Raw genomic sequence first — 54912 nt, 5'->3', positions numbered from 1 at the left:
CTGGACGCGGATGACGGCGAGGTTGTGGGCGGCCTCGAACGGGCGGGCGTCCAGCAGCTGTTCGAAGAGCCCTGCCGCCCCTTCGAAGTCGAAGGCGCGCTGGGCCGCGACGGCGGCGGCGAACAGGTCGGTGCGGTCGTTCCGGCTCACGGTGCCGGAGCTATCAGATCGCGACGGCCGCGGCCTGGCCCTTTTGCTTGATGGCCGAAGCGGTGCGACGGCGCACAAGATCCGCGGCGGCGTCGTCGCGAAGCAGGCGACTGACATCGGCGGCGATGGCCATGAAGGCGCAAGCGTTGTCCTCGTTCTCGGCGTCGCCGTTCTTGAGGAAATCGAGCACCTCCTCGACATAGGAGTCGAGCTCCTCGCCGAGCTTTTCCAGTGTGCGGGCGCGCGCCGAAGCGAAGCCGCCGTAGTTCGCGCTGGAGCGGATGTCTCGCAGGAACATCAGCAGGCTCATCAGCCGGCCCACGTTGCGCTGGTCCGGCGCCACCGCGAGGCGGGGAATGCTGCGGCGGATACGCTTGAGCTTGGCCGCGCCGGTGGGCAGGGCGAGGTTGAAATACTTCTCGGTTTCCCGAAGACGCGACTCCACAACCGAGGCCAGGGAGCGGCGATGCTTGACCAGTTCCTTGCCCCAGCCGCTCTCGTGGGTGAGGTCGATGCAGGTCTCAAGCTCGGTGGCTTCGAAGGTGATCAGCTCGACCAGCCGGGCCGCCTCGCTGGCCAGCTCGACGCCGCCGTCCAGGTCGAACTTGGCGATCGTGCGCAGGGCCTCTTCGATGTCGCGCAAGACGCGCTCGCCAAAGACAGCCAGCTCGGTCGCGGCGAGATAGCGCTCGGTGGGCCGGTCCATGACCGCGGAGATGACCCGCAGGATCATCCAGCGGTGCGGAAGCTGCGCGCCCAGCATCTCGAAGAAGCGCGGCCCGGCGTCTTCGGAGATCGCCACCGCGTCCTTGTAGGCGAGACGGGCGGTGATGCTGACTTCCTCGGTCGGCTGGCCCGTCCATTCCTGCAGGCGGTAGATCGAGCGGCGCACCACGGCGCAAAGATCGAGGCAGGCCACAAAGGCGTCGGCGCCGCCAGCCCATGCGGCCTCACAGGCTTCCGCCGCGGCGGTGAAGCCCGGGTTGGAACGCTCGCGCACGCCACGGGCGGCCAGACGGCCCAGACGGTCGAACACCGGCGGCACCACCTCGCCCGGCCGATAGTCGTAAAGGGCGAGCTCGGCCTCGGCGATTTGCGAAGCGGCGACTGTCTTGAGGCCCCGCCAAACGGCGCCCAGGGCGCGGGCGGGAAAAACCAGATGGTGCGGATCGCGGCCGTCCCCCACGCACATGGGGGCGATCGGCTCGAGGATGATGTTGCGCAGCCGGCGCTCGCGCGCCTCGCCTTCGACCAGCCGTCGCACGCTGGCGAGCGGGGTGTCGCCGCCGGTGTCGGCCAAAGCCGCATGGAGACCGCCGATCACCTGATCGGGCGCGGACTCCATGAGCGTCCGGACGATCTGCAATTTGCGCTCGGACAAAGCCGGCATAGGCGCTCCACACGCGGAACCATCGCCCGCAATGGACGACCTTGCGCCTCGCCGGGTTAAGGTTTTCCGAAGCTAAACAGAGACCTGGGTTCTTGGAGCGCTCAGGCTTCGGCGCGCGGAAGATCGATTTCTAGCCGCAGTCCGCCCAACGGCGAGTCGTCGAGCTTCAGGGCGCCGCCATAGGCGCGGGCCAGCTCGTCGACGATGGACAGCCCGAGGCCGGAGCCCGGCGCATTCTCGTCGAGACGCGCGCCCCGACGGACGACTTCCTCGCGGCGATCCGGCGGCAGGCCCGGCCCGTCGTCGTCCACGACCAGGCGCAGGCGCTCCGGACTGACCGCTTCCGCCCGCACCCGAACACGGCCCGTGCACCACTTGGCGGCGTTTTCCATGCCGTTGCCGGCGATCTCCAGCAGGTCCTGGCGCTCGCCTAGGAAGATCAGGTCGTCGGGCGCGTCCCAGTCGATCTCCACGCCCTTGTCCAGGAAGATGCGCTCGAGCGTGCGGGCCAGTTCGTCCAGCACCTCGTCCACGCTGGTCCGCTCGCCTTGCCCCTGGGTGCGCGCCGCGGCGCGGGCCCGGCGCAGGTGGTGATCCACCTGCTGGCGCATGACCTCGGCCTGACGCGAGACCACCTCGGCCAGGGGACCTGGCCTTTGCCCCGCCTCGGTCAGCATCACCGAGATCGGCGTCTTAAGGGCATGGGCGAGATTGCCGACGTGGGTGCGCTGCCGCTCGACGACCTCCTGGTTGTGAGCCACCAGGGCGTTGAGCTCGTCGGCCAGGGGCGCGACTTCGCTGGGATAGTTGCGGGCCAGCCGCTCGGCCTTGCCGCGGCGCACGTCCGAAACCTCCCGCCGCAGGTCGAACAGCGGGCGCAGGCCCACGCGCACCTGAATGACGATGGCGGCGATCAGCCCGCCGCCCAGCAGCATGAAGGCCGCCGCCGTGGCCACGATGAAGCCGCGCACGTCGCGGTCGATGGCGGTGCGATCCTCCGCCGCCAGGAAGACGATCGGGATGCCCTGCATCTCCGCATAGCGGGCCCGGCCGCGCAGGGGCTCGTCGCGGACGGGGCCGCGGACGTCGAAGGCCACCGGCCGGCTGGGATCGGCCTTGAGCCGCCGGGCGAGGTCCGGCGGGGTGTTCAGCACCGTGTCGAACAGGGAATAGGAGCGGGCCACCGGCTGCAGCCGCCCGTCCGGGGTGAGGCGCGCCAGCTGCCAATACCGGCCGGAGAAAGCGCGGCTCGCCCGCTCGTCGGTGAGCGGCGGGGCGAAGACCTGCCCCTCGACCACCGTGGTGCCGCTGAGCAGGTTGTCGATGGACTCGCTGAGGGTCTGGTCGACCCGGCGGATAGCGGCCTGCTGGAAGAGCAGGGCCAGCACCACCGCCGACACGACAAGGGCCGCAAAGCTCCATCCGACCGCGAGCAGCACCAGCCGGCGGGCAAGGGAAGGATGGCGCAGAGCGTCCAGCTTCACGGGCAGGTCAGCGCGCCGCCTGGCCGCCGATTTCCTCGTCCGGGCAGGTCAGGCGGTAGCCGAGGCCGCGCACCGTCTCGATCCGGTCCGAGCCAATCTTCTTGCGCACGCGCCCGATGAACACCTCGATGGTGTTGGAGTCGCGGTCGAAGTCCTGGTCGTAGAGGTGCTCGACCAGCTCGGTGCGGCTGATCACCCGTCCCTGGTGCATCATCAGGTAGTGCAGCAGGCGGTACTCCAGCGAAGTGAGCCGCAAGGGCTCGCCGTTGACGCTGGCGCGGGCGGCGCGGGGGTCGAGACGCAGTCCGCCGCAGGCGAGGCTGGGCGCGGCGTGACCCGCCGACCGGCGCAGCAGGGCGCGCAGCCGGGCGAGCAGCTCTTCGGTGTGGAAGGGCTTGGTCAGGTAGTCGTCGGCGCCGGCGTCGAAGCCGGCGACCTTTTCGCTCCAGGCGCCCCGCGCGGTTAGGATCAGCACGGGCGTGGCCATGCTTTCGCGGCGCCAGCGCTCCAGCACCGAGACGCCGTCCACCTTGGGCAGGCCAAGGTCGAGAATGATGGCGTCATAGGGTTCGGTTTCGCCCAGGTACTGGGCTTCCTCGCCGTCGGGCGCGTGATCGACGGCATAGCCGGCGTCGGCCAGCGCCAGCTTCAGCTGGCGGGACAGATCCGGATCATCTTCGACAAGCAGGATACGCACGGGGGAAGCGTCCCTCTTCAGGCTGTAGGTCAGCCGCCCTGGCGGCCGATGATCTGGCCGCTCTCGGCGTCCACGACGAAGACCACGACACGGCCGTCGGGCAGCTGCCATTGGACGAAGTAAGCGGCTCTGCCGCCGGCTTCGCCCGTGGTTGTGTTCAAATGGCGGCCAGGCGTGCGCTGACCGATCATGGCCAGAACGCGCGACAGCGACGCTTGGCGCCCGGCGCCCGCGGACGGGCGGCCATAGTCCTGCGCGAAGACGGTCGCCGGCGGGGCGGCGGCCGTCAGCAGGGCGGCTATGACGAGAAGGCGTTTCATGCTGCCGTTTCTACCGGGCCAGGACTGAACCGAGCCTGAATGCGAGGTTTATGGAGCGCGTGCGCCCTTCTGTCACGACGCTACAGCTCAGTTCCGTCGGCGCGGTGCGTACGGCCTCTTTTGTCGCCACGTTTCGGCCAGCGCCTCCAGCTCCGCGTCCGGCGCATCCGGCAGGGTGACCACGAGGCGGGCGAACAGGTCGCCGCGCTCGCCCCGCGCGTTGGTCAGCCCCCGACCACGCAGCCGCAGCCGCGTGCCGGTGTTGGAGCCTTTAGGCACCGTCAGGGTGACGTTTCCGTCAGGCGTCGGCGCCTCGACCTTGCCGCCCAAAACCGCGTCGTAGACGGTCACGGGAACATCCATGACCAGCACCTCGCCCTCGCGCCGGTAGATCGGGTGGGACGCGATGGTGAGTTCGATGAATGCGTCGCCGGGTCCGGAGCGGCCGGCCTGCCCCTGCCCCTTCAGGCGGAGGGTCTGGCCGTCCTGGGCGCCCTTGGGAATGGTCACATCAAGGGTGCGGCCGTCCGAAAAGGCGATGCGCTTCTTGCCGCCGCGGATGGCTTCCTCGACGTCAATCTCCAGCTTGGCGCGCACGTCGGCGCCCCGCTGGGAGAAACCGCCGAAGCCGCCGCCCTGCCCGCCGCCGCGGCCTTGCCGCGCGCCGCCGAACATCTCGCCCAGGATGTCCCCCAGGTCCGCGCCTTCGAAGCTTTCGCTCTGATAGCCGCGGCGCGAGCCGAAGCCGCCCGGGGGCGGATCGCCCCAGGGTCCACGGGCCCCGCCGCCGCCAAAACCGCCAAAACCACGCGCCGTTTCGCGCCCGTCGGCGTCGATCTCGCCGGCGTCGAACTTCCGCTTCTTGTCGGGATCACCAAGGATGTCGAAGGCGCCGCTGACGCGCTTGAAGCGCTCCTCGGCGTCCTTGTTTCCCGGGTTGGTGTCGGGGTGGTACTGCTTGGCGAGCTTGCGGAAGGCCTTGCGGATCTCGTCCGCGCTCGCGCTGCGGGTGACTCCCAGTTCCTGGTAGGGGTCGCGCGCCAAAACTCAGCCCTTTGTGAAAACCGTTTCGAACGGCCCTTCTAGATTGGTCCGGCCGCGGTTGCACGCAAGGTCGGATGTGGCAAAAAGATCACAGGGACCCTGGGCCACGGTCGGGTTGCTCGTCGCCGGGACGGCGGAGCGGCAGACGGGTCACCTTCGGATCTGGCGCACCCAGATCCACCGGACGCGCGTCAGCCCACTGGGCGCCCTGGGTGAAGACCTCGTCGGCGAAGGCTTCGATGGCGCTGTTATACTCGTCCGCGAGCTCCATCGGGCCCAGGTGGCCGGCGTCCTGCACCGGATGGCGCCGGGCGCGAGGCAGGCTCCAGGCAATGTTCTCGCCCGCCGAAGGAACGGTGACGATGTCCTGACCGCCGATGAACACCAGGGCCGGGATGTGCACCCCTTTCAGCTCGCGCTCGATGCTCCAGTTCATCATGGCCAGGTTGCCCTTGGACTGGACAGCCGGCGAGTTGACGGTTGCGGCCCGCGAGACCTGTTCCAACTGCGAGCGGGTCGGGCGGGTGCCGAAGCCGCCGATGCGCATGGCGATGTGCGTCTGGCCCGACAGGTAGCTCTGCCAGTTCATCAGCCAGGACAGCGGCTGCAGCGGGACGCCCAGGCGGGAGAAGAAGCGCAACACGGGTTCTGTGGCGTGGAGAGCCTCGCCAAGCACAGTGGTGTGCGTCGGGTCCACCGGCGTCGTGTTCTCCAGAACGATGCCCGCCACTTGCCCACCCAGCGTGTCGGCGTGGCGGCGGCAGTAGGTCATCACGGTCATGCCGCCGATGGAGTGGCCCACCAGCACCACCTTGCGCGGCGCCTGCTGTTCGACCACCGCGCGCAGGTCATCGGCGAAGCGCTCGATGCTGTACTTGCCATCGGCCGGCTGTTTGGATTTGCCGAGCCCGGCGAGATCGTAGGTCACCACGCGGAAACGACGGGACAGACGCTGACGCGCTTCCCACCAGATGCCGCGCTCCAGGCCCCAGCCGTGCAAGAACACCAGGGCCGGAGCTTCGGCGGGACCTTCGCTGGCCACGTCGAGCACGGCGCCGGTGGGGGTCTGGAGCTTCTCGCCCGAGGAGCGCTTGAGCCGGTCGTGATCATCGCCCTTGCGGCCCAGCAGCATCAGCACCGGCGTGCGGCCTAGGAAGGACCAGGCCAGCAGGGCCACGCCCACCCAGAGCCGCCACGGCTGCGGATCGTCGTCAAAGCCGGTGGCGTCCACCGCCTCGCGCATCTGCCACCAGGACCAGACGAGATAGCCGCCGAGGGCCAGAAAGGCCAACGAGATCAGGCTGAAGATGCGTTGGAGAAGCAGAAGCAACATGCGCAGAACCCTTGGCTAGGCGGGTTCAACCGCAGCCCGGTCAAAGGGTTCCGGTGGCCAGGCTTCGAGCGGAAAGCCGGAGAGAGGCTCCGGGAGGGCGCCAGGCCGGTCAGTCGCGACCGCGTTCGTCCACAAGGTCCCAGGCGGCGAAGTCGAGAGCGTCTTCCGGGTCCTGCAGGGCGGCCTCGCTGACCGTCTGGCCGCGCACCGAAACGCCGGCCCGGTGAACGCTTTCGGGGTCACCGGTTATGAGCGGGTGCCAGTTGGGAAGGTCGCGGCCTTCGTGCAGGCGGCGGTAGGCGCAGCTCTTGGGCATCCACTCCAGCGCCTCGATGTTGCCAGGCGTGAGCTTGATGCAGTCGGGGACGTGGTCGCGGCGTTGCGGGTAATTGCTGCAGCGGCAGAGGTCGGCGTCGAACAGCTTGCAGTGAACGCGGGTGGGAATGATCTCGCCGGTGTCTTCGTCCTCGAAACGGACCAGGCAGCAGAGGCCGCAGCCATCGCACAGGCTCTCCCATTCCCGAGCCGTCATCTGCTCGAGGGTCTTCCTGCGCCAGAAGGGTTCACCCGCCATGGGCGCCATCTAGACCCGTGCGGGCGCCAACCCAAGGGGGCGCGGCGATTTGTGATCCGCGGACCCGATCTGAATGGACGCCTTGCGCCCCCGGCCCGAAGCGCTATCTCACCGCCCCCATGAGAGCGCCCCTTCTGGCCCTGAAAGACGTCCGCCTCGCCGACGGTCCGCTGATGCTGTTCGACGGCGTCGACCTTGGCCTGGAGCCGCGGGTGCGCGCGTGCCTAGTGGGACGCAACGGGGCGGGCAAGTCCACCCTGCTGAAGGTCGTGGCCGGACAGGTGCAGGCCGACTCCGGCGAGCGGACGGTGACGCCGGGCACCCGCATCGCCTTCGTGCCGCAGGAGCCGGAGATCAGCGGGCCGACGTTGCGCGACTACGCCAGCGCCGGCGGGGCCGAGCCGCACGAGGCGGACGCGGCGCTGCAAACCTTCGGCCTCGATCCGGCCAAGTCGTCGCAAGGGCTGTCGGGCGGAGAGATCCGCCGTGCGGCCCTGGCGCGGGCGTTCGCGGAGGATGCGGACATCCTGCTGCTGGACGAGCCGACCAACCACCTGGACATCATGGCCATCGAGACGCTGGAGGCGCAGATCGCCGCCAGCCGGGCCGCCGCCCTGATCGTCAGCCACGACCGGGCGTTCCTGGAGCGGGTGACCAAGCGCTGTTTCTGGCTGGAGCACCGGCAGGTGCGGCGGCTGGACGAGGGCTTCGCCGCCTTCGAGGACTGGGCCGAGAAGATCGAGCAGCAGGAGGCGGAGGAAGCCCGTCGCCTCGATGTGCAGATCAAGAAGGAGATGCACTGGCTGGCGCGCGGCGTCACCGCCCGGCGCGCGCGCAACGAAGGCCGCCGGCGCAAGCTGATGGACATGCGCCAGCAGCGGACCGAGCGGCTGAAGGACAGCCGCGGCGAGCTGAACATGGGCATCGCCAGCTCCGGGACCTCCGGCCAGCGGGTGGTGGACGCCAAGGGCGTGTCCAAGGCGTTCGGCGAGCGGGTGATCCTGAAGAACTTCTCCACGCGGATCCTGCGCGGTGACCGGGTGGCGATCGTCGGGCCCAACGGGGCGGGCAAGTCGACGCTGGTGAAACTGCTGCTGGGCGAGATCCCGGCGGACGAGGGCGAGGTGAAGCTCGGGACCAACCTGGAGATCGCCTACATCGACCAGGCCCGAGCGGCGCTGTCGCCGGAGATGACGCTGAAGGACGTGCTGACGCCGCTGGGCGGGGATCAGGTGCTGGTGCGCGGCCAGCCCAAGCACGTCAACGCCTACGCCAAGGACTTCCTGTTCCGCGACAGCCAGCTGCGCCAGCCTGTGCGCAGCCTGTCGGGCGGGGAGCGCAACCGCCTGCTGCTGGCCCGCGCGCTGGCCCAGCCGGCCAACATCCTGGTGCTGGACGAGCCGACCAACGACCTGGACATGGACACCCTCGACCTGCTCGAGGACCTGCTGGCCGACTTCGAGGGCACGCTGATCCTGGTCAGCCACGACCGCGACTTCATCGATCGGCTGGCGACCTCGACGATCGGGCTGGACGGCTCGGGCAAGGTGGTGGAGACGCCGGGCGGCTGGCAGGACTTCATCGGCCAGAACCCGGGCTTCTTCGGCGGCGCGAGCGCCAAGGCGCCGGAGAAGCCTGCGGCCGCGCCTGCGCCGCGCCTCGAGGCGGCCAAGCCCAGCAAGCTGTCCTACAAGGACCAGCGGCGGCTGGCCGAGCTTGAGACGCTGGTGGCTGAGCTGCCGGGCAAGATCACGGCGCTGGAGACGGGCCTGAACGATCCGAACCTCTATTCGCGCGATCCGGCCGGGTTCGACCGGCTGAGCCGCGCGCTGGACGCGGCCCGGGCGCAGCTGAGCGCGGCCGAAGAGGAGTGGCTGGAGCTGGAGGAGCGGCGCGAGGCGCTGCAGGCCAGCCGCTGAGGCTTTCTGTGGATAAGCCGGCGCGTTGATTTGCTTGCGGAAAGCGGCGCCGTCCACAGGTGGTTAACAGTTGGTTCACAGAGGATTGAGCGCCTCGCCCACATACCGGCGGTCGGCGGCGCTTGCCGTATAGCGGGTTCGGGCGCACCGTCAACTTGCCGACAGGGACTGAGGCGCGACGGACAACGGAGAAGCCGGAAACGGCGGACCCGAAACTCCTCAGCCGCAGACAGACGCCAAACTGCACGGAACCGGGAAACCGGAACCCGCACCAAGCGACAACCGGGGGCGATGAACAGAGCGGGGCGACCCGCAACGGAATTCAAAGCCGCCTCTGAAGGCGACCAGATCCCCCAACGGATCTGAATGAGGGCGACGCCGCGGGAAACCGCAGCGCCGCCCTCTTGCATTTCCGGCTTGGCCGTATTGCAACTCGGGGCAGCGGCGGCTGCGCCGCGGCTAGGAGGATCCATGAGAGCCTTGCGTCGTCTCGCCGTGCTCCTGGCGTCGGTGCTGTGCGCCTGCTCGCCGGGCGACAACTCGGACCGTGCGCCGGCGCCGGGCCAGCTTGACACCACGCGACTGGCGACGGTGCGCTTCGCCACCGACTGGCGGGCGCAGGCCGAGCAGGGCGGCTTCTACCAGGCGGTGGCGACGGGCGAATACCGCAAGCGCGGCCTGGACGTGCAGATCGTGCAGGGCGGGCCGGGCGTGAACGTGCCGCAGCTGCTGGCTTCGGGCGCCGTCGAGCTGGGCATGGGCTCAAACAGCTTCATCGCGCTGAACCTCGCCCAGGAGGAGATCCCGGTGAAGGCGGTGGCGGCCTTCTTCCAGAAGGACCCGCAGGTGCTCATCGCCCATCCGGACCCGGGCTTGCGGAGCCTGGCGGACCTGAAGGGCCGGCCGATCCTGCTGGCTGACGCCTCGGTGACGGCGTTCTGGGTCTGGCTGAAGGCCAAGTACGGGTTCAGCGACGATCAGGTCCGCAAGTACAACTTCAACCCTGCGCCGTTCCTGGCCGACAAGCGGGTGGTGCAGCAGGGCTATGTGACCAGTGAGCCCTATACCCTGGAGAAACAGGGCGGTGTCGCGCCGCGGGTGTTCCTGCTGGCTGACGAGGGCTATCCCGGCTACGCCAACATGGTGCTGGCGCCCGACCGGCTGATCGCCGGCAATCCGGCGCTGGTGAAGGCGTTCGTGGAAGCCAGCGCCCAGGGCTGGCGCGACTACCTGCATGGCGATCCGTCAGCGGGCGACGCCCTGATCCTGAAGCACAATCCGGAGATGACCCAGGACCTGCTGGACCAGGCGCGCGAGAAGATGCGCCGGTACGGCCTGGTGGAGTCCGGCGAGGCCGAGACCTATGGCTTGGGCGCCATGAGCGACGCGCGCTGGAAGCAGTTCTTCGAGGTGGCCTCCAGCCAGGGCGTTTATCCCAAGAGCCTGGATTTCAGCCGCGCCTACACCCTGCAGTTCGTCGGTCATCCCGAAGCGCCATGACCGCGGCGCTGGTCGAGGTCGAGGTCGAATACCGCGGCCGAGGCCGCGTGCTGGGTCCCTTCAGCCTGGCTGCGGCGGCCGGCGAGATCGTCGCCCTGGTGGGGCCGTCCGGCTGCGGCAAGTCCACCGCCCTGCGCCTGCTGGCCGGGCTGGAGGCGCCGACGAGCGGCGAGGTGCACAGGGCGGCAGGCCGGGGTGAGACGGCGGTGGTCTTCCAGTTGCCGACCCTGGCCCCCTGGCTGTCGGCGCAGGCCAACGCCGCCCTGCCCTTGGAACTGGCCGGAACCGCCCGGCCGGAAGCGCGGGCGCGAGCTCTGGAGGCCCTGCAGCGGGTGGGCCTGGGCGGCGCGGAGAACGCACGCCCGGCGCAGTTGTCCGGCGGCATGGCCATGCGCGTGTCGCTGGCCCGGGCGCTGGTCACCGAACCTCGCCTGCTGCTCCTGGACGAACCGTTCGCGGCCCTGGACGAGATCACCCGCCGCACCCTGGCCGACGACGTGCTGGCGCTCTGCGCCGCCTCTGGACCTGCGGTGGTGTTCGTCACCCACAATGTGGAGGAGGCGGTCTACATGGCCTCTCGCGTGGTGGTGATGACGCCGGGCCCGGGCCGCCTGGCTGGCGAGATCGCCGTTCCCGGTCCCCTGCCCCGTCCGGCCGGCTTTCGCACCAGGGAAGGGTTCCGAGCCACAGCCGAAGCGGTGTCCGACCTGCTGGCCGCGAGCGGCGCTCGATGAAGCGCCTCCTCGAACTTCTCGCACCGCTTCTGCTGATCGGCGCCCTGCTGGCCGCGTGGGAGATCGGCTGTCGGGTGAGCGGCGTTCCGAGCTATTTCCTGCCGCCGCCCAGCGCCGTCGCCAAGGCGGTGGCGGAGGACTGGCGCGCCTTGCTGGCGTCGGCGGGCCACACCCTGGTCATGGCCATCGCGGCCCTGGTGGTGGCGAGCCTCCTTGCCCAGGCGGCGGCTCTGGTGGTGGCCCTGGACCCGTTGGCCGAGCGGGCCGCCCGGCCGCTGGCGGTGATCCTTCAGGTGACGCCCATCGTAGCGATCGCGCCGCTGGTGGTGATCTGGGCGGGTATCGACCACCCAGAGCGGGCCATCGTGGGCCTGGCGGCGATCGTCGCCTTCTTCCCGATCTACTCGGGGGCGGTGACCGGACTGAAGTCGGCCGACGCGGATCTGGAGCGATTGTTCGAGCTCTACGGAGCCTCGCGCCTGCAACGGCTTCTGCGGCTGCGGCTGCCCTCGGCCGTGCCGTTCCTGCTGGAGGGCCACAAGGTGGCGGCCGGTCAGGCGGTGATCGGGGCGGTGGTCGCCGAGTTCGTGGCTGGATCGGGCGGCGCACAGGGCCTGGCCTGGCGGATTCTGGAAGCGGGCAACCGGCTGCAGACAGCCCGCATGTTCGCGGCGCTCGTCATCCTTGGACTGTTGGGCGCAGTGCTGCACGCCGCCCTGGATGCGGCGGAGAAGGGCGCGCTTCGCTGGTGGCGCGGCCGCTAGGGCCTGGCGGCCGGAGCTGACGCCGCGGCGAGGGCCTGCAGGTCGTAGCGGATAGGGGCTGCCACTTCGCTGCCGACGGTGGGCAGGCCTTCGGCCGTCCAGGCAGACACCCTGAACGTCGGCGCAAGGCTGGCCGCCGCCTGCCCGAAGCCATAGCCGGCGGGCTCTTCACTCTCGGGTCGGCAGCCGCCGAGCCGCCCCTGCGCCTCCACCTTGCACCTGAGCACCACGCGGGCCTGATTCACCCCCGCCTTTATGGCGGCGTCGGGATAGCTGGCGCGGAACTGCTCCACAGTCGGACGGCCCGTCCAGGACGGCTTGCCGACGGTGCGCACGCCTTTCAGCGTTTCCGGCGCGAACGCCACGACGAACTCGGTCCTGGTGGGCTGGCGGGCGTTGTCTCCCTCCAACGGCGGCCCGCGGAACTTCGGCGCGAGGCGCATGGCGGCGGCGGCGAAGCCCTGCAACTCCGGCTGCTCGTTCGCGCCGCGGCAGTCGCGGAGACGGCCGGCCGGCGTGTAGGTGCAACTGAGCGTCGCCCGCCCGCCCACGCCGCGTTCCGCGGCGCCCTTCGGGTAAGCCGCCAGCACGTCGTCGAAGCTTGGGGCGTCGATCCACGGCACGTTGGTGATCACGCGCGCAACCTTCGTGTACTGGGCGCCCACGCCGCTGGGCAGATCGAACTGGATCGGGATGCGGACGCGACCGCCTTCCACGGGTCGCCCATCCTGCGTTGCAGGCTTCATCAGGAACTGCGGGGTCAGGGAAAGCGCCGCGCCACCAAACCCTGAGCCGGCGGGCGTTTCCTCCAGCACCTGACATTGGGTCAGCGTTCCCTGCGCGGTGACCACGCAGCCGATCAGCGCCCGCCCCTCGAGGCGTTTTTCGAGCGCACCCTTCGGCCAAGCGGCGCGCAGGTCGTTCGGACCTGGCCGGCGAAGCCATGTCGGATCGACAATGCTTGGCTGAGCGAAGGCCGAGACCACGCCAAGCGCCGCCGCAGACACCCCAAGAGCCAGAACCCAACGCATCTCACACCTCCACATACGCAGAGAGTGTGGCAGCGCCACTGTGAGTTGAGAAGCGCTCTTCCGCGCCAGCTAGACGGCGGTGCGCGGCTGGTTGGAGGAGCCGGCCCGCAGGCGGCCCAATGCGTCGCTGGCGATGACGCTCATGGAGTGGAGGCCTTGCTCAGCGAAGACGTCGAGCGCCGCGTCGAGGGCGGTGACGGCCGCGGCGCGCTCGCCACGATCGTGGCCGGTGATGTCGATGCGCGCTTCGTAGAGCCGGGCCAGATGGGTCTGGGCCAGCGCCCAGCCCACCGGGTCGCGGCGGGCCTGCAGCTTCGACAGCTCGATCTTCATGGCCGCTTCGGCGGCGTCGAGCACAGCGAGGTCGCCGGTCAGCTCGGCCGAGCGGGCAAGGCACATGGCCCGGGCGCCGGCGGCCACCCCGCGCAGCGGCGAGGTCGGCGCTTCTTTCAGGATCAGGGCGGCGCGGTCGAAGCAGGTCACCGCCTGCTCGAAGGCGCGTTCCTCGCCGCTTGCCTCGCCCAGCGCCCGCAGAGCCTGGCCCAGCGAGACCTGGATCCGCGCCCAGTCGAGAGGGCTGTGGTCGCGGGTGATGGCTTCCAGGGCGCCGGCGAGGGCTGCTGCGGCGGCGGCGATGGCGTCGATGTCGCCCGTCAGCTCGCCCCAAAGGGTCAGGGCCTCGCCCCGGATCATCTCGGCCCGCGCCCAGCTGATCGGCTCGTAAGCGAGGTTCAGACGACGCGCCGCGCCTGCGGCGTCGTCCAGCGCCATGCGCACCAGGCTTTCGTCCTTGAGGCGTGCGCCCCAGCCGCACAGCAGGTCGGCGCGGGCGATGCGCGCTTCGGCGGCGAGCGGCCGGGCGGCGGTGTTGCGGCGGGCGATGGCGTCCAGGGCCGCGGCGGGCATAGCGAAGGCGTCCGCGCAGATGCGTGCCTGGGCCGCGTCACCGGCGGCGAGATGCTGACGGCCCTGTACGATGGCGAGGCCCACGTCGGCCATTGCCGCGGCGACTCCGGCGCGGGCGGCGGTGCGGGCGTCGCGGAAAGCCACCTCGGCGGCGGCGTTCAGGCCTTCGTCACCGAAGAGCTCGGCGCCGAGAAGAGCGCAGTAGGCCTGTTCGGTGCGGGCGCGAGCCCAGCCGTCGGAGCGGCGGGTCGGATCATAGCCCTCAGCAGCCATCTCAGCGGCGCTGGCGGCCTTGCGCAGAAGGGCGGCGTCGCCGGAGCGGCGAGCAGCCTCGCGCCAGACAACGGCGGCTTCCAGGCGGCGGGCGGGCTTGTCGCGAGCGCCCGTGCGGCCGGAGGCGGCGTCCGCGCTGCGGGCCTCTTCCAGGAGCAGCTTGTAGTCGAGCAGTTCAAGCAGGGCGGGGTCCCCACCCGTCAGGCCGTCCTGCAGGGCCGAACCACGGTCCGTACCCAGAAGTCGCTTCAGCTCTCGACCCAGCTCGAACATAGCGCCCCTCCCCAACCACGAACGTCCCAGGATGAGACGGTCCGCTTGGGCCATGAACGCTTTGAGCAAAGCCGGAGCCGAGGACTTTAACAAGTCATTAACTTCTTGTGTATGGTTAACAACAGCTTACCATCCACAATAAAGCGCAAGCGGAAGTCTCGTTCCGCGAGAGTCCCCGCCTCAAGAGACCTGCTGCGTGTGGCGGCAAGCCCCTTCAGAGCGTCAGGCGGGAATCAGGTGCGCTCCTTGGTCCGCTCGAAACGCACCTTCGGGTAGCGCTCGCCCACGTAGCCGATCTCCCAGCTGGACTTGGCCAGGAACACCGGCTGCTCGTCGATGTCCGTGGCCATGGCGGAGCGGTGCTTGCCGGCGAAGTCCTCGACGTCGGCCTTGTCGCCGCCGAGCCAGCGGGCTTCCGCATAGGGGCTGGGCTCGAAGATGACCTCGAGCTGGTATTCGTTGGCCAGGCGGTCGGCCATGACCTCGAACTGCAGCTGTCCGACCGCGCCGACGATGAAGTCGGCGCCGATGTTGGGACGGAACAGCTGGGTCACGCCCTCTTCCGCGAGGCCTTCCAGCGCCTTCTTCAGGTGCTTGGCCTTGAGCGGATCCTTGACCCGGACGCGCTGGAGGATTTCCGGCGCGAAGTTCGGCAGACCGGCGAAGCGCAGCGTGCCGGTTTCCGAGAGGCTGTCGCCCACCCGCAGCACGCCGTGGTTCGGGATGCCGATCACGTCGCCCGCGAAGGCTTCCTCGGCAAGCTCCCGGTCGGAGGCGAAGAACATGATGGGGGCGTTCACCGACAGCTGCCGGCCGGTGTTCTGCACCTTCAGCTTCATGCCGCGGCTGAACTTGCCGGAGGTCAGCTTCAGGAAGGCGATCCGGTCGCGGTGGTTGGGGTCCATGTTCGCCTGGACCTTGAACACGAAGCCGGTGACCTCCTTGTCGCCCGGCTCGACGCCCATGGGCTCTCCGCTCTTGGCGGCCTTCACGGTCTTGGGCGGCGGGGCGTAGGCGCCGATGCCTTCCAGCAGCTGGTCGACGCCGAAGTGGCGCAGGGCCGAGCCGAAGAAGATCGGGGTCATGTGTCCTTCGAGGAAGGCTTGGCGGTCGAACGGCTTGGAAGCCTCCTGCACCAGCATGGCGCCTTCCTCGAGCTCCTGATGCTCGCCCTCTTCCAGGTAGCTGGCGATGCTGTTACCGCCGTGGAAGGCGACGGGCTCGGGATGTTCGCCGTCGGAGTCGGCGGTCTTCTTGGCGAACGGGATGAACATGTCCCGTTGCAGGTCCAGCATGCCCTTGAAGCGGTTGCCGGAGCCGGCGGGCCAGTAGAGCGGCGCGGGATCCAGAGCGAGCTTGGAGGCGATCTCGTCCAGCAGGGCGATCGGGTCCTGCGCCTCGCGGTCCATCTTGTTGATGAAGGTGACGATGGGGATGTCGCGCAGGCGGCAGACCTCGAACAGCTTCAGGGTCTGAGGCTCGATCCCCTTGGCGGCGTCGAGAACCATGACAGCCGCATCGGCGGCGGTCAGGGTGCGGTAGGTGTCTTCCGAGAAGTCTTCGTGGCCCGGCGTGTCCAGCAGATTGAACATCTTGCCGTCGTGGTCGAACGTCATGACCGAGGCCGACACCGAGATGCCGCGCTCGCGTTCGATCTTCATCCAGTCGGAGCGGGTGCGCCGGTTTTCGCCTCGCGCACGGACCTGGCCCGCGGCGCGGATGGCGCCGCCGGCCAGCAGCAGGTTCTCGGTCAGCGTCGTCTTACCGGCGTCAGGGTGCGAGATGATCGCGAAGGTGCGCCGTCTCGCCGCCTGGGCGGCAAGACCTTGACGAGGACTGGCGGCGTCCGCCGCGGAAGAGATGCTCATGGCGCGCCGATATAATGGTCCCCGGCGCAAGTTGCAGGAAAAAGCGCATGCGGCGCACCGACCCGCCTTGAAAGCGCCGCAGCCGATCCCAAACTTTTAGAGGCGGGCCGGGCCCCTCTGGCGATCAGATCCACGAACGGACACTGGTCGTGATGTCGGACCGCATCGGGTGCGCTCGATGCCGGGTCCGGATTGCCTTTCCCCCCAGTGCGTCGATCCGGTGTCGAGCCGCCCATCCTAACCAGGAGGAGGCTCATGACACACATCGCCATCTATCGTTTGCGCAACAAGCACCGACAGCTCGAGCAGGAGCTGCGCGGCGAACTCGCGCGCCTGCGCCCGGATTCCGAACGGGTGCTTCAGTTGAAGCGCCGCAAGCTCTCGCTGAAGGACCAGCTCGCCCGGCTCGAGGGCCAACCCCGCTGGGGCGTGTAAGCGGAGCCGAACATGGACCTGTTGCTGCAAGACGCCCTGGGCAAGCCGGTCTGGATGTGGGCCGTCTTCCTGGGCGTGGTGGTGACGTTGCTGGCCCTCGACCTTGGCGTCCTGCACCGGAAGACCAAGGTCATCGGCGTCCGTGAAAGCCTGCTGCTGTCCGGCGGCTACATCGCCATCGGACTGCTGTTCGGCGTCTGGGTCTGGAGCCAACTCGGGCGGCAGTCCGGGATCGAGTACGTCACAGGCTTTCTGATCGAGAAAAGCCTGGCGATGGACAACATTTTCGTCATCGCGACCATCTTCGCCGCCTTCGCCGTGCCGCCCGCCTACCAGCACCGGGTGCTGTTTTGGGGCATCCTGGGCGTCATCGTTCTTCGGGCGATCCTGATCGGCGCGGGCTCGGCCCTAGTGGCCAACTTCGAGTGGGTGCTGCTGATCTTCGCGGCCTTCCTGGTCTTCGCAGGCGGCAAGATGCTGTTCGCCAAGGAGAGGCAAACCGACCCACGTGACAACGCCGTCTACCGATGGCTGGCCGGGCACCTGCGGCTGACCCACGAGTTCGAGGGCGTGAAGTTCTTCGTCCGCAAGGCCGATCCGGTCAGCGGCAAGCTGCTGCTGCACGCTACGCCGCTGTTCCTGGCCCTGATCATGATCGAACTGGCGGACGTGGTGTTCGCGGTGGACTCCGTGCCGGCGATCTTCGCCATCACGACTGACCCGTACATTGTGTTCACGTCGAACATCTTCGCGATCCTGGGGCTTCGGGCGCTCTACTTCGCCCTGGCGGCGATCAACGAGCGCTTCGCCTACCTGAAGCACGCCCTTGCGCTGCTGCTGATCTTCATTGGCGGCAAGGTCTTCGTCGCCGAGCTCGCCGGCTGGGAGAAGTTCCCCGCGCCGGTGTCCCTGGCTGTGACAGGGGTCCTGCTGGCGGGCGGCGTGCTCTACTCCCTGTGGCGCACGCGGCGAGAGGGCGGCGTGGCTCAGCCGATCGCTTGAACGATGCGCTGAGGCGAGGCCTCGGGGCGGAGCTGCTCCATGCGGCACTGCTCCGGGGCCTTGTCGGGCCGCCAGCGCAAAAGCTTGGTCCCGTGTCGGAAGCGATCGCCGGTGACGTGGTCGTAGCGGACCTCCACAACCAGTTCATGCCGCAGGGGCGTCCATTCGGTGGACCGCTCGTTGCTCCAGCGGCTGGGACCGCCTGGCGCGCTGCCGGTGAACCCGGGGCCGCCCCCCAGGGCTTCGAGACGCTTGGTCAGCTCGGCGCGTTCGGCGTTGCTGATGGTCGAGCAGAAGCCCACGTGGTTGAGCCGCCCGTCATCATCAAACAGGCCAAGAAGCAGGGAGCCCACCTGGCGGCCGCCCTGCTCGTAGCGGAAACCGCCAACCACGCAGTCGGCCGTGCGCATCCGCTTGATCTTCAGCATGGCGCGCTCGCCCGGCACGTAGGGGCCGTCCAGCCGCTTGGCGACCACGCCGTCCAGGGACGATCCGACCTGGGAGAGCCAGTCGCAGGCCTCCTGCCGCTCCTGCGTGCCCGGGGACAGCTGCACCGCGGGGGCATGCTGGAAGCGGGCGAACAGGGCCTCCAGCTCCGCACGGCGGCGGGTGAAGGGCGCGTCCACCAGTGAGCGGCCGTCGGCGTCCATCAGGCAGTCGAACAGGACAAAGGTCGCCGGGTGCTCTGCGGCCAGTTTGCGCACGCGGCTTTCGGCGGGATGGAGGCGCAGCTGCAGGGCGTCAAAGGACAGCTGCCCGTCCACAGCGATGGTCAGCTCGCCGTCGATCACGAAGCGGTCCACCGGCAAGGCCTTGAGGGCGGCGACCACGTCGGGGAAGTAGCGGGCCAGGGGCTTGCCGGACTTGGCGTGCAGCTCGACCTCGTCGCCGGCGCGGAAGGCGAGGCAGCGGAAGCCGTCCCACTTGGGCTCGAAGCGCCAGCCGCCGTCGCGGGGGATTTCGTCCACCAGCTTGGCCTCCATGGTCTGGAGGTCCAAGGGCACGGGCAGGTCGGCAAGCGTCGGCATCGACGGAGTCGAACCCGCCAGCGCAGGGGCTGTTCCCCTATTCCTTCTCCACCGCCTCGGTGAGGAAGTGGCGACCCTGCTTGTCCTCGATCTCGACCACCCAGATGTCCGGGTCTCTGCGAACGGCGCGCTCCACATAGCTGTCGAGCTCGGCCTCCGCCGTGGAGCGGGCGGGCTGCATCCAGACGCGTTCGCCGTCCAGGCGCGTGGCTTCGGCATAGAGGCGGGCCGTGCCGTCCGAGCGGTTCAGGACCTTGACCAGCACCGCGCCGGCGCGGGTGTCGCCCTTGCGGGCCACCACGGCGAAGGCGCCTTCCAGTTCCGCTCTGCGCACGAGGGCGCCGACCCAGATGTCAGTGGACAGCAACATGGGGCGGACAATGGGCCGAAGCGGCGGCTGGTGTCATCCCGTTAACCGCACTCGCTAAGCGAACGGCAAGCACAAGGGCCTAGGTTACCGCTACGGTCACCAAAGACCGGCAGAGATAAAGAAGACGCATGACGAGCACGCGCGACACAGCGCGGCCGGCGTCTCGATGGTGGTGGTGGATGGGCGCGGCGGCCTTGGCCGGCGCGCCAAGCCTTGCGCATGCGCAGGCGCTGAACCTCCTCTACGAGCGCACGGTGATGATCGCCGCCGACCAGCGGTGCGGCCTGTTCACGCCTGCGGTTTCGGCGGCGCTGGGCGCGTCAGCCGCGCAGGCGCGCGGGGCCGCGCTGCGGGCCGGCCAGCCGCGAAATGCGGTGGAGGCGGCCGAAGGGCGCGCCCGGGCGCGCGCGCGGCAGACCGCCTGCGGCTCGCCCGACCTGGCTGTGGCGGCCGCGCGGGTGCGCGACGCCTTCGCCGGCTATTCCAAGATCAGCCGCCTGACCTATCCGGGCGACGTGGCCGGCTGGAGCGCCGACCGCAACTTCTCGCGCACCACCCGCTGGCGGCTGGTGCAGGACAACCGCTTCGGGTCCGACAGGATCCTGTTCGGCCTGGCCGGCAAGGACGCGCCGAGCGCCCTGGTGGCGGTGGGCAGCTTCCCCGACGGGGCAAAGCCCTATGGCGCGCGCCTGATGCTGCGCGACGTCAGCCGCAGCACCGGGCCCTATTTGGCGCGCTGGAGCAGCGGGGCCACCGCCGGCCTGTCGCTCGAGCGCCGCGTGCCGCCCCGCAGCATGCTGGTGGGCTTTACCGCAGAAGCGCGCAGCGTGGCCGGGTCGGACCTGCGGCCCAAGGACATGAAGACCGGCTGGGCCTTCCGCTTCCCCGCCGCGGCGGCGGGCGCGATGGGACGGCTGGACCCGCGCGAGGCAGTCGTTGTGGAGTTCCTGTTCCCCGGAGACGTGGTCCGCCGGGCCTATGTCGAGGTGGGCGACTTCGCCGCCGGCAGCGCCTTCCTGCGCGTGGCGGCGCGCTAGGCCTTCACCTTCACGTCGTTGGCCGGGGCCGGATGCGGCTCAAAGGCCGGGGCCGGGGGCGCTTGCAGCACCGGCATGCGGACGAGCACGGTGGTGCCTTCGCCCAGCGCACTTTCGATGGTCATCTCGCCGCCGTGCAGCTTGGCGAAGGCGCGCACCAGGGACAGGCCCAGGCCCGCGCCCGCGGCTTTCTGGCTGGCGTCGCCGGCCTGCTCGAAGGGGCGGCCGAGGCGGTCGAGGTCTTCCGCCGAGATGCCGACGCCGGTGTCGGTGACGATCAGCTCCAGCACCTCGCCGACGCCCTGAACGGTGACGGTCACCGCGCCGCCGCGAGGCGTGAACTTCAGGGCGTTGGAGATCAGGTTCAGAGCGATCTGCTTGATGGCCCGGCGGTCGGCGTCGGCCTCGAGGGCTTCGGGCGGCAGGACGCCGCGCAGGGACACGCCCGCCCGGTCGGCCTGCCCCCGCATCAGGCGCAGGACGGCGCTGACGGCGTCGCGGGCGTCGAACATGTCGCGGGCGAGCTCAAACCGCTCGGCCTCGATCTTGGACATGTCGAGGACGTCGTTGATCAGCTCCAGCAGGTGCGCGCCGCTTTCGTGGATCAGCTCGGCGTATTCCACATAGCGGTCGGGCATGGGGCCGAAGAGCCGCTGTCGCATGATGTCCGAGAAGCCCATGATGGCGTTCAGCGGGGTGCGCAGCTCGTGGCTCATGTTGGCCAGGAAGCGCGACTTGCCGGCGTTCTGCTGCTCGGCCGAGGCGCGGGCCTGCTCCAGGTCGCGCTCGCGGTTGAACTGGGCGCGGGCGTCGCGGATCGCGGCCACCAGGCGCAGGTTGCTGGCCCGGCGGATGGTGATCTCGCAACGGCCATGCAGATCGCCAAGCGGGGTGAACCCCGTCTCGGCGTCGCCCTCCGAAAGAGCACGCTGGAGGGCTTCCTCCACCGCCGTCCGGTCGGCAGGGGTGATGAAGTCCAGGAGGTTGCCGTCGGCCAGACCGCGCTCGAAGCCGCCAGGGCGATGCCCGAAGCTTTCCAGGATGCGCCCGCCGGGCTGAACGCCCAGCAGGAGTTGCGGCTGGCTTTCCAGCAGCTGGATGAGCTGGTGCTCGAGGTCGCTGCGCTCGCGCCCCTCGCGGCGGGAGACGCCGGCCAGGGAAACGAGGCCCGCGCCCAGGCCGAGCGCCACGGTGGCCAGGGACAGCAGGCTGAGCCAGGCGCCGGCGTCGGCGTCCAGCACCGGCTTGGGGCCGAGAACGGCGCCTAGCACGCCCAGACCGGCGGCGCCGACGGAGGCCGCGGCGCCCAGCGGCAGGACGTCGGCCTTGCGGAAGGCGGCGGCGGCGGCGAGCGGCGCAAGCGCCCAGGCGGCCAGCGGGCCAAGAACGCCGCCGGTCAGCTGACAGGCCGAGGCCGCCGCAAAGGTCCAAACCAGAATGGCGAGGGTGCGCGCCGCGCCCGCCGTGAATGCGGAGAGCAGGCCGCCCACCAGCCCGGCGGCGGCGCCGAGCGTCAGGGCCGTGAGCTCGGGGCCCTGGCCCAGGCGGCCCGACGCGGTCAGCGCCAGCGTCGCGCCGGCGACCGCCACCGACCAGCCCATGTGCCAGCCGATCGCGAACCGGCGCGATTCCGGAGCCCGGTCGGCCGGACGACGGCGCCTGTTTCGGGGCCGGCTCACGTCAGCGATGTCCGCAAAGGGCGAGTCACAGCCGAGAGCTTAGCGGCCCTGGCGAGTCCCCGTAAGGCCGCTCGCCTGCTGCGCGACCGTCAAACGGCACATCTACGCGCGCGAAACCAAATCGTAAGTGCGATGCGCCATCTTCGCAGCTCCTTTCGAGCCGGGCGCCTCCAAGTTCATGATGCCAGCCTACGAACATGCGACGCGCTCCGTGGCCGATGCGGCGACGGCGAACAGCACGTCTGCGCCGGCCCAGACGCTGGACGAGCAGAAGCGCTCCTTCCTGCGCATGGTCAGCCACGAGCTGCGCACACCGCTGAACTCCATTCTCGGCTTCTCCGAAATCTTAGCAGCTGAACTCTACGGCCCGCTGGGAGATCCCCAGTACAGGGAATACGCGCAGATCATCCGGGGCAGCGGGCAAAAGCTGCTGAAACTTGTGAATCAGGTGTTGGAGATCGCGCGCTTGGAAGGGGGCGCAGCCGATCTGACCTGCCGGCCCGAGCCTCTGGCCCCGATCGTCGAAGACGTGGCCGCGAGTCTCAAAGACGAGCTGGAGCGGCGCGGACTGCGACTGGTCGTGGGTGACTGCGAGCTGACGGTCAGCGCCGACCCGCGAGGCCTGCGCACCGTACTCACCAACCTTCTTCAGAACGCCTGCGCCTTCTCGCCCGAGGGCGGCGAGATCCGCCTGTTCGCCAGCCGCAAGCGGGACTTGGCCGAGATCGTGGTGGCCAACGACGGCGAAGGCGTGGAGCCGGCGGAGCTCGCCCGTCTTCTGCGCCCGTTCGAGCAGGGTGAAAGCGCGCTGACCCGCCACGGCGAAGGCGCAGGGCTGGGCCTGCCGATTTGCGACCTCACCTGCCAAGCCATGGGCGGCCTGCTGAAACTCGCTTCCGCGCCCGGTCAAGGCTTCAGCGCCCACGTCATCCTGCGCACCGCCTGAGACGGCGCCGGTTGCGGATCGCGCCGCCGGCCCTTAAGTCGGCGGCCTCATGACCAGCCCCATCGACAGCGTCCTTTCCGAACTCGTCGACGAGTTCGACCTCCTGGGCGACTGGGAAGAGCGCTACCGCTACGTGATTGAACTCGGCAAGGAGCTTGCGCCGCTGGCCGACGCCGAACGGTCCGAAACCAACAAGGTGCGCGGCTGCGCCAGCCAAGTGTGGCTGGTGACCGAGCCCCAAGCCGATGGCGCGCTGAGCTTCCGCGGAGACTCGGACGCCCACATCGTCCGGGGACTCATCGCGATCCTGCTGCGGCTCTACTCGGGGCGGCAGCCGGACGAGATCCTGGCCTTCGATATCAAGGCGGGTTTCGACAAGCTGGGGCTTTCCAGCGCGCTGTCATCGCAGCGCTCGAACGGTCTGGCTTCGATGGTCGCGCGGGTGCGGCGGGACGCGGAGCTGGCGCAGGCCGCCTAGGCGGCGCGGATGCCCGTGGGCATCTGGCTCATGCCGACCACGGCGTCGTAGCCCAGGATCATGTCCACGTCGTAGCCGTTGGACGCCAGCGGCAGGCGCAGCCACATGATCGACAGGTGGGAGGCGCCGCGCCAGGCCAGGCTGTGGACGCCCACGGACGGCCGGCGCTCGGCCACCACCTTGGTCAGCTCGGCGCGCCAATAGTCGGCGGCGGCGGAATTGTAGACTTCGGACAGCATCCGGCCGGTGATTTCGCGGCCATAGACGCCGTAGAGGCCCGTGCCCGCCAGACGCACGCGGAAGTCGAGCGGATCGGACACCACGTCGATCAGGCTGACGGTCGGCAGGAGGCGCTTGAAGCCGCCGGGGTCGACGTCGCGGCGCGACGGCAGGCGTCCGGCGTTGCGGAGCGACGCCCAGTAGGCGAACAGCTCTTCGTGCGCGCGAGCCGCCGCGGTAGGGGCTCCGATTTGCGCCGCCATCCCAGGATTCCTTAACAACTCTTTGGAATCGTAACGAATCACATATCGCCCGACGCGCGAATCGCCCGCAAGTCAAAATTGAGGCGAAGCTGAAGATATCTGTCGGGCTGCATCAGAATCAGAAACGCCCGCCGAAGCCGGCGGGCGCCTCAACTTAGGAAAAGATCAGTCTTGGCCGTGCGGCCGAAGCCTTAGCGCTTCTTGCCGCGCGGGGCCTGACGGCCGCCTTGGCCGAGGCCCATCTGCTTGGCCAGGTCCGAGCGGGCCTTGGCGTAGTTCGGAGCCACCATCGGATAGTCCTTCGGCAGGTTCCACTTCGCCCGGTATTCCTCGGGGCTCATGTTGTACTTGGTGCGCAGGTGACGCTTCAGCGACTTGAACTTGCGACCATCTTCCAGGCAGACGATGTAGTCGGGCGTGATGGAGCGGCGCACCGGAACGGCCGGCTCCTTCGGCGCGGCTTCCACCGGCTCGGCGCCCGTGGACACGCCAGCGAGGGCGCGGTGCACGGCTTGGATCAGGCTCGGCAGATCGGCGGCGGCGACGGTGTTGTTACCCACGTAGGCGGAAACAATATCCGCCGTCATCTCGATGACTTCCGACTTCTCGTCCATTTTCGTCATTCCACTGGAGTCGCGCCACTGCGGGCGCTGAAGTGATTCTCTAAAACAGTGTGGCGGTGCTTATCTTGATCTCTGAGCAAGCACAAGCAGGATAACACCTGTTTCCTTACAACAAGCCGTGGGTATTCCAGGACCCGATACAAGCGCGGAAGCTCAATGCAAGCGAGCGCGGGACTAAGGTGGCAAGCTGTACCTGCCCTGGACGCAACCTTCCGGAACGCTTGAGTTTTCAGCACGCCATCTATCCGCTCGCGCGGCGGCGAAAGCTGGAAAGACCCTGCTTGCAATCGGGACTTCAGGTCTCCGGAAACGATGCGCGAGACCTTTTGAATCCCTGTTCTTGCCCCGTCGCCAATCGCCTTTCGCAGCCGCCGCGCTTGACGGACCTTGGGTCAAGGCCCTGCTATGGCCGCCCTGCACAAGGCCGGCGCGTTCCTGTCGAGCCGCCGCAGTGAGCTGAGGATGAGGAGACGCGAATGGGTCCGGTGGAATTGAAGGATCTCGGCGGGCTGGCCGGCCAGGAGATCGGGGTTTCGGACTGGCTGGAGATCACCCAGGAGCGGGTGAACCAGTTCGCCGACGCCACAGGAGACCACCAGTGGATCCACGTGGACGTGGAGCGCGCCACCGGGGCGATCGGCGGGACCATCGCCCACGGCTATTTGGTGCTCTCGCTGATCCCGTTTCTGGGCCAGGGCATGCTGCAGCTGAACGGCGTCGCCTACGCGCTGAACTACGGCACCGACAAGGTGCGCTTCACCAACATGGTCCGCGTCGGCAAGCGGGTTCGCCTGCGCCAGAAGCTGGTCAGCGCCGAGCCGAAAGGCATGGGCGTGTTGATGAAGATGGAATGCACCATCGAGATCGAAGGCGAGGCGAAGCCCGGTTGCGTCGCCGAGACCCTGGCGATGCTCTACCCCGGCGCGCCGGTCGGCTAAGACCGAGCGTCAGTCAGGGCTGGCCGCCTCTTCCGCGGAGGCGGCCCGCGCACCGCTCACCGGCGGCGCGAGCGCCACGGTCACCGGAGCGCCGGGATCATCGATCAGGGCGATGGTTTCGCGGATGTACTTGGCGTGGGTGACGATGCCGATCTCCAGGCGCTCGTTGTTCAGCTCCACCTGCTGGGTCAACAGGCCGGCGATGAAGCCGTCGCCGGGACCGTCGGAGGCAAGCTGCGCGCCCGAGCGACGCTTGGACTGGTCGCTCATGAACACCGGCCCGCCCGAGTTGCCGGGGAACACCGAGAAGTCGAGGAGAAAGGTCGGGAAGATCTTCGCCGGGGCCACCGGGAAGGACGCGACGCGGCCCGAGCGCAGGATCGGGAAGCCCGCCTGGTTGGCGGCCAGTCCGCGAGGGAAGCCCAGGGCCATCATCTCGTCGCCAGCGCCGACATGGTTGTCAGAGAAGGTCGTGTCGCTGGCCAGGTAGTTCAGCGGGATCGCCGCCTTGGCGAACTCCGGCGGGGCGGTGATGGAGATGGCGGCGACGTCGCGCGAGGGGTGGTGGGTCCACATCTCGCGGCCCCCCTTGTCGCGGATGCGCACGGTTTGGGGCGCATAGCTCCAGCTGCCGTCGGCGTTTTCGATCCGGTAGCCGATCTTGGCCATCTGGCCGGGCATCTTCTGGAACACGTGGTTGGCGGTCACCAGCACGGTGCGGGGGCGGCCATCGGCGCCCTTCTCCGAGATGAGGAAGCCCGTGCCGACCGTCCGCGTGCCGTCGCCGAGCGGTTGCTCCAGCTGGACGGTCGCGTGGATCAGCTCGACTGAGAGATCCAAGACCATATGCGATACCCGACTACTGTACGCCCTGCGCGTCTTTGCGCGCTCTCGATGTCCAGGAGTGAATCAGAGTCAGGTGAGGTTGGAAAGGCGCGGCGCATGAGGCGAAAGCGCCCAGTGGCGGTTTTGTTGAAACTATGGCGGAGCGCTTGAGCCCCGCAGCGGCCGGGCGCATTTGGCCCCCATGAGCCTTCCGCCTCCCCCGAACGCCCGCAAGCAACCCCACTCCATCGAGCAGCTCGGCCGCACCAGGACGGACGACTATGCCTGGATGAAGGACGAGAACTGGCAGCAGGTGCTGCGCGACCCGAAGGCTCTGCGGGCCGACGTGCGCGAACATCTGGACGCAGAGAACGCCTACACCAAGGCTCTGCTGGCCTCGACGGAAGGGCTGCAGGCGCAGCTGTTCTCGGAGATGAAGGGTCGCATCAAGGAAGACGACTCCTCCGTCCCGGCGCCGGACGGTCCTTGGGAATACTACGCCCGGTACGCGCTTGGAGCCGAGCATCCGGTGCACGCGCGACGACCGCGCGGCCAGGCGGATGGCGAGCAGGTGCTGCTGGACGAAGATGCGCTGTCCAAGGGAAAGGCCTACTTCCAGGTGGGCGCGGCCCACCACAGCCCCGACCATGCGCTTTACGCCTGGGCGGCCGACGAGCAGGGGTCGGAGTACTACACTATCCATGTGAAGGACCTGGCGAGCGGCGAGGTGCAGGGCGCCCCGATCGAAAGCGCCTACGGCGACTTCACCTTCTCGCCCGACAGCCAGTGGCTGTTCTGGATCTGGCGGGACGAGAACGCCCGGCCGGCCAAGGTCTTCCGGCGTCCGGCGCGCGGCGGCGAAGACGTGCTGGTCTATGAAGAACCGGACGACGGCATGTTCCTGGGCGTCGGCACGACCTCGGACGACAGCCATGTGCTGATCCACGTGGGCAACCAGGAGACCACCGAGCTGTGGCTCATTCCGGCGAGTGATCCGACCGCCGCCGCGACGATGGCCGAGCCGCGCCGCGTGGGCGTGAAATACGAGATCGACCACTGGAGCGACCGTTGGGTCATCCGCACCAACGACGACGGCGCGGTCGACTTCAAGCTCTGCGTGTCCGAGGCGGAGGCGCCCGCCAAGGCGACGTGGCGGGACTGGATCGCCCACCAGCCGGGCCGCTACATCACCGGCTTCGCCGCCTTTGCCGGGCATCTGGTTCGCGCCGAACGGGTCAACGCCCTCGACCGGCTGGTCGTGGTGACGCGGGACGGTCGCGAACACGCCGTCGCGTTCGACGAGGAGGCCTACGCCCTGCACCTGGAGGGCGGGTACGAATACGACACCACCACCACGCGGTTCGTCTACCAGTCGCCTACGACGCCGCGGCAGTGGTTCGACTACGACCTGGAGAGCCGCGAGCGGACCCTGCGCAAGACCCAGGAGGTGCCCTCCGGTCACGATCCGGAGCGCTACGTGGCTCGGCGCCTGTATGCGACCGCGCCGGACGGCGAGCAGGTGCCGGTCACGGTGCTGATGCTGAAGGAGACGCCGCTGGATGGCTCCGCGCCGGTGCTGCTCTACGGCTACGGCTCGTACGGCCATGCGATGGAGCCGAGCTTCTCCATCCGAAACCTGAGCCTGGTGGACCGGGGCTGGATTTGGGCGACGGCGCACATCCGCGGCGGCTCGGACAAGGGCTGGGGCTGGTTCCTGGACGGACGGCGCGAGAAGAAGACCAACACCTTCACCGACTTCATCGCTTGCGCCGAGCACCTGATCGCCGAAGGCTATGGGACCAAGGGCCGGATCGCCGCTTATGGCGGGTCGGCCGGCGGCATGCTGATGGGCGCGGTCGCCAACCTGCGGCCGGACCTTTGGGGCGCGATCATCGCGGCGGTGCCATTCGTCGACGTGCTGAACACCATGAGCGACACGAGCCTGCCGCTGACGCCGCCGGAGTGGCCCGAGTGGGGTAATCCGATCGAGGACACCGAGGCCTATGACCGGATCCTCTCCTACAGCCCGTATGATCAGGTGGGGGACAAGCCCTATCCGCCCGTCCTCGCCACCGGCGGCCTGTCGGACCCGCGGGTCACCTACTGGGAGCCGGCCAAGTGGGTCGCCAAGCTGCGCGATCACACGACGGGCGATGCGCCGATCCTGCTGAAGATCAACATGGAAGCCGGTCACGGTGGGGCGTCGGGCCGGTTCGACTTCCTGAAGGAGATCGCCCTGGACTACGCTTTCGCCATCTGGGCGCTGGAGCGGGGCTGGGAAGCGGCATGATCATCCGGGCGGCGGAGACGACGGACGCCGAGGGGCTGGCTGCGATCTACGGCCATCACGCCTTGCATGGATTCGGCACCTTCGAGGAGGAGCCGCCGTCCGCCGAGGAGATGGAGCGCCGGCGCGCGGCGGTGGCGGCGCGCGGCCTGCCCTATCTGGTCGCCGAAGAGGAAGGCCGGGTGCTGGGTTTCGCCTACGCGGGGCCCTTCCGCCTGCGCGCGGCCTACCGCTACACGGTGGAAGACAGCGTGTATGTGGCGCCTGACGCGCTGGGCCGCGGCGTCGGCCGGGAGGTGCTGAGCGCCGTGCTGCAGGCCTGCGAGGACATGGGCCTGCGCCAAGTGCTGGCGGTGATCGGGGACAGCGCGAACGCCGGCTCCATCGGCCTGCACCGGGCGCTGGGCTTCGAGGACAGCGGCGTGGCTCGATCGGTCGGCTTCAAGCACGGCCGGTGGGTCGACATCGTGTTCATGCAGAAGGCGCTGAACGGCGGTGCGAGCCGCGATCCGGACGCCCCTGGCCTGTCGCTGTTCGGCGTCTGATCAGGCGGCGGGGTAGCGGCCGCCCCGGGCGATCTCATCCGCGGTGCGCTTGCGCAGCACGAACTCGATGGCCGCCTCTCCGGTGACGAGGCCGGTCTGATCGAACCGTGGGGCGCCGAAATGGTAGCCGGCGTCCAGCACCTCGATCTTCTGGATGCTGACCACGCTGGCGAAGTGGCCGAGCAGAGCCGTCAGGTTGATGGAGCGCGGGCTCCACGTCCCCGTCTTGCAGACCGTGAAGGTCCACTTGTGGTCGTCATTGAAGGTCGAGGGGAAGATACCCTGTTCATAGAGGTCCTCGTCCGGGACCATCACCACCACGTGGCCGCCCGGCTTGCAGATCCGGACCCAGTTGCCGAGGGCGACCAGCGGGTCCTGCAGATGCTCCAGGCAGTGGCTGGAATGAACGAAGTCGAGCGACTCGTCGGCCACGCCTTCCATCAGCATGGCGTCGCCGTCCGGCAGGTCCCAGCCGCGCAGGGAGGTCATCAGCGGCAGCATCTGGGAGAACATGCCGATCGCATCGTTGCCGGCGCCGATATCGATGCCGTCGCCCACCAGCCAGCGCGTCGCAAAGCGGCTGTCGAAGTTGCGGCGGACCATCGCCTTGCTGGCTTCATTCGACATCGGTGGATCGTCCGCTCACGCTGCTCTCGGGCGGGAGACTCGACCGATTCCGAATGTGCGCCAAAAGCTGCTTTGTCGCGGCGACCCACAGCGGCGCGCGATGACTTCAGCTTGCTTGGTGGAGAGAGGAAGTGGCTGGGGAACTAGGACTCGAACCTAGAATGACGGTACCAAAAACCGCAGTGTTACCATTACACCATTCCCCAGCAGGAACGGCTCGGGGGCAGTCCCCCGCGGCGAGGGCGTGGAGATAGCGCAGCATCTTTCCGGATGCAACGCCTCCTTACGCGCTTGCGACCCAGAAAATCGTCCCCTATAAGGCCCGCCTCCAAGTCGGAGTGTGGCTCAGTCTGGTAGAGCACCGCGTTCGGGACGCGGGGGTCGCAGGTTCGAATCCTGCCACTCCGACCATCTTCTCCCGCCATCGTCGAATCGCCCGCGCGCACCCTCCTTCACGCGTCTGCGTTTGTGTGCGACAGGCCCGCCAAGGGCTTGATCGCCAAGACCTCTGGGGTGCGGGTTTCCCGACATGAAGCAGTTCCTGATCACCGTGGCCGGCGTCTTCGCGGGCCTGCTCATCTTTCTGATCGGGGTGCCCTTCGTGCTGGTGGTGATGGCCGCCGGCGCGGCCAGCAGCTCCTCCACCCCGCAACGGGCGGTGCTCGAGCTCGATCTCCGCGACTCACTGTCCGATCAGTCGCCGCAGAACCCCTTCGCCGGGATCGGCCGTCGCTCGGCGTCGGTGATGTCGGTGGTGGAAGGGCTGCGCCGGGCGCAGAGCGACCCGAAGATCAAGGGGCTGCTGATCCGCCTGCCGGAAGGCGGGCTCGAGCCCGGCTCGGCCGACGAGCTGCGGCAGGCGGTGCTGCGCTTCCGCGCCTCCGGCAAGCCGGTGATCGCCCATAGCCAGGGCCTCTATCCCTCTGGCGTGGTGACCGCGACCTACATGCTTGGCACGGCCGCGGACGAGCTGTGGCTGCAGCCGGGGGCCTCGTTCCAGGTCACGGGCCTGTCCAGCCAGGACCTGTTTCTGAAGCGGGCGTTCGATCGGTTCGGCGTGAAGCCGCAGTTCGAGCAGCGCGCGGAATACAAGAACGCGGTGAACGGCTACCTCTACGACGACTACACGCCGGCGCATCGCGAGGCGCAGCTGTCGTGGATGAACTCCGTCTACCAGAGCAACCTCGCCGCCGCCGCGTCGGCGCGCAAGGTGGATGCGGCCGCCCTGCGTCGCACGCTGGAGGCGGGCCCCTACCTCGCCGAGGAAGCGCTGAGCAACCGGCTGGTGGACCGGCTGGGCCAAGTGCGCGAGGCGCAGGTGGCGCTGATGCGCCGGGCCGGCGCCGACGCCGAGATCGTCGAGTTCGAGGACTATGGTCCAGGGCGCGAGCGCGGGCGGGCCGGCGCGCCGTCCATCGCCCTGATCGAGGCGGAAGGGGCGATCGTCACCGGGCGTGATGGCGGCGGCAATCCGTTCGCCGGCAGCTCGAACATCTATTCCGACGACGTGGCCGAGGCCTTCTACGACGCCATCAAGGCCAAGGACGTGAAGGCGATCGTCTTCCGCATTTCTTCGCCAGGCGGCTCCGACACGGCGTCCGAGCAGATCCTGTCGGCGATCCGGGCCGCCAAGGCTGCCGGCAAGCCGGTGGTGGTCTCCATGGGGTCCTACGGTGCATCCGGCGGCTATTGGGTGGCGACGGAGGCTTCGGCCATCGTGGCCCAGCCGACGACGCTGACCGGCTCCATCGGGGTGTTCGGCGGCAAGTTCGCGCTGGGCGAGGCCCTGGGCCGCTATGGCGTCGACGTGCGCGAGCTGAACGTGGGCAACCCCTACGCGGGCGCGTTCAGCATGGGGCGGGAGTTCACGCCGCAGGAGCGCGCGGCCTTCGCCCGCTGGATGGACAACACCTATGCGAACTTCCTGACCCGCGTGGCGGTGGGCCGCAAGCTGCCGCCGGAACGGGTGCAGCAGATCGCCCGCGGTCACGTCTGGACCGGCGCCCAGGCCCGCGAGCTCGGCCTCGTGGACGAGGTGGGCGGCCTTTATCAGGCGGTCGACCAAGCCAAGCGCCTGGCGAACCTATCCGGCGAGCCGCGGCTGCGCCGGATGACGCCCAACGCCTCGGCCTTTGAGGCGCTGGAGCGGATGTTCGGCGTTTCGGCCGCATCCGTCCGGACCCTTGCGGCGGCCGCCTGGATCTTCGGCGATCCCCGTGCCTCGGCCATCATGGACGAGTTGGCCCAAGCCCGCATGCGGGACGGCGGGGCGCTGGTGCTGGCGCCGGAACGCTTCCGCTAGAGCGCCAGTGGCGGCAGCGGCCCTGCCCCTGCAGGGCCGGACCATTCACGACATCTGAATGATCGCGCCGCCTCGAGAGGCGGCCTGCGCTTGGCCACGCGTGCGGCGGGGCGCGAGGACCCTCGCCTCACCTTTGTATCCTCCGAGCCTGAGGCGGCCTGTTCATGCAGTCGGGCAAAAAGAAAGGGCCGGCCTCTCGCGAGGCCGGCCCCAACTTTCGTCTTCTCAGACCTGATTAGAAGGTCAGGTCGAAGCCCACGCGCAGGTAGCGCGGGTTTTGATAGAAGATCGGCGAGCCGTAGTTCGGGTCTTGAGCGCCCGAGTCCGTTTCACCGAATTCCCAAGCTTCCGTCACGCCTTGCGAATTGAAGACGTTGAACAGGTCGGCCCGGAGAACCAGCTCGCTGCCGAGCGGCATCCAGTCTTGGTTGAGGGTGTAGCGGACCGACAGGTCGACGTTGCTGACCCAGTCGGTTTCGAACGCCGAACCGCGCCACACGGCCTTGGCGCCGGACGGCAGGTAGTTGCCGCAGTAGCGCGAGTAGTGGCCGTAGTCCGCCGCCGCCGAGTCCGTCGGGTGCACGCCCAGGCAGCCGAAGTGCTTCGGCGACATGACGCGGGCGTTGGCGCCGACGAGCAGCTGGTCGGTGATCGCGTAGGAGCCGAACAGCTTGAACTGGTGCGCACGGTGGTTCGGCAGGAGGCCGAACTGGTTGTCCGTCAGACCAGCGAAGTCGTTGAGGATCGTCGAGCCGGCGTCGTCCTGACCGATGTCGGACAGAACGGTGCCTTCGTAGTTACCCTTGGACTCCGACAGCACGTACGAACCTTGCAGGCCCCACTTGCCGTCGAAGGCGCGCTCGAAGGTCATTTCGAGAGCGAGGTACTCACGCTTCGGCTTCGGGAAGCCCAGCTCTTCAGCCGTGAACTTCAGGAGCGTCGGCTGGGTGCCGCCCGGCAGCGGACCGCGGGACAGGACTTCGATGTCCTCGCCCGGGTTCATGACGATGTACTGCCAGGAGTTGTTCCAGGTCTCGTCGCAGCCTTCGATGCCGTTACGCTCGCAGTAGGCGCGGACGTACGGGTCGAGGGTGATGTCTTCGGACACGCGCTTCAGCGTCCGGTAGGTGAAGGCCGCGCCCGCACGCCACAGGTCGTTGATCTGACGGGTGTAGCCGATCTGGAACTCGTCCTCGTAGGTGGCCTTCAGGCCGCGCGAGGTCTTGGAGTAGGCCGGCTCGGCGATGCCGACGCCGAAGCTCACCGTACAACCTTGCACGCCCGCGCCCGCGCCGACGCCGCCCGCCGGGCAGCTGAAGGCGGAGAACGTCGGGTTGGTGGCCGTGGTGATCTGGGTGCCCAGGGTCGGAACCGCGCCCGAAGCGTTCACGCCGCCAGCCGGAGCGAGGAAGAACTCGCTGAAGCCGAGGTCGGCGCCGCGGTAGCTGAGGTTCGAGGCCGGCGGCACGAAGTAGCGGCCGAACGAGGCGTAGAACTTGTCCTTGCCTTCGCCGAACGGGTCGAAGGTGACGCCGATCCGCGGACCCCAGTTGTTGTCGAGGTTGAGGACTTCTTCACCGGCCAGGTTGTTGAGGGTGAAGATGTCGTTCCGCAGGCCGATCTGCAGGTTCAGGTTCGGCGTGATGTCCCAGGAGTCCTGGATGTAATAGGACTCGTTGCTGCCTTCGACGGGCAGACCGCCGAGGCGCAGGGTTTCGACTTCGATGTAGTCCTGACCGGCCGGAACACCGCGGCGGTCGTTCAGCGAACCGCGACGGATGATGTAGCGCTGACCGCCCGTCCGCTCGGTGACGTGGAACAGAGTGGTCTGCTCGTTGTCGTAGCCGACGCGGATGTGATGCTGGCCGAACAGGTTGACGTAGAAGTCGCCGTCGATCCGATAGAACTCACGCTCGGTAGCGACGATGTCGTTGCTCGCGATCTTCTGGTCGGAGACGATCACCGTGGTGCCGCTGCGGGTGTCTTCGACGCGGCTCACGTCCGGCGTCGCGGACAGAACGGAGTCGGCGTCGGTGCTCTTGCCGTAGGCGGCCGACAGGGTGAACCAGTCGGTGAAGGTGCCGGTGTAGCGGAACACGAAGCTTTCGCCGCCGCGATCGAACTCGGTCGGAGCCAGCGCGGCGCCGAGGGCGCCGGTGGTGTTGTCGAAGCTGTTGCCCGTGCGCAGGGTCTTGCGCTGGGTGTTGAAGTAGGTGCCTTCCAGGCGCTGACGATCGGTGATCAGCCAGTCGACCTTCGCGCCGTAGAACGGGTCGTCGCTGCGGTCGATGTTGTAGGAGCGCTGGTCGATACGGGCGAAACGACGCTCGTAGTCGCGGAACTGCGCGATACCGTAGACGAACAGGCGGTCACGGATGATCGGACCGCCGATTTCGACCGTCAGGTCCTTGTTGTTGTTCTCTTCCAGGCGGTTGGCGTACTGGAAGGTGTCCGGCGCGGTGGTCGCCAGGTCACGCGACTCGTAGTTGCCGTGCAGGGCGAAGTAGAAGTCGTTGGTGCCCGACTTGGTCACCGCGTTGATCACGCCGCCCGTGGCGCGGCCGAACTCGGCGGGGTAGCCGCCGGTCTTCACTTCAACCGTCTTGTAGAATTCGAACGGCACGGTGCCGCCGCCGACGTAGGTGTTGAAGTTCGTGATGTTCAGGCCGTTCACGTAGAACGCGTTTTCAGCGATCGACGCGCCGCCGACCGACGGCTGGTTGGCGAACGTGGCGTCGCCCGAGGAGGAGCCGAGCAGAACGGTCGGAGCCAGCAGCGCGACGCTCTGGATGTTCCGAGCGATCGGCAGGTTGCGCTGGATCTCTTCGATGTCGACCGTGGTGCCGCGGGTCGTCGCCGCGAAGTCGAGGGTCGGGCTGGCCGCGGCGCCGGTCACGACCAGCTCTTCAACGGCGGTGCCTTCCGCGCCGAGGGTGAAGTCGAAGCTCGACTCGCCGCCCAGCGAAACGTTGACGATCTGCTCGCCGGGGCCTTGCAGGCCGGCCTTGGAGACCGTGACGCCATAACGACCGATCGGCAGCAGCGGCGCGCGGAAGCGGCCGTTGTTGTCGGTGGTCAGGTTACGGGTGAAGCCTTGGTTCACCGAACGGACCGTCACCGTCGCGCCGGCGACCGGAGCGCCGGAGGTGTCGGCCACGTTGCCGGCGAGCGTGCCGGACGTGTAGTCCTGCGCCGAAGCGGTGGTGGCCGCCATCGTGCCCACGATCGCGACCGTCGCCGGCACGGCGAACGCCGCAACCGTTGCGAACAGCGATGAAGCGAGCAGACGCCCGCGGGTGGATTGCATTCTCAACATTATCCCTCCAGCGGCGGCGACCCCCTGCCACAGCCGCGTCCACGTTGATGCCGCGACGGACCGCCGCGGTTACCGCGCAGTTACGGACGTGACCATTCTAGGGTCAACCAACATTAAGAGGCCGCAATGTTCTGGAAGGACGATCTGTCGCATTCTGGTCACAGATTCCGCACGGAGCCGTCATCCAGGCACGAATCGTGCGGCGGCTGTGGGAGAACAGGGGTCTGAAACTCCCGGTCTGCGGAATTCACCCGGAAATTCAGGTAACTGAGCAGTGGCCACTGTTCGTGTAACACGGTTTCCGATGCAACGAAAAATGCCTCTGATTTAGGCATCACGGCGCCCGCCCGCTGGACTGCGGGTCGAGTGCGTCGCGCAGGCCGTCGCCCAGCAGGTTGAAGCTGAGCAAGGTCCCGATCATCACCACAGAGGGGAACGCCAGCAGCCACGGCGCCAGCTCCATGTCCTGAGCGCCTCCGGCGATGAGCGTGCCGAGAGAAGCCATGGGCGGCTGCACCCCCAGGCCAAGGAAGCTGAGGAAGCTCTCGGCCAGGATCGCCGCGGGGATGGTGAGGGAGACGTAGACCACCACCGGTCCCAGCAGGTTGGGAACGATATGGCGCCGCACGATGGCGGCGGAGGTGAGGCCGGCTGCGCGCGCCGCCTCCACGAATTCGCGCTGCTTGAGCGCGAGGGTCTGGCTGCGGACGATGCGGCTCATCGTCAGCCACTCGACTGCGCCGATCGCAACGAAGATCAGCACCAGGTGCGTGCCGAAGGCGACCATCAGCAGGATGACGAAGAAGATGAACGGCATGGAGTAGAGCACATCGACGATGCGCATCATGACCTCGTCGACCCGGCCGCCGGCGAACCCCGCCACGGCGCCCCAGGTGACCCCGATCAGCAGGGACACCACCGTCGAGACAAGGCCAATGGCCAGGGAGACGCGCAGGCCCACCAAGAGCCGGGCTAGCAAGTCCCGCCCCAAAGCGTCCGTGCCGAGCAGGTGGCCGCCGCTCAGGGGTGCAAGCCAAACGGCGGTCTTGTCGACCTCGTCGTAGCGGAACGGGAGGAGGTAGGGACCGGCGGCCGCAGCAAGGGCGAGAACGACCAGCACGCTTGCGCCGGCCACGGCCGTTCGATTGCGCAGAAGACGACGCTGGGCGTCGGCCCACAGGCTGCGCCCGGGCGGCTCGGTGACGGCGGCGAGGCTCACGACAGCTTCACCCGCGGGTCGAGTGCGGCCTGCACCAGATCGGCGATCAGGTTCAGCAGGAGGATCAGCGCGGCGTAGATGATCACCATGCCCATCACGACCGTGTAGTCGCGCTGCAGGGCGCTGAGCACGAAGAACTTGCCCAGGCCGGGAAGGTTGAAGATTCGCTCCACCACCAGCGAGCCGGTGATCAGGGCGGCCGTGGCGGGACCAAGATAGCTCACCACCGGCAGGACCGCGGGGCGCATGGCGTGGCGCAGGACGATGCGCGAGCCGGAGAGCCCCTTCGCGCGGGCGGTGCGGACGTGGTTCGACCGCAGAGACTCGATCATGCCGGCGCGGGTCAGTCGGGAGATTACCGCCACCTGCGGCAGGGCGAGGACCAGCACGGGCAGGATGAGATTGGCGAGCGCCCCGCCGTTCCAGCCAGCGCTGGGCAGCCAGCCCAGTGTGGAGGCGAACAGCAGCACCAGCAGGGGCGCGGTGACAAAGGTCGGGATGCAAACACCCAGCACCGCCAGGGCCATGGCGCCCCGGTCAAGCGCCCCGTCCCGCTTCAGGGCCGCGAGCACGCCCAGTCCCACCCCGGCCAGCGAGCCGATCACCATGGCGCTGAGCCCCAGAACCAGCGAGACGAGGTAGTTCTCCTTGAGGATCTGCAGCACCGTCTTGTCGCGGTACTTCAGCGACGGCCCAAGATCGCCCCGCGCCACGCCCGCCACATAGGTCACGTATTGCTCACCCAGCGGTCGATCGAGGCCGTAGCGGGCAAGGACATTCTTCTCGATCTCGGGCGAAAGGCGCCGGTCGGTGTCGAACGGCCCGCCCGGGGCCGCGCGCATCATGAAGAACGCCAGGGTGATCACCAGCAGCAGGGTGGGAACCGCCACCAGCAGCCGCCGGGCGAGGAATCGAAGCATGGGGCTCCCGCCAAGGTGAGCCTTGAACCTCACAGCCCCCGCGGCCTGACGCAAGACGTCCAGCCGATCTCTTGCGCGCCGGCGCCAGTTGAGGTCTGAGTCTGCGCCCAAAGCATACGCAGCAGAGCAGAACGCGCACCATGGCCGACTTCCGACGGGTCACCGACCAGCTTTCTGTCAGCCCCCAGATCCGCGAGCAGGACCTCGACGAGGCTGCGGCCCAGGGCTTCCGGACGATCATCAACAATCGTCCGGACGACGAAGAACCGGGCCAGCCGAGCAGCAGCCAGATGGAAGCCGCCGCCCAAGCCCGCGGCCTCGCCTATGTGCATATCCCGGTGCGGGGCGGCCCGACCGCCGAGCAGGTGGAAGGCGTCCGCCGCGTGATGGAACAGGCGCAAGGACCGGTGCTGGCCTTTTGCCGCTCGGGCACGCGATCCATCGTGACCTGGGCGGTCGGCGAGGCGATCAGCGGAGAGCGCGAGCGCGAAGAACTGGTGCGGCTGGGCCGGGACGCCGGCTACGATCTTTCGGGCGTGCTGCCCGCCTGACGATGATCCCGTTCGTCCGTCAGTTCGCTTTCGAATATGGCGTCTGCGAGCAGGTCTCGCCCCTCATACGCCGGGTGATCGCCAACAACCCCGGCCCGTTCACCTTTACGGGCACAGGCACCTACATCGTCGGTCATGACGAGGTGGCGGTGATCGACCCTGGCCCCGACGACCCGGCGCACCTGGACGCTATCCTGGGCGCCGTCGAGGGCGAGCGGGTCACCGCAATCCTGATCACGCACCATCACGCCGATCACTCGCCGCTGGCGGCGGCGTTGAAGGCGCAGACCGGCGCACCGGTCTATGGCTGCGCAGTTGCAGAGCCGCACGGGCCGGACGACGCGGGGGTGCGCACGGAGGCGGGCCACGACGCCGGCTTCACCCCCGACGTCAGTGTCTGCGCCGGCGGCGTGGTGTCAGGTCCCGGCTGGATGCTGGAGGCGCTGCCGACGCCCGGGCATACCTCGAACCACATCTGCTTCGCCCTGGCCGAGGAGAACGCCCTGTTCTCAGGCGACCACGTCATGGGCTGGTCGACCACGGTGATCACGCCGCCGGACGGCGACATGACCGACTACATGGCCAGCCTGCAGATGATCCGGGATCGCGGCTTCGCCACCCTGTGGCCGACCCACGGGCCGCCGGTCCGAGAGGTGGCGCCGTTCCTGGACGCCTACATCGCCCACCGCCGCGGACGCGAGCGCCAGATCCTCGAGGCGCTGGCGGACGGGCCGGCCCGGATCCGCGACCTCGTTCCCCGCCTCTACGCCGAGGTGGACCCGCGGCTGCACCCGGCAGCCGCGCTGTCCATGCTGGCGCACATGATCGACCTGGTCCGGCGGGGCGAGCTTTCCGCCGACAGCGAACCAGACTTCGAGACCCTGTACCGCCTCCTCTAGGCGCGGGCCGCCGCTGCGGTCGGAAGGACGTATTCCTTCATCCGCTCGCGGATCAGCTTCTTGTCGATCTTGCCGGTGGCGCCGAGCGGGATCTCCTCCACGAAGACGACGTCGTCGGGCATCCACCACTTGGCGATCTTGCCTTCCAGGTACTGGAGGAAGTCGTCGCGCGTGGCCGCCTCCCCGTCCTTGAGCTTCACCAGCAGGACGGGGCGTTCGTCCCACTTGGGGTGAGCGGCGCCGATCACCGCCGCGAGCGCGGCCTTCGGATGGCCCACGGCGATGTTCTCGATCTCGATAGACGAGATCCACTCGCCGCCCGACTTGATCACGTCCTTGGATCGGTCGGTGATCTGCATGTAACCCTGCGGATCGAGAACCGCGACGTCGCCCGTGTCGAAGAAGCCTTGCGGATCAAGGATGTCGCCACCCTCCCCACGGAAATACTCGCGGACCACGAAGGGGCCTTTGACCTTCAGCCGGCCGTAGGTCTTGCCGTCGTGCGGCAGCTCGCGGCCTTCGTCGTCGGTCAGCTTCATCTCGATGCCGAGCGGCGGGCGACCCTGCTTGAGCTGAAAGCGGCGCTGGTCCTCCGCGCTCATGCGCAGCACCTCGGCGGTGGGGGTGCCCACGGTGCCGAGCGGGCTTGTCTCGGTCATGCCCCAGGCGTGGGAGACCTCGACCCCGTAGTCGTCCTGGAAGGCGCGAAGGATCGCCTCGGGGACCGCGGCGCCGCCGATCACCACGCGCTTGAGGCTGGAGAGACGAGCGCCCGTTTCGCGCAGGTGATTGAGCAGCATCTGCCAGACGGTCGGCACGGCGGCGGAGAAGGTCACCTGCTCGCTCTCGAGGAGCTCGAACACCGAGGCTCCGTCCAGCCGCATGCCCGGCATGACCACCTTGGCCCCGACGGCGGGACCGGAGAAGGCGATGCCCCAGGCGTTGGCGTGGAACATCGGCACGATGGGCAGGATCACGTCCCGCCCGCCGATGCCCATGACGTCCGTGGTCATGGTGACGAGGGTGTGCAGGAAGTTGGAGCGGTGCGAGTACAGCACGCCCTTGGGATTGCCCGTGGTGCCGGAGGTGTAGCAGAGGCCGGCGGCGGTGTTCTCGTCGAAGCCGCCCCATTCGCAATCGGCGGACGCCTGCTCCAGCAGCGTCTCGTAGCAGAGCGCGCCGGGAATGCTGTCCGGCATGTGCTCGGCGTCGGTCATGATGACCACGTGCTGCACGCTGGCCATCTGCTCCCTGAACCTGGCCAGCAACGGCACGAAAGTCAGGTCGGTGAAGAGCACCTTATCTTGCGCATGGCCGATGATGTAGCAGAGCTGGTCCGGGAAGAGCCGCGGGTTCAGCGTGTGGCACACCGCGCCAATGCCCATTATCCCGTACCAGGTCTCGAGATGGCGGGCGGTGTTCCAGGCCAGGGTGGCGACACGGTCGCCCGGCTGCACGCCCAGCGACTTCAGCACATTCGACAGGCGCTTGGCCCGGTCGTGAGCGTCCGCATAGGTGGTCCGGACGATCGGGCCTTCCACCGAGCGGGTGACGATTTCCTGGCGCGGATGCCAGTTGTTGGCGTGGTCGAGGATCTTGTCGACCGTCAGCGGCCAGTCCTGCATGAGACCGAGCATCGCGATGTCCTCCCATGGGCTGTTTCAGCCTTCTGCGAGTACGCTACGGTCCGGTCCGCATTTAGGCAAACGCTTGTTCAAATCTCCTCGGCGGCGAGCCATTCCGCCGCTGAAATGGCGCAGGGCTGGTCAGCCTGCGCGGTGCGCCAGCCGAGCGGGCCGAGGTCGCGATGCAGCTGCGCCTCGAGCACCGCCACGTCGGCGTCGGAGGCGTCGCCCGTACGTCCGCGGACCCGTTCGCGCAGCACGTCGGCAGGGGCCTGGAGCCAGGCGCCATGGAAAGGCGCGCCGACCGCCTTCGCCAGCGCCTGAGCGCGATCACGCAGGACCGGATCCATGAAGGTGGCGTCCAGCACCACCGCCCGGCCGGCCTCCAGCAGTCGTCGGGCGTCGTCGAACATGGCGTCATAGGCCCTCGCCTGCGCCTCAGGGGCGTAGGCCTCTGGGGGCAGGCGATCAGCGGGCGCGACGCCGGCCAGACGCTTGCGCACCTCGTCCGTCCGCAGGATCACAGCGCCAGGAGAGGCGCCCAGCCGAGGCGCGACCTGGCGCGCAAAGCTCGACTTGCCGGAGCCGGAGAAACCGCCAACGGCAGCGAGCACGGGCGGCGGGGCCTGAAGATGGGCGATGCCGGCCTGGATGTAGCGGCGCGAGAGGGCGTCATCGCCGCTATGCGCCGAGACATGGGCGCGGACGGCGGCGCGCACCGACAGCATCAGCGGCAGAATCGCGAGCCCGCCCCACAAGGTCTCGGGGAAGCTGCGGGCAGCCTGATCAAGGTAGCCGGAAAGAACCCGCACCGCCGTGTCGCGCCGGCCGCGAAACTCCAGGTCCATCAGGATGAACCCGAGGTCGGACAGAACGTCGACGTCCGAAAGGAGGTCGTTGAACTCGATGCAGTCGAAGAGGATCGGCCGGTCGCCTTCGACCAGGATGTTCCCCAGGTGCAGGTCGCCGTGGCACTGGCGCGAATAGCCGGTGCGGCTGCGCTCGATCAGCAAGGCGTCCTGGCGCTCGCGCTCGGCCGTGGTGAGGGTCACCAGCGTCTCGACGTCCTCGGCCCCGAGCCGGTCCGACATCTCGCGCAGCAGGCGGGCGTTGGAGCCAAGAGTGAAATCGAGGGAGGCGACGCCGCGATCGGGCCGCACGGGCGCGCCGGCGTGGAAGTCGGCGATAGTGCGGCCCAGCGCTTCGGCCATGTCGCCGTCCAGCCGCTCCGGACGGGCCGCCAGCACGGCGGCGTCGTCGAACCGGCGCATCTCCAGCGCGAACTCCACGGTCTCGCCCGAGCCGTTCAGTTCCAGACCGCCGTCCGACGCGCGGGTGATCGGATGGATGCGGCGGTAGATGTCCGGCGCGGCCTTGCGGTTGAACTCCAGTTCGCGCTCCAACGCCCAGAGCCGCTTCTCCTGGGTGGTGAAGTCCACATAGCCCAGGTCGACCGTACGCTTGACCTTCCAGGCCGTGCCGCCGTCCAGGAACACGCGGGCGAGCGCGGTCTCAACCGTGCGCTCGGAGCGGGCGGCGAACCAGGCGGTGACCTCCGCCTCGATCGTCTGGCTCACGGGAAGAGCCTCTGGGTGGTCCAGCCCTGCCCAGTCCGCTCGAACACCAGCCGCTCGTGGAGGCGGAACGGGCGATCTCGCCAGAACTCGATGGTCTGCGGCTCGATCCGGAAGCCGGACCAGTGCGGCGGGCGCGGCACCTTGCCGAGGCCGAACTTCAGGCCGAACTCGGCGATGCGCTTCTCCAGGGCCAGGCGATCGGGCAGCGGGCGGGACTGGTCCGAAGCCCAGCCGCCGATCTGCGACGAGCGGGCGCGGGTCGCCCAGTAGGCGTCGGCCTCCGCTTCGGTGACCGCGCCAACCAGGCCGCGAACGCGCACCTGGCGACGCAGGCTCTTCCAGTGGAACAGCAGGGCGGCCTTCGGCTGGCCGAGCAGTTGCTGCCCCTTTGCGCTCTGGGTGTTGGTGTAGAAGACGAAGCCGCGGGCGTCGGCATCCTTCAGCAGCACCATCCGCACGTCGGGCAGGCCATCCTCATCCACCGTGGCCACGGCCATGGCGTTGGGATCGTTGAGCTCCTTCTCCGTCGCCTCGCTCAGCCATTCGGCGAACAGGGCGATGGGGTCCTCCTCGCTGAGCAGCGGCGGCGGCTCGGCCGCGGTGACCTGGCGGACGTACTCGTCCTCGCTGGGCGACGGCGGGATAGCGGGCTTGTCGGTCATCGGCGGGCATATAGCGCGGCCCGCGAGACGGGGGGAGGCTTAACGGGGCCTTGACCATATTCCGCCCAAGGTCGGTGGGACGATGGCCGCCAGATCCTTGGACATGACGCTGAAGGACGCCCGCAAGCTGCTGCGGGTGGCGGCGCACGCCTCCCCAGCGGAGGTGCGACGCGCGTTTCGCGAGGCGGCGAAGCAGGCGCATCCCGACCGTGCCGGAGGAGACGCCGAGCGGTTCCGGCGCGTGGTGGCGGCCTATCACCTGCTGCAGGACGCGCCGGTCGCGCGGGATCCGTTCTTCCAGCCTCCCGCGCCGGCCGCGCCGCGACTGGGCGTTCTCGCCATCGGCCCGAAGCTCGCCCTGCATGGCGGAGCGGTGGAGCACCGTCTGGCGGACGGGCGCACGATCCGCATCAACCTGCCGGCTGGCCTGCGCAGCGGCGACGCGGTTCGCGCCGGCGACGCCGAGCTCGCCGTGCAGGTGCAGGGCGACGGCGACATGCTGGTCCGCGGCGACGATCTGTGGATGACCGTTAAGGTCGCTCCCCGCATGCTGGCCGAAGGCGGGCGGCTGGCGGTGGAGACGCCGCTGGGCCGGCGCATCGTCTGGGTCACCAAAAAGGCCGGCGAGCGCGGGCTGGTGCGCCTGGTCGGCCAAGGCCTGCCGGCGCGAGGGCGCCATGCTCAGGGCCACCTGTTCGTGCGGCTGGCGCCTAAGACGGCGGGCGAGACCCAGTCGGCGGCGCGAACGTTGCTGCGCCGGTTTGCGGCCGCCTGGGCGGCCTGACCCGACGGCGATTTGTGAGCCCGGCCGCCTTCCGCTAGAAGCCCCGCCATGTCGCACAACAGCTTCGGCCACCTTTTCCGCGTCACCACCTGGGGCGAGAGCCATGGGCCGGCGCTGGGCTGCGTGGTGGATGGCTGCCCTCCGGGCCTGCAGCTGACCGAGGCCGACATCCAGGTGTGGCTGGACAAGCGCCGGCCGGGCCAGGGCAAGTTCGTTACCCAGCGGCAGGAGCCGGACGCGGTCCGCATCCTCTCCGGCGTGTTCCAGGACGAGCGCACGGCCGGACAGGTCACCACCGGCACGCCCATCTCGCTGATGATCGAGAACGTCGACCAGCGCAGCCGCGACTACGGCGAGATCGCCCAGGCGTTCCGCGCGGGGCATGCCGACTATCCCTACTTCGCCAAGTATGGCGTGCGGGACTACCGGGGCGGCGGACGCTCCTCGGCGCGCGAAACGGCGGCGCGGGTGGCGGCGGGCGCGGTGGCGCGCAAGATCCTCGAAGGCGTGACCATTCGCGGCGCGGTGGTGCAGATCGGCCCCCACGCCGTCCACCCTGATCGGATGGACTGGAGCCAGACCGATCAGAACCCCTTCTGGGCGCCTGACGCCGAGATCGTTCCGGTTTGGGAAGAGCACCTGGAGAAGGTGCGCAAGTCGGGCTCGTCGACGGGCGCCGTGGTCGCCGTGGAGGCGGTGGGCGTGCCTGCCGGCTGGGGCGCGCCAATCTATGGCAAGCTGGACAGCGAACTCGCCGCGGCCCTGATGACGATCAACGCGGCCAAGGGCGTGGAGATCGGTGCAGGCTTTGCCGCCGCGGCCCTTTCCGGCGAGGAGAATGCGGACGAGATGCGCATGGGCCCGGACGGTCCTGTCTTCCTGTCCAACAAGGCAGGCGGCGTGCTGGGCGGCATTTCCACGGGTCAGCCCGTGACTGCGCGCGTGGCGTTCAAGCCGACGTCCTCGATCCTGACGCCACGGCAGACGCTGAACGAGGCCGGCGAAGAGATCGAGCTGCGCACCAAGGGGCGTCACGATCCATGCGTGGGCATCCGCGCCGTGCCGGTGGTGGAGGCGATGACCGCCTGCGTGCTGGCGGACGCCTTCCTGCGCCATCGTGGACAGACCGGCGGCGGGGTGTTCCAGCCCGGCGTCCAGGGCCGCCGCTGAGCCGATCGGCCGCACGGCGCTGCCCTAATTGGCAACCTCTTCTGTGGCAGGCTGGCGCCTGTCTCGGGGAGTTCGTCGCATGCGTGTCCGCACTATCATCGCTCAAGCCGTCGTGCTGTCCGCCGCGGCAAGTCTGCTGTCGGGTTGCCTCGCCATGGCGGTGGGCGGCGCGGCCGTCGGCGTCGCCGGAACGGCCGTTGGGGTGACAGCCAAGACCGTGGGCGTGGCCGCCAAGGGCACCGGCATGGTGGTTGGCGCTGCGATCCCCGGCGGCGGCGACAAGGACGAGGAGAAGCGCGACCGATAGGCCGCGCCGCCCGTCAGTTCTTCAGATAACGGCGGAACACGCTGGTCGGCCGCCAGGTGGGACGCTCAGGCGCGTTGGCCGTCCGCTCCAGGATCTTGCCGACGTACTCGTCGAGCTTGACCGCCTCGTCCCAGTAGACGCCGGGCTGGTCCACTTCGTCGGCGGGCGAGTGATAGACGTTGGCGCGCCACTGGCGTTCGATCTCGAACTCCGGCGTGCCCTTGGCGAAGCCGAACTTGAACGCCAGCGCCGGCACGCCCTGGCGGACGAAGCTGAACTGGTCGGTTCGAATGAAGCTGTTGCGGTCCGGCAGCGGGTCTGGTGCGACCGTCAGACCCATGGCGGCGGCGGCGGCGCGAGCATGGACGCCCAGCGTGCTCTCATCCGCGCCCTGAACGATGACGCTTTTCAGCGGCCAGAGCGGCAGGGGCATGTCCAGATTGAGATCGGCCACGATGCTGCCGGCCGGCACCGTGGGCTTGCGCGCGAAGTAGTTGGAGCCCAGCAGCCCCTTCTCCTCGGCGGTCACAACCACGAACAGAACGGAGCGCTTCGGCCGCTGACCAACCTTGAGCTGGTGGGCGATGCCGATCACCGAAGCGACACCCGATGCGTCGTCCATGGCGCCGTTGTAGTTGCTGTCGCCGTTGATCGCCGCGCCGACCCCGAAGTGATCGAGGTGCGCGGATAAGGCGACGTATTGCGCCTTGAGCGTCGGGTCCGAGCCTTCCAGTTTCGCCACCACATTGGGCGAAGAGATGGTGGTGCGGGTGGAGACCACCTGTGCGTCGAGGCCCCGAGCGAGGTTGAAGGTCGGCAGCTTGCCCGAGGCGTCCGCGATCGCGGAGACTTCCGCGAAGCTGTGGCCGGAGCCTTCGAACAGCTTGTCGGCGAGGTCCGGGTTCAGGCCGACGGACAGGAAGCCGTCCGGCATGTCCCGCAGGCTTGCATCGGCCAGGAACATTCCCGGCTGGCTGGCGGAGAGCTTGCCGCGCGCCCATGGGATTTCGACCTGCTTGGGCGTCGTTAGAGTGATCAGGCCGACGGCGCCCGCCTTGCCGAGCAGGGCGATGCGCTCGAACCGCGCGGCGGCCTTCACCGTGCCGGGGATGTTGGCGGGACCGCCGGACAGCACCACCGCGATCTTGCCCTTCAAGTCGACCCCCGCGAAGTCGTCGTAGCCGTGGTCGGGCAGGTGCAGGCCATAGCCGATGAAGACCAGCGGCGCGCTGATGCGCTCGGGCCGCGGCGCGCCGCCGGCGGCGAAGGTCACGTCCTCGCCAACGGTGAGCGTCAGGGGGGAAGCGCCGCCGATCAAAGTGGCGCGGCTGGCCTTTTGGTCGACCAGTTGCTGAACGAACTCAACGTTCTGACGGAAAGTCCCGTTGTCGCCGGCGGGCGCCAGGCCCTCTTCGCGGAAGCGCTTTTCGACGTAGTCCGCGGCGCGCAGGTAACCTGCCGAGCCAGTCAGACGGCCTTCCATGTTGTCGTGGGACAGGACGGCGATGTCGTTACGCCAGGTCTGCGCGCGCGGCGACAAGGTCTGGAGCGACGGGGATTGGGGCGCCGAGCTCTGAGCGGACGCGCCGCCGGCGAAGGCGGTCAGGGCGACGAGGCCCAGCAAAGCGGTTCTCATGTCCGCAGTTAAGCTGCGCGCGGACAGGCCGGTCAATCGGATCGAGGCGCGCCGAGGATCACCCTGCGCCGGCGCCTACTCGACGATCAGGGCGCAGCTTTCGCCGATGGTGGGTCGCGAGAGCACCACGCGGCAGAGGCCTGGGAACTGCGGCTTCAGACGCTCGGCGAAGTAGAGGCAGATGCGCTCCAGCGTCGGGCTCTCAAGCCCCGGCTTGTCGTTGAGGTAGCCGTGGTCGAGGTCGTTGGCGATCGCCTTCAGGGCGGCGTCGAGTTGCGCGAAATCGGCGACCCAACCGACCGGCGGGACCATCTGGCCGCGCACGGTGGCTTCCACCCGGAAGGAGTGGCCATGCAGGCGCGTATAGGGGCTGCCCTCCGGGCCGCCATCCGGCAGGTGGTGCGCCGCGTCGAACCCGGCAGCCTTGGTGATCTCGAAAACGGAGTTGTTCATGTTCTGGGAAGAGCGTCGCGGAGCGCGGGACTGCGCTCAGGCGATGCCGAGGTACTTGTGGGTCTGGACGCTTAAACGCCAGCGAGGGTGCTGGAGGCAATAGGCGATCGCCGCGCGGGTGTTCTCCGCCTGGTCGGGACCGTCCATCGGCTGCAGCAGGAAGCGCTCGAACGCCATGTGCTCGAAGCGGGCCGGATCGACGCCTCGCTGAGGGTAGACGAGCTTCAACTCCTGGCCGTGGGTTTGAACGACCTCGGCATCCGCCTTGGGACTGATGCAGATCCAATCAACCCCCGGCGGCGCTTCGATCGTGCCGTTACTCTCGAGGGCGATGGAGAAGCCGCGGGCGTGCAGGGCGTCGATCAGAGCCTCGTCCACCTGCAGCAGGGGCTCGCCGCCGGTCAGCACCACCAGCCGCTCATGTGGGCCGCCGGTCCAGGCCGCCTCGACCGCAGCCGCGAGCGACGGCGCGTCGGGGAAGCGACCGCCGCCGGGACCATCCATGCCGACGAAATCGGTGTCGCAGAAGGTGCAGACCGCTGTCGCGCGGTCCTGTTCACGGCCGCTCCAAAGGTTGCAGCCCGCAAAGCGGCAGAACACGGCCGCCTTGCCGGCCTGGCCGCCCTCGCCCTGAAGGGTGAGGAAGATCTCCTTTACCGCGTAGCTCATGCCGCCAGCGTCGGCCGCCCCTCAGCGACCCATTCGTTCCAACCCTTGGCCCGCAGCTCGCAAGCCGGGCAGGTCTCGCAGCCGTAGCCCCAATCGTGGAAGTGCTCGCGGTCGCCCTGGTAGCAGGTGTGGCTGTCGCGCACGACCAGGTCCACGAGGTCCTCGCCGCCCAAGCTCTTTGCCAGTCCCCACGTTTCGGCCTTGGTCAGCCGCATCAGCGGCGTCTCGATGATGAAGTCCTGCTCCATCCCGAGATTCAGGGCCGTCTGCACGGCGTCGAGCGTGTCGCGCCGGCAGTCGGGATAGCCGGAGAAATCGGTCTCGCACATGCCCCCGATCATGGTCTTCAGACCCCGGCGATCAGCCAGCGCGGCGGCGTAGACGAAGAACACCAGATTTCGGCCCGGCACGAAGGTCGAGGGCAGCCCCTTCTCGGTCATCTCGATGGCGCGATCGGCAGTCAGCGCCGATTGGGCGACGGCGCCGAAGCCGCGCATCTCCAGCATGTGGTCCTCGCCCAGGCGGTCCGCCCATTGCGGAAAGCGAGCCGTGATGTTGCGCCGAACCTCGTCGCGCGCCCGCAATTCCACCGCATGCTTCTGCCCGTAGTCGAAGCCGACGGTCTCCACGTGCTCGAAGCGCGAGAGGGCCCAGGCCAGACAGACGGTGGAGTCCTGGCCGCCGGAAAACAGGACAAGGGCGCCGGAGGTATCGCTCATGGAGCCCCATATGCGCGCTGCACCGCAAAACCGAAAGTGCGCCGCTTGCGCGCGCCGTAGGGGCCGCAACCACCGGCGACGGTTTCGGCGGCAACTTTATTGCGGCGCGCCGCCCTATTGCGCCGGTCGCGGCGATGACTTAGGTCGCGACCCTGCCGTTTCGGGGGAGAAAATGGCCGAAGCCACGCCGGCGCCCGCACCGTCTCTGGACGAGGTCCGCACGCGGATCGACGCCATCGATCGCGAACTGCTGCGCCTGCTGGACGAGCGGGCCGGGCTGGCGCGCGCCGTCGCGGCCGCGAAAGCGGCCTCCGGCGACACCCAGCGCTTCGGCTTGCGGCCGGGTCGCGAGGCCGAGATCCTGCGCCGCCTGCTGGCCGAGCCGCGGATGGCCGCCACCCCCGCCCTGGTGGTGCGGGTCTGGCGCGAACTGATGGCCGAAAGCCTGAGCCTGCAAGGCCCGTTCAACGTTTCGGTGTGGGGCGGCGCGCGGACCGTTGAACTGGCCCGCATGCGCTTTGGCGCTGCGCCGCCGCTGCAAGCCGTCGCCAAGCCGGAGGAGGCGCTCGCCGCCGCTCGGGTCAAGGGCGGGGTCGCGGCCCTGGCGCTGACGCCGGACAGCGCCTGGTGGGGCCGCTTGCTGGCCGAGCCGCGCATCAAGGTCTTCGCCGCCCTGCCCTGCCTCGCCGCATGGGGTCCGATGTCGGCCCTCGCCGTCGCCGATGTCGACGTGGAGCCCACGGGGGATGATCGCACCTTCTGGGTGACCGACGCCTCGCAATCGGCGGCTGCCATCGAGGAGGCGCTGAGCCGCGACGGGGTCGCCGCCACGCCCCTGCTGCAGGCCGGAGGTCTGAAGCTTTTCCTGCTGTCGGGCTTCTACCAGCGCGACGACGAGCGTCTGGCCCGGGCGCCGGGCCGGCTGTCGGGCGTCATCGGGGCTGCGCCCGGTCCGCTGGACGTGTAGAAGCGGGGCCATCTCGCCCTCATCGGGCGCCCCAAATCCACAAGGGCTTCCATGCCTGACACCGCTGACCTCAGCGACGAGCGCAGCCGCGCGTCGCGCCCCCTGCCCAAGGCGGGGATCATGGACATCCACGCCTATGTGCCCGGCAAGGCCAAGGCGGAGGGCGTCGAAAACCCCATCAAGCTGTCCGCCAACGAGAACATTCTCGGCTCCAGCCCCAAGGCCCGTGAAGCCTATGTGGCCGCCGCAGACAGCATGCACATGTATCCGGATCCGCGGGCGAGCATTCTGCGAACCGCGATCGCCGAGAAGTTCCGCCTGGAGCCCGAGCGGCTGATCTTCGGCTGCGGCTCCGACGAAGTGTTCGCTATTCTGCAGCAGGCTTATCTGGAGCCGGGCGACAACATCGTGCAGGGCGAATACGGCTTCGCCGCCTACGCCATCGGCGCTCATGCGCAACAGGCGGAAGTGCGGATGGCCAAGGAACCGGGCTATCGCATCGACGTGGACGAGGTGCTCAAGTGCGTGGACGAGCGCACCCGCATCGTCTTCATCGCCAATCCGGGCAACCCGACCGGCACCTGGATCCCGTTCTCGGAAGTGCGCCGCCTGCACGAGGCCCTGCCGCCCAGCGTGATCCTGGTCCTGGACGGCGCCTATGGCGAGTTCGCGCTGGATCCGCAGTTCGACGATGGGCTCGACCTGGCCCGCACCGCGTCTAACGTGGTGGTCACGCACACCTTCTCCAAGCTGCACGGGCTGGCGGCCCTGCGCGTCGGCTGGGGTTATGCGCCGAGCGAGATCATCGCCGCCATGGACCGGATCCGCCTGCCCTTCAACACCACCATCGCCGCTCAGCGGGCGGCCGTGGCGGCGCTGGAGGACGAGGACTTCCAGAAGCGGTCCATCGACTTCGTGGAGCAGTGGCGCCCTTGGCTGTCGCAACAGCTCGGTGGGCTCGGCCTGGACGTGGTGCTGCCGTCGGCCGCCAACTTCCTGCTGGTGGGCTTCCCCAAGGAGCCGGGCCGCACGGCGGTGGAGGCCGAAGCCTTTTTGGCGTCCAAAGGCCTGCTGGTGCGCGGGGTCAGCAACTACGGTCTGCCCGATCACATCCGCATCACCATCGGCCTGGAAGAGCACAACCGCGCGGTGATCGACGCGCTGGCGGAGTTCCTGCGCCGCTAAGACTTGGGGCGCGTGTGGCCCACCTGTTCCAGGAGCCCGCGCGCCTCTTCCACGAAGGCGGTGACCACCTCAGCTGCATAGGGGTTCTGCGTCTGAATGGCGGTGAAGAGCTCGAAGGTGTCGGCGCCGATCAGACCGCAGAGCTCCAGCAGGTGCTGGTACGACGGCGTCTTCAGCTGTTCGTCGGGGATGCCGATGTTGACCAGCGAGCGCCCGATCAGGTGCGTCAGAGCCTGGACGTAGGCCATTTCCCGGTCGTGCTCCTCCGCCGTGGTGACGGTGACCGTGAGGCCGAGCGAGCGGCCGAACGCGGCCACCGTCTCGTGCCGGTCCCCCCGCACCGGGCAGACCACGAAGCGCAGGCCGGCCAGGCCATTGCGCGCGCTCTGCGGACCGAACAGAGGGTGGGTGGCCACCAGGTTCACATGGGGCGGCAGGAGCTCGCCCATCCACTGGACCGGCAGCATCTTCACCGAACCCACGTCGATCACCAGGGCGCCGGTTTGAAGGTGGGGCGCGATGCCCTCGAACACCGCCCGCATGGCGACCACCGGAACGGCGACCACGACGATCTCGCAGCGGGCGACCTCTTCCAGGGCGCTGAAACGGACGCCCAGCTCGCTGGCGCGGGCCTGCGCGTCCGCCGCGCTGTCGGTGACCACCACGTCGAAGTGGGTCTTGAGGTGGCGGGCGGCGAGTTGGCCGAACTGCCCCAGCCCAACCAGGCCTAAGCTCTTCATCGGCGCTCGATAGCCCGCAGGCCCTCAATCGTCCACGCCCTCCACCACCGAGCGCAGGTAGTCGACGTGCCGGCGGAAGGCGTTGCGGCCGGCCGGGGTGACGGCCACGCGCGTGCGCGGCCGCTTGCCGACGAAGTCCTTCTCGACGGCGACGTAGCCGGCTTTTTCCAGGGTGGTGAGATGGCTGCCGAGATTGCCGTCGGTCGCCTGGGTTAGGCTCTTGAGCTTCGAGAACTCCAGCGGATCGGCGTTCCGTTCGGCGTACAGGGCGGCCATGATCTTCAGCCGAAGCGGCTGGTGGATGAGGTCGTCAGGCTCGTACATCAGGCGCTCCTGAGCCACAGGCCGCCAGCGATCAAGCCGCCGCCGCCGACAACCGCCATCCAGAAAGCGATGTAGGGCAGGAAGAAGAACCAACCAACCATGGTGGCCGCGGCGATCACGACGCCGATCCAGGCCAGGCGCGTCATCCGCCATGTGCCGACCACGATGTAGATGAAGCCGGTCAGCAGGCCGGGAAACACCATATAGGCGGCGCCGCTGTCGGGGCGCAGGACGCTGAAGGTGCAAGCCACGAACGCGCCTGCGGTGAGAGCCAGAAGCGCGACACGCCAGCTGTAGGCGCTTTTGCGCTCGGAGCTGGCCGACCGGCCCATGACGATGCTGGCGACGATGCCGATCAGGTCCAGCACCGCCCAGACCGCGCCCCAGTTGGAAATGGGGAGCACCCCCATCGCCCCGTACCCGATCGCCCAGATCACACCCCACAAGACGAGGATCGGGCCCATGATCCGATAGCCCCGCTGCACGCCGGCCCGGGCCGTTGTTTTTTCGATGTCGGACAGCGCCAACGCCGCCTCGCTCTTGCTGATCACCATGGAAGCCTCCCTCAGGTCGCAAAGAACTCTGAGGCGCAGAGTGGATGCGCAATAGAACTCTGTCAAGCAGAGTTCTCTGAATTCAGGTTGACGTCAGCCGACGCCGAGGTCGGGCTCGTGTCCGAGCTGAGGCTGGGTTGTGGAGAGGAACTCGGTGACGCCCTCGATCGCCTCAACAAGGGTGACGCGTTGCAGCTCCACGCCCTCCGGGAGGCCGGAGAACAGCCGCGTAGGCGCCTGGGCGTCGAGCATGACGAAACAGCCCTTGTCGTCGGCCCGGCGGATCAGCCGCCCGAACGCCTGGGCGATGCGGCCGCGCGCGACGGCGTCGTCATAGCCCTTGCCGCCGAAGCGGGTGCGGCGCGCCTTGTGCAGCAGGTCGGGCCTGGGCCACGGCACGCGGTCGAACACCAGCAGGCGCAGGGACCGGCCGGGAACGTCCACGCCGTCGCGCACGGCGTCGGTGCCCAGAAGGCATGCGTCCTCCTCGGCGCGGAAGATGTCGACCAGGGCGCCGACCTCCAGCGGATCGACGTGTTGGGCATAGAGGGCGATGCCCTTGTCGGCCAGCGGAGCTGCGATCCGCTCGTGCACCGCGCGCAGACGGCGGATGGCCGTGAACAGGCCGATGCCCCCGCCGCCAGCCGCCAGGAACAGCTCGCGCATGGCGGCGGCGATCTGGCGCGGGTCGTCCTTCCCGACGTCGGTGACGACGAACACCCGGCTGTTGGCCGCGTAGTCGAAGGGCGAGCTCAGGCGAAGAGTCTTGGGCCGGTCCGGCAGGCGGGCCGCGCCGGTGCGCATCTCCGCCAGGGCGAACGGATCGTCCAGGGTGGAGTCGGCCAGGGTGGCGCTGGTCACCAGCACGCCGTGCGCGGGCTTGATCACCGCGTTGGTCAGCGGCTCGGTTGGATCCACCCAGTGACGGCGGCAGGCGGCGTCCACCACCCGGCCATAGAGGAAGGTGGCGTCGAACCAGTCCACGAAGTCCGGGTCGTCCTCGGCGTCTTCGTCGATGGCGCGCAGCATGGAGCGCCAGGCCGGCAAGGTCATGCGCGCCCGGCGGTCGAGGCCGCGCAGGGCGCCTTCGATCCGCGCCCGCTCCGACGGGCCGAGGGTGGCGGCCTCCTCGTCGAGGATGTCCTCCAGGTGGCGGGCCAGGGCGAGCAGCGGCGCCTCGACCTTGGCGAGGGCGGCGGCGGCCTCCTTGGCGTTGTCGCGGACGAGATCCAGGGCTGGACGGGCGGCGCACTCCATGCCGACGTCGCTGGGCGCCGAGCGGGCGCGAAGCTGCTCCAGCACGCCGACCAGAAAGGCCTCGATGGGGCCGATGGGGTTCACCTCCCCATTGGGCGGGGCGATGCGGCTGCTCCAGCCCTCGCCCGGCAGGGCGGCGGCGGCCCGGCCGGCGTCCATCAGGGCGGTCCGGGCATCCTCGCGGTCGCCTAGAACGTCCAGCAGGCGAGCCTCAAGCCCACGGCCGCGCCGGCCGCGGCCTTCCGGTCCGCGGATCCAGCGGCGCAGCTCGGCGGCTTCGGCGCCGGACAGGGCGGCCGAGAAGGCGCTGTCGGCGGCGTCGAACAGGTGGTGGCCTTCGTCGAAGACGATGCGCTTCAGCAGCGCGGTTTCGTTGTCCGCCTTGGAGCCCCGCGCCGCCCGAGCGCCGTCGAACGCCGCCTGCGCCAGCACCAGGGCGTGGTTGGCGATGACGATGTCGGCGCGCCGTGAACCTCGGATCGCCTTTTCCACGAAGCAGGTGCGGTAGTGCTGGCAGCCCGCGTGAATGCACTCGCCGCGCCTGTCCACGAGGTTGCCGGGGCTCGCCTGCCCTGCCGGCGCGACGGCGAACAGGGTGGGCAGCCAGGCGGGGAAGTCGCCGCCGGTCATGTCGCCGTCTCGGGTCGCCCTCGCCCAACGCGCCGCAAGGCCCAGGCCGACGAGGTCGCCGTTGCCCAGCTGAGCCGCGTTCACCGCGTCTTGGAAATTCAGGAGACAGAGGTAGTTCTCGCGCCCCTTGCGAACGACCGCCTTCTTCGCCCGCACCTTGGGGTCGGGGAAGATGGAGTGGCTTTCCCGCTCGATCTGCCGCTGGAGAGCGCGGGTGTAGGTGGAAACCCACACCGCCGGGCCGTTCGTCTCGGCCCAAAGTGAGGCCGGCGCCAGATAGGCCAGGGTTTTGCCGGTGCCGGTGCCGGCCTCCGCCAGCATCATCCGCGGCTCGCCCTCACGATCGCGCGGCTGGAAGGCGAAGGCCGCTTCGGTGGCGAACTCCGCTTGGGCAGGCCGCGTCTCGTCCAGCCCCGAGCGATGCAGCAGGTCCTTCAGCCGCTGGGCGGCATGGTCGGGAACGATGGGCTTGGAGCCCGCCTCGCCCGGCGGCGCCTCGGCTTCCCACTCGACCATGCGCGCCCAGACATCGAGGCCGGATGAGCGAAACATGTTGCCTGTCGGCGCGGCGCGCAGGGCGCCGATGGTCGCCTGGCCCCACGCCCAGCCGGCGCGCGCCAGGGTCTCTGCCACGGCAAGAGCCTCTTCGCGCGAAGGCTCCGGCGCGGCGGCGAGCTCGGCCAAGAGTTGGCGGCAGGCGTCCCGCAGGGTCTGGGCCTGGGCCGGAGCTCCCTTCGGCTCGGGCAGGCCGAGTGCCTGCGCCAGGCCAGCCGCGGACGGGGCGCAGAACCGTGCCGGGCGCACGAAGGCGAAGAGCTCGAGAGCGTCGAAGATGCCGGCGCTGCGCGGCGGCGCGTTCATCCCGAGGCGACGGGCGGTCATCG

The 54912-nt window shown here is 68.8% G+C and carries 52 protein-coding genes and 2 tRNA genes (2 of these 54 running past the window's edge); 21 read left to right on the top strand and 33 right to left on the bottom strand.

What is annotated here, in order from left to right; translation table 11 throughout:
- From DJ018_RS08560 to DJ018_RS08530, 8 genes are all read right to left on the bottom strand, one after another.
- Positions 1-150 carry the 5' portion of a tetratricopeptide repeat protein gene (locus tag DJ018_RS08560; RefSeq protein WP_165842833.1) on the bottom strand. 906 nt of this gene lie to the left of the window's left edge, so 150 of the gene's 1056 nt are visible here — the first part of the coding sequence; its start codon is at positions 148-150; its stop codon lies off the left edge, out of view.
- A gap of 13 nt (positions 151-163) precedes the next feature.
- Positions 164-1540, bottom strand: a complete 1377-nt coding sequence (locus DJ018_RS19140) for a hypothetical protein (RefSeq protein WP_165842832.1) — start codon at positions 1538-1540, stop codon at positions 164-166.
- A 101-nt stretch (positions 1541-1641) separates the two neighbouring features.
- Entirely contained in the window at positions 1642-3024 is a 1383-nt protein-coding gene (locus DJ018_RS08555; RefSeq protein ID WP_111514393.1) for an ATP-binding protein, read from the bottom strand.
- Between the two features lie 7 nt (positions 3025-3031).
- Positions 3032-3721 (bottom strand): response regulator transcription factor, encoded by a 690-nt coding sequence (locus DJ018_RS08550; protein WP_111514392.1) that lies wholly within the window; start codon positions 3719-3721, stop codon positions 3032-3034.
- A gap of 29 nt (positions 3722-3750) precedes the next feature.
- The gene (locus DJ018_RS08545; RefSeq protein WP_111514391.1) at positions 3751-4041 is read right to left on the bottom strand and encodes a PepSY domain-containing protein; all 291 of its coding nucleotides are present in this window, start codon (positions 4039-4041) and stop codon (positions 3751-3753) included.
- 87 nt (positions 4042-4128) lie between these two features.
- Positions 4129-5085 carry a DnaJ C-terminal domain-containing protein gene (locus DJ018_RS08540; protein WP_111514390.1) on the bottom strand — a complete coding sequence of 319 codons (957 nt, stop codon included), beginning with the start codon at positions 5083-5085 and terminating at the stop codon, positions 4129-4131.
- An 88-nt stretch (positions 5086-5173) separates the two neighbouring features.
- On the bottom strand, positions 5174-6418 hold the full coding sequence (locus DJ018_RS08535; RefSeq protein ID WP_111514389.1) for an alpha/beta fold hydrolase: 1245 nt from the start codon (positions 6416-6418) through the stop codon (positions 5174-5176).
- A gap of 109 nt (positions 6419-6527) precedes the next feature.
- Positions 6528-6992, bottom strand: coding sequence for a YcgN family cysteine cluster protein (locus tag DJ018_RS08530; protein ID WP_205853726.1), 465 nt, complete (start codon positions 6990-6992; stop codon positions 6528-6530).
- Between the two features lie 119 nt (positions 6993-7111).
- Here DJ018_RS08530 and DJ018_RS08525 point away from each other — a divergent pair, with 119 nt between their 5' ends.
- The 4 genes from DJ018_RS08525 to DJ018_RS08510 all read left to right on the top strand — a co-directional run bounded on the left by DJ018_RS08525 (position 7112) and on the right by DJ018_RS08510 (position 11909).
- Entirely contained in the window at positions 7112-8911 is a 1800-nt protein-coding gene (locus tag DJ018_RS08525) for an ABC-F family ATP-binding cassette domain-containing protein (protein ID WP_111514387.1), read from the top strand.
- Positions 8912-9382: 471 nt separating this feature from the next.
- Positions 9383-10411, top strand: coding sequence for an ABC transporter substrate-binding protein (locus tag DJ018_RS08520; RefSeq protein ID WP_111514386.1), 1029 nt, complete (start codon positions 9383-9385; stop codon positions 10409-10411).
- Positions 10408-11145: an ABC transporter ATP-binding protein gene (locus tag DJ018_RS08515; RefSeq protein WP_111514385.1), complete on the top strand. Its 738-nt coding sequence runs from the start codon at positions 10408-10410 to the stop codon at positions 11143-11145. The genes DJ018_RS08520 and DJ018_RS08515 overlap by 4 nt, the downstream gene beginning before the upstream one ends.
- The gene (locus tag DJ018_RS08510; RefSeq protein ID WP_111514384.1) at positions 11142-11909 is read left to right on the top strand and encodes an ABC transporter permease; all 768 of its coding nucleotides are present in this window, start codon (positions 11142-11144) and stop codon (positions 11907-11909) included. Before DJ018_RS08515 ends, DJ018_RS08510 begins: the two co-directional genes overlap by 4 nt.
- On the opposite strand, the gene DJ018_RS08505 is transcribed toward DJ018_RS08510, so the two are convergent.
- The 3 genes from DJ018_RS08505 to DJ018_RS08495 form a co-directional block, all read right to left on the bottom strand.
- A complete protein-coding gene (locus DJ018_RS08505; protein ID WP_165842831.1) occupies positions 11906-12940 on the bottom strand; it encodes a TonB family protein in 1035 nt (344 codons plus the stop codon). The two genes, DJ018_RS08510 and DJ018_RS08505, sit on opposite strands and share 4 nt — an antisense overlap.
- A gap of 69 nt (positions 12941-13009) precedes the next feature.
- Entirely contained in the window at positions 13010-14392 is a 1383-nt protein-coding gene (locus tag DJ018_RS08500; RefSeq protein WP_111514382.1) for a hypothetical protein, read from the bottom strand.
- Positions 14393-14625: 233 nt separating this feature from the next.
- Positions 14626-16260, bottom strand: coding sequence for a peptide chain release factor 3 (locus tag DJ018_RS08495; protein ID WP_111514381.1), 1635 nt, complete (start codon positions 16258-16260; stop codon positions 14626-14628).
- 255 nt (positions 16261-16515) lie between these two features.
- On the opposite strand from DJ018_RS08495, the gene DJ018_RS08490 reads away from it, so the two are divergent.
- Both DJ018_RS08490 and DJ018_RS08485 read left to right on the top strand, forming a co-directional pair.
- Complete coding sequence (locus tag DJ018_RS08490; protein WP_111514380.1) at positions 16516-16695, top strand: YdcH family protein; 180 nt, start codon at positions 16516-16518, stop codon at positions 16693-16695.
- 12 nt (positions 16696-16707) lie between these two features.
- Complete coding sequence (locus DJ018_RS08485) at positions 16708-17697, top strand: TerC family protein (protein ID WP_111514379.1); 990 nt, start codon at positions 16708-16710, stop codon at positions 17695-17697.
- On the opposite strand, the gene DJ018_RS08480 is transcribed toward DJ018_RS08485, so the two are convergent.
- Complete coding sequence (locus DJ018_RS08480) at positions 17682-18725, bottom strand: ATP-dependent DNA ligase (RefSeq protein WP_111514378.1); 1044 nt, start codon at positions 18723-18725, stop codon at positions 17682-17684. The two genes, DJ018_RS08485 and DJ018_RS08480, sit on opposite strands and share 16 nt — an antisense overlap.
- Before the next feature lie 37 nt (positions 18726-18762).
- Complete coding sequence (locus DJ018_RS08475; protein WP_111514377.1) at positions 18763-19095, bottom strand: DUF1491 family protein; 333 nt, start codon at positions 19093-19095, stop codon at positions 18763-18765.
- Positions 19096-19223: 128 nt separating this feature from the next.
- On the opposite strand from DJ018_RS08475, the gene DJ018_RS08470 reads away from it, so the two are divergent.
- On the top strand, positions 19224-20132 hold the full coding sequence (locus DJ018_RS08470; protein ID WP_240609483.1) for a hypothetical protein: 909 nt from the start codon (positions 19224-19226) through the stop codon (positions 20130-20132).
- Here DJ018_RS08470 and DJ018_RS08465 read toward each other — a convergent pair.
- The gene (locus DJ018_RS08465) at positions 20129-21811 is read right to left on the bottom strand and encodes a sensor histidine kinase (protein ID WP_133254245.1); all 1683 of its coding nucleotides are present in this window, start codon (positions 21809-21811) and stop codon (positions 20129-20131) included. The genes DJ018_RS08470 and DJ018_RS08465 overlap by 4 nt on opposite strands.
- 181 nt (positions 21812-21992) lie before the next feature.
- On the opposite strand from DJ018_RS08465, the gene DJ018_RS08460 reads away from it, so the two are divergent.
- Positions 21993-22757: a sensor histidine kinase gene (locus DJ018_RS08460; protein WP_111514743.1), complete on the top strand. Its 765-nt coding sequence runs from the start codon at positions 21993-21995 to the stop codon at positions 22755-22757.
- A gap of 49 nt (positions 22758-22806) precedes the next feature.
- Positions 22807-23235: a SufE family protein gene (locus DJ018_RS08455; protein ID WP_111514374.1), complete on the top strand. Its 429-nt coding sequence runs from the start codon at positions 22807-22809 to the stop codon at positions 23233-23235.
- Here DJ018_RS08455 and mopJ read toward each other — a convergent pair.
- Positions 23232-23717 carry a motility/cell cycle regulatory protein MopJ gene (gene mopJ / locus DJ018_RS08450; RefSeq protein ID WP_111514373.1) on the bottom strand — a complete coding sequence of 162 codons (486 nt, stop codon included), beginning with the start codon at positions 23715-23717 and terminating at the stop codon, positions 23232-23234. The genes DJ018_RS08455 and mopJ overlap by 4 nt on opposite strands.
- A 191-nt stretch (positions 23718-23908) precedes the next feature.
- On the bottom strand, positions 23909-24331 hold the full coding sequence (locus tag DJ018_RS08445; RefSeq protein WP_111514372.1) for a Ros/MucR family transcriptional regulator: 423 nt from the start codon (positions 24329-24331) through the stop codon (positions 23909-23911).
- 485 nt (positions 24332-24816) lie between these two features.
- Between DJ018_RS08445 and DJ018_RS08440 the strand changes: the two genes are divergently transcribed.
- A complete protein-coding gene (locus tag DJ018_RS08440) occupies positions 24817-25278 on the top strand; it encodes a MaoC family dehydratase (RefSeq protein WP_111514371.1) in 462 nt (153 codons plus the stop codon).
- 9 nt (positions 25279-25287) lie between these two features.
- On the opposite strand, the gene DJ018_RS08435 is transcribed toward DJ018_RS08440, so the two are convergent.
- On the bottom strand, positions 25288-26124 hold the full coding sequence (locus DJ018_RS08435) for a trypsin-like serine peptidase (protein ID WP_111514370.1): 837 nt from the start codon (positions 26122-26124) through the stop codon (positions 25288-25290).
- A 181-nt stretch (positions 26125-26305) separates the two neighbouring features.
- Between DJ018_RS08435 and DJ018_RS08430 the strand changes: the two genes are divergently transcribed.
- Entirely contained in the window at positions 26306-28393 is a 2088-nt protein-coding gene (locus tag DJ018_RS08430) for a S9 family peptidase (RefSeq protein WP_111514369.1), read from the top strand.
- The gene (locus DJ018_RS08425; protein ID WP_111514368.1) at positions 28390-28935 is read left to right on the top strand and encodes a GNAT family N-acetyltransferase; all 546 of its coding nucleotides are present in this window, start codon (positions 28390-28392) and stop codon (positions 28933-28935) included. Before DJ018_RS08430 ends, DJ018_RS08425 begins: the two co-directional genes overlap by 4 nt.
- Here the strand turns inward: DJ018_RS08425 and DJ018_RS08420 are convergent, their stop codons facing one another.
- Positions 28936-29562, bottom strand: coding sequence for a methyltransferase domain-containing protein (locus tag DJ018_RS08420; protein ID WP_111514367.1), 627 nt, complete (start codon positions 29560-29562; stop codon positions 28936-28938). It abuts the gene before it with no gap.
- Between the two features lie 132 nt (positions 29563-29694).
- Positions 29695-29768, bottom strand: a tRNA-Gln gene (locus tag DJ018_RS08415).
- Between the two features lie 128 nt (positions 29769-29896).
- Between DJ018_RS08415 and DJ018_RS08410 the strand changes: the two genes are divergently transcribed.
- Together DJ018_RS08410 and sppA are read left to right on the top strand one after the other, a co-directional pair.
- A tRNA-Pro gene (locus DJ018_RS08410) sits at positions 29897-29973 on the top strand.
- A gap of 118 nt (positions 29974-30091) precedes the next feature.
- On the top strand, positions 30092-31864 hold the full coding sequence (gene sppA / locus DJ018_RS08405) for a signal peptide peptidase SppA (protein ID WP_111514366.1): 1773 nt from the start codon (positions 30092-30094) through the stop codon (positions 31862-31864).
- Positions 31865-32099: 235 nt separating this feature from the next.
- Here the strand turns inward: sppA and DJ018_RS08400 are convergent, their stop codons facing one another.
- The 3 genes from DJ018_RS08400 to DJ018_RS08390 all read right to left on the bottom strand — a co-directional run bounded on the left by DJ018_RS08400 (position 32100) and on the right by DJ018_RS08390 (position 37319).
- Complete coding sequence (locus DJ018_RS08400) at positions 32100-35171, bottom strand: TonB-dependent receptor (RefSeq protein WP_240609482.1); 3072 nt, start codon at positions 35169-35171, stop codon at positions 32100-32102.
- A 343-nt stretch (positions 35172-35514) separates the two neighbouring features.
- On the bottom strand, positions 35515-36399 hold the full coding sequence (locus tag DJ018_RS08395; RefSeq protein ID WP_111514364.1) for an ABC transporter permease: 885 nt from the start codon (positions 36397-36399) through the stop codon (positions 35515-35517).
- Positions 36396-37319 carry an ABC transporter permease subunit gene (locus DJ018_RS08390; protein ID WP_111514363.1) on the bottom strand — a complete coding sequence of 308 codons (924 nt, stop codon included), beginning with the start codon at positions 37317-37319 and terminating at the stop codon, positions 36396-36398. The genes DJ018_RS08395 and DJ018_RS08390 overlap by 4 nt, the downstream gene beginning before the upstream one ends.
- A gap of 140 nt (positions 37320-37459) precedes the next feature.
- Between DJ018_RS08390 and DJ018_RS08385 the strand changes: the two genes are divergently transcribed.
- The gene (locus DJ018_RS08385) at positions 37460-37870 is read left to right on the top strand and encodes a protein tyrosine phosphatase family protein (protein ID WP_111514362.1); all 411 of its coding nucleotides are present in this window, start codon (positions 37460-37462) and stop codon (positions 37868-37870) included.
- Between the two features lie 2 nt (positions 37871-37872).
- Complete coding sequence (locus DJ018_RS08380) at positions 37873-38769, top strand: MBL fold metallo-hydrolase (RefSeq protein WP_111514361.1); 897 nt, start codon at positions 37873-37875, stop codon at positions 38767-38769.
- Here the strand turns inward: DJ018_RS08380 and DJ018_RS08375 are convergent.
- The 3 genes from DJ018_RS08375 to pdxH all read right to left on the bottom strand — a co-directional run bounded on the left by DJ018_RS08375 (position 38766) and on the right by pdxH (position 42633).
- Positions 38766-40406 carry a long-chain-fatty-acid--CoA ligase gene (locus DJ018_RS08375; RefSeq protein WP_111514360.1) on the bottom strand — a complete coding sequence of 547 codons (1641 nt, stop codon included), beginning with the start codon at positions 40404-40406 and terminating at the stop codon, positions 38766-38768. The two genes, DJ018_RS08380 and DJ018_RS08375, sit on opposite strands and share 4 nt — an antisense overlap.
- 77 nt (positions 40407-40483) lie before the next feature.
- Positions 40484-41971, bottom strand: a complete 1488-nt coding sequence (locus DJ018_RS08370; RefSeq protein WP_111514359.1) for a bifunctional aminoglycoside phosphotransferase/ATP-binding protein — start codon at positions 41969-41971, stop codon at positions 40484-40486.
- Positions 41968-42633, bottom strand: a complete 666-nt coding sequence (pdxH, locus tag DJ018_RS08365) for a pyridoxamine 5'-phosphate oxidase (RefSeq protein ID WP_111514358.1) — start codon at positions 42631-42633, stop codon at positions 41968-41970. Before pdxH ends, DJ018_RS08370 begins: the two co-directional genes overlap by 4 nt.
- 82 nt (positions 42634-42715) lie before the next feature.
- Between pdxH and DJ018_RS08360 the strand changes: the two genes are divergently transcribed.
- The 3 genes from DJ018_RS08360 (at position 42716) to DJ018_RS08350 (ending at position 44894) form a co-directional block, all read left to right on the top strand.
- Positions 42716-43417, top strand: coding sequence for a J domain-containing protein (locus DJ018_RS08360; RefSeq protein ID WP_111514357.1), 702 nt, complete (start codon positions 42716-42718; stop codon positions 43415-43417).
- A 48-nt stretch (positions 43418-43465) separates the two neighbouring features.
- A complete protein-coding gene (gene aroC, locus DJ018_RS08355) occupies positions 43466-44587 on the top strand; it encodes a chorismate synthase (RefSeq protein WP_111514356.1) in 1122 nt (373 codons plus the stop codon).
- Between the two features lie 79 nt (positions 44588-44666).
- Positions 44667-44894, top strand: coding sequence for a hypothetical protein (locus DJ018_RS08350; protein ID WP_111514355.1), 228 nt, complete (start codon positions 44667-44669; stop codon positions 44892-44894).
- 13 nt (positions 44895-44907) lie between these two features.
- Here DJ018_RS08350 and DJ018_RS08345 read toward each other — a convergent pair whose 3' ends face one another.
- From DJ018_RS08345 to queC, 4 genes are all read right to left on the bottom strand, one after another.
- On the bottom strand, positions 44908-46530 hold the full coding sequence (locus tag DJ018_RS08345; RefSeq protein WP_111514354.1) for a M28 family metallopeptidase: 1623 nt from the start codon (positions 46528-46530) through the stop codon (positions 44908-44910).
- A gap of 75 nt (positions 46531-46605) precedes the next feature.
- On the bottom strand, positions 46606-46983 hold the full coding sequence (locus DJ018_RS08340; RefSeq protein ID WP_111514353.1) for a 6-pyruvoyl trahydropterin synthase family protein: 378 nt from the start codon (positions 46981-46983) through the stop codon (positions 46606-46608).
- Between the two features lie 36 nt (positions 46984-47019).
- Complete coding sequence (gene queE / locus DJ018_RS08335) at positions 47020-47652, bottom strand: 7-carboxy-7-deazaguanine synthase (protein WP_111514352.1); 633 nt, start codon at positions 47650-47652, stop codon at positions 47020-47022.
- Entirely contained in the window at positions 47649-48371 is a 723-nt protein-coding gene (gene queC, locus DJ018_RS08330) for a 7-cyano-7-deazaguanine synthase QueC (RefSeq protein ID WP_111514351.1), read from the bottom strand. The genes queE and queC overlap by 4 nt, the downstream gene beginning before the upstream one ends.
- Positions 48372-48543: 172 nt before the next feature.
- Between queC and DJ018_RS08325 the strand changes: the two genes are divergently transcribed.
- Together DJ018_RS08325 and hisC are read left to right on the top strand one after the other, a co-directional pair.
- Positions 48544-49338: a chorismate mutase gene (locus DJ018_RS08325; protein ID WP_111514350.1), complete on the top strand. Its 795-nt coding sequence runs from the start codon at positions 48544-48546 to the stop codon at positions 49336-49338.
- Between the two features lie 51 nt (positions 49339-49389).
- Positions 49390-50523 (top strand): histidinol-phosphate transaminase, encoded by a 1134-nt coding sequence (gene hisC, locus DJ018_RS08320; protein ID WP_111514349.1) that lies wholly within the window; start codon positions 49390-49392, stop codon positions 50521-50523.
- Here the strand turns inward: hisC and DJ018_RS08315 are convergent.
- The 4 genes from DJ018_RS08315 to DJ018_RS08300 all read right to left on the bottom strand — a co-directional run.
- Positions 50520-51263 (bottom strand): prephenate dehydrogenase/arogenate dehydrogenase family protein, encoded by a 744-nt coding sequence (locus DJ018_RS08315; RefSeq protein WP_111514348.1) that lies wholly within the window; start codon positions 51261-51263, stop codon positions 50520-50522. The two genes, hisC and DJ018_RS08315, sit on opposite strands and share 4 nt — an antisense overlap.
- Positions 51264-51287: 24 nt before the next feature.
- The gene (locus DJ018_RS08310) at positions 51288-51587 is read right to left on the bottom strand and encodes a winged helix-turn-helix domain-containing protein (RefSeq protein WP_111514347.1); all 300 of its coding nucleotides are present in this window, start codon (positions 51585-51587) and stop codon (positions 51288-51290) included.
- Positions 51587-52141: a hypothetical protein gene (locus DJ018_RS08305; RefSeq protein ID WP_111514346.1), complete on the bottom strand. Its 555-nt coding sequence runs from the start codon at positions 52139-52141 to the stop codon at positions 51587-51589. Before DJ018_RS08305 ends, DJ018_RS08310 begins: the two co-directional genes overlap by 1 nt.
- A 93-nt stretch (positions 52142-52234) precedes the next feature.
- On the bottom strand, positions 52235-54912 hold the 3' portion of the coding sequence (locus DJ018_RS08300) for an ATP-dependent DNA helicase (RefSeq protein WP_111514345.1). It continues 157 nt past the right edge of the window; only the last 2678 of its 2835 coding nucleotides appear in the window; its start codon lies off the right edge, out of view — the gene reads right to left on this strand; it ends in the stop codon at positions 52235-52237.

The sequence above is a fragment of the Phenylobacterium deserti genome (genome assembly GCF_003254705.1).
In the GTDB taxonomy this organism is placed as follows: Bacteria; Pseudomonadota; Alphaproteobacteria; order Caulobacterales; family Caulobacteraceae; genus Phenylobacterium; species Phenylobacterium deserti.
The sequence above is the reverse complement of the archived record's forward strand: the minus strand, read 5'-3'. Positions and strand labels throughout refer to the sequence as shown.

Coding starts and splice junctions, on each gene's coding strand:
- DJ018_RS19140 (WP_165842832.1), bottom strand. CDS start 1,540: ATGCCGGCTTTGTCCGAGCGCAAATTGCAGATCGTCCGGACGCTCATG.
- DJ018_RS08545 (WP_111514391.1), bottom strand. CDS start 4,041: ATGAAACGCCTTCTCGTCATAGCCGCCCTGCTGACGGCCGCCGCCCCG.
- DJ018_RS08535 (WP_111514389.1), bottom strand. CDS start 6,418: ATGTTGCTTCTGCTTCTCCAACGCATCTTCAGCCTGATCTCGTTGGCC.
- DJ018_RS08530 (WP_205853726.1), bottom strand. CDS start 6,992: ATGGCGGGTGAACCCTTCTGGCGCAGGAAGACCCTCGAGCAGATGACG.
- DJ018_RS08525 (WP_111514387.1), top strand. CDS start 7,112: ATGAGAGCGCCCCTTCTGGCCCTGAAAGACGTCCGCCTCGCCGACGGT.
- DJ018_RS08520 (WP_111514386.1), top strand. CDS start 9,383: ATGAGAGCCTTGCGTCGTCTCGCCGTGCTCCTGGCGTCGGTGCTGTGC.
- DJ018_RS08515 (WP_111514385.1), top strand. CDS start 10,408: ATGACCGCGGCGCTGGTCGAGGTCGAGGTCGAATACCGCGGCCGAGGC.
- DJ018_RS08510 (WP_111514384.1), top strand. CDS start 11,142: ATGAAGCGCCTCCTCGAACTTCTCGCACCGCTTCTGCTGATCGGCGCC.
- DJ018_RS08505 (WP_165842831.1), bottom strand. CDS start 12,940: ATGCGTTGGGTTCTGGCTCTTGGGGTGTCTGCGGCGGCGCTTGGCGTG.
- DJ018_RS08500 (WP_111514382.1), bottom strand. CDS start 14,392: ATGTTCGAGCTGGGTCGAGAGCTGAAGCGACTTCTGGGTACGGACCGT.
- DJ018_RS08495 (WP_111514381.1), bottom strand. CDS start 16,260: ATGAGCATCTCTTCCGCGGCGGACGCCGCCAGTCCTCGTCAAGGTCTT.
- DJ018_RS08490 (WP_111514380.1), top strand. CDS start 16,516: ATGACACACATCGCCATCTATCGTTTGCGCAACAAGCACCGACAGCTC.
- DJ018_RS08485 (WP_111514379.1), top strand. CDS start 16,708: ATGGACCTGTTGCTGCAAGACGCCCTGGGCAAGCCGGTCTGGATGTGG.
- DJ018_RS08480 (WP_111514378.1), bottom strand. CDS start 18,725: ATGCCGACGCTTGCCGACCTGCCCGTGCCCTTGGACCTCCAGACCATG.
- DJ018_RS08475 (WP_111514377.1), bottom strand. CDS start 19,095: ATGTTGCTGTCCACTGACATCTGGGTCGGCGCCCTCGTGCGCAGAGCG.
- DJ018_RS08470 (WP_240609483.1), top strand. CDS start 19,224: ATGACGAGCACGCGCGACACAGCGCGGCCGGCGTCTCGATGGTGGTGG.
- DJ018_RS08460 (WP_111514743.1), top strand. CDS start 21,993: ATGCCAGCCTACGAACATGCGACGCGCTCCGTGGCCGATGCGGCGACG.
- DJ018_RS08455 (WP_111514374.1), top strand. CDS start 22,807: ATGACCAGCCCCATCGACAGCGTCCTTTCCGAACTCGTCGACGAGTTC.
- mopJ (WP_111514373.1), bottom strand. CDS start 23,717: ATGGCGGCGCAAATCGGAGCCCCTACCGCGGCGGCTCGCGCGCACGAA.
- DJ018_RS08445 (WP_111514372.1), bottom strand. CDS start 24,331: ATGGACGAGAAGTCGGAAGTCATCGAGATGACGGCGGATATTGTTTCC.
- DJ018_RS08440 (WP_111514371.1), top strand. CDS start 24,817: ATGGGTCCGGTGGAATTGAAGGATCTCGGCGGGCTGGCCGGCCAGGAG.
- DJ018_RS08435 (WP_111514370.1), bottom strand. CDS start 26,124: ATGGTCTTGGATCTCTCAGTCGAGCTGATCCACGCGACCGTCCAGCTG.
- DJ018_RS08430 (WP_111514369.1), top strand. CDS start 26,306: ATGAGCCTTCCGCCTCCCCCGAACGCCCGCAAGCAACCCCACTCCATC.
- DJ018_RS08425 (WP_111514368.1), top strand. CDS start 28,390: ATGATCATCCGGGCGGCGGAGACGACGGACGCCGAGGGGCTGGCTGCG.
- DJ018_RS08420 (WP_111514367.1), bottom strand. CDS start 29,562: ATGTCGAATGAAGCCAGCAAGGCGATGGTCCGCCGCAACTTCGACAGC.
- sppA (WP_111514366.1), top strand. CDS start 30,092: ATGAAGCAGTTCCTGATCACCGTGGCCGGCGTCTTCGCGGGCCTGCTC.
- DJ018_RS08400 (WP_240609482.1), bottom strand. CDS start 35,171: ATGCAATCCACCCGCGGGCGTCTGCTCGCTTCATCGCTGTTCGCAACG.
- DJ018_RS08390 (WP_111514363.1), bottom strand. CDS start 37,319: ATGCTTCGATTCCTCGCCCGGCGGCTGCTGGTGGCGGTTCCCACCCTG.
- DJ018_RS08385 (WP_111514362.1), top strand. CDS start 37,460: ATGGCCGACTTCCGACGGGTCACCGACCAGCTTTCTGTCAGCCCCCAG.
- DJ018_RS08380 (WP_111514361.1), top strand. CDS start 37,873: ATGATCCCGTTCGTCCGTCAGTTCGCTTTCGAATATGGCGTCTGCGAG.
- DJ018_RS08375 (WP_111514360.1), bottom strand. CDS start 40,406: ATGCTCGGTCTCATGCAGGACTGGCCGCTGACGGTCGACAAGATCCTC.
- pdxH (WP_111514358.1), bottom strand. CDS start 42,633: ATGACCGACAAGCCCGCTATCCCGCCGTCGCCCAGCGAGGACGAGTAC.
- DJ018_RS08360 (WP_111514357.1), top strand. CDS start 42,716: ATGGCCGCCAGATCCTTGGACATGACGCTGAAGGACGCCCGCAAGCTG.
- aroC (WP_111514356.1), top strand. CDS start 43,466: ATGTCGCACAACAGCTTCGGCCACCTTTTCCGCGTCACCACCTGGGGC.
- DJ018_RS08350 (WP_111514355.1), top strand. CDS start 44,667: ATGCGTGTCCGCACTATCATCGCTCAAGCCGTCGTGCTGTCCGCCGCG.
- DJ018_RS08345 (WP_111514354.1), bottom strand. CDS start 46,530: ATGAGAACCGCTTTGCTGGGCCTCGTCGCCCTGACCGCCTTCGCCGGC.
- DJ018_RS08340 (WP_111514353.1), bottom strand. CDS start 46,983: ATGAACAACTCCGTTTTCGAGATCACCAAGGCTGCCGGGTTCGACGCG.
- queE (WP_111514352.1), bottom strand. CDS start 47,652: ATGAGCTACGCGGTAAAGGAGATCTTCCTCACCCTTCAGGGCGAGGGC.
- queC (WP_111514351.1), bottom strand. CDS start 48,371: ATGAGCGATACCTCCGGCGCCCTTGTCCTGTTTTCCGGCGGCCAGGAC.
- DJ018_RS08325 (WP_111514350.1), top strand. CDS start 48,544: ATGGCCGAAGCCACGCCGGCGCCCGCACCGTCTCTGGACGAGGTCCGC.
- hisC (WP_111514349.1), top strand. CDS start 49,390: ATGCCTGACACCGCTGACCTCAGCGACGAGCGCAGCCGCGCGTCGCGC.
- DJ018_RS08315 (WP_111514348.1), bottom strand. CDS start 51,263: ATGAAGAGCTTAGGCCTGGTTGGGCTGGGGCAGTTCGGCCAACTCGCC.
- DJ018_RS08310 (WP_111514347.1), bottom strand. CDS start 51,587: ATGTACGAGCCTGACGACCTCATCCACCAGCCGCTTCGGCTGAAGATC.
- DJ018_RS08305 (WP_111514346.1), bottom strand. CDS start 52,141: ATGGTGATCAGCAAGAGCGAGGCGGCGTTGGCGCTGTCCGACATCGAA.